At 66.9% G+C, this 57,159-nt stretch carries 50 protein-coding genes and 1 pseudogene; 29 read left to right on the plus strand and 22 right to left on the minus strand.

What is annotated here, in order from left to right:
- Window positions 1–540: 540 nt before the first annotated feature.
- Window positions 541–738, plus strand: a pseudogene (locus ACIRR9_RS49950) (IS256 family transposase); the annotation flags it as partial.
- A 31-nt stretch (window positions 739–769) separates the two neighbouring features.
- Here ACIRR9_RS49950 and ACIRR9_RS49955 read toward each other — a convergent pair.
- From ACIRR9_RS49955 to ACIRR9_RS49965, 3 genes are all read right to left on the minus strand, one after another.
- A complete protein-coding gene (locus ACIRR9_RS49955) occupies window positions 770–916 on the minus strand; it encodes a hypothetical protein (protein WP_403766837.1) in 147 nt (48 codons plus the stop codon).
- A gap of 527 nt (window positions 917–1,443) precedes the next feature.
- Window positions 1,444–2,361 (minus strand): alpha/beta hydrolase, encoded by a 918-nt coding sequence (locus tag ACIRR9_RS49960; protein ID WP_403766840.1) that lies wholly within the window; start codon window positions 2,359–2,361, stop codon window positions 1,444–1,446.
- Between the two features lie 482 nt (window positions 2,362–2,843).
- A complete protein-coding gene (locus ACIRR9_RS49965) occupies window positions 2,844–3,890 on the minus strand; it encodes a nuclear transport factor 2 family protein (protein ID WP_403766843.1) in 1,047 nt (348 codons plus the stop codon).
- Window positions 3,891–3,959: 69 nt separating this feature from the next.
- Between ACIRR9_RS49965 and ACIRR9_RS49970 the strand changes: the two genes are divergently transcribed.
- From ACIRR9_RS49970 to ACIRR9_RS49995, 6 genes are all read left to right on the plus strand, one after another.
- Window positions 3,960–4,955, plus strand: coding sequence for a GlxA family transcriptional regulator (locus ACIRR9_RS49970; protein WP_403766996.1), 996 nt, complete (start codon window positions 3,960–3,962; stop codon window positions 4,953–4,955).
- A gap of 752 nt (window positions 4,956–5,707) precedes the next feature.
- Window positions 5,708–6,283, plus strand: coding sequence for a TetR/AcrR family transcriptional regulator (locus ACIRR9_RS49975; protein ID WP_403766846.1), 576 nt, complete (start codon window positions 5,708–5,710; stop codon window positions 6,281–6,283).
- Between the two features lie 281 nt (window positions 6,284–6,564).
- Window positions 6,565–7,146 carry a TetR/AcrR family transcriptional regulator gene (locus ACIRR9_RS49980; RefSeq protein WP_403766849.1) on the plus strand — a complete coding sequence of 194 codons (582 nt, stop codon included), beginning with the start codon at window positions 6,565–6,567 and terminating at the stop codon, window positions 7,144–7,146.
- Window positions 7,147–7,336: 190 nt separating this feature from the next.
- Entirely contained in the window at window positions 7,337–8,350 is a 1,014-nt protein-coding gene (locus ACIRR9_RS49985) for an NADP-dependent oxidoreductase (protein WP_403766852.1), read from the plus strand.
- 540 nt (window positions 8,351–8,890) lie between these two features.
- The gene (locus ACIRR9_RS49990; protein WP_403766855.1) at window positions 8,891–9,589 is read left to right on the plus strand and encodes an SDR family oxidoreductase; all 699 of its coding nucleotides are present in this window, start codon (window positions 8,891–8,893) and stop codon (window positions 9,587–9,589) included.
- 103 nt (window positions 9,590–9,692) lie between these two features.
- On the plus strand, window positions 9,693–11,132 hold the full coding sequence (locus ACIRR9_RS49995; RefSeq protein ID WP_403766858.1) for a DHA2 family efflux MFS transporter permease subunit: 1,440 nt from the start codon (window positions 9,693–9,695) through the stop codon (window positions 11,130–11,132).
- 292 nt (window positions 11,133–11,424) lie between these two features.
- Here the strand turns inward: ACIRR9_RS49995 and ACIRR9_RS50000 are convergent, their stop codons facing one another.
- On the minus strand, window positions 11,425–11,934 hold the full coding sequence (locus ACIRR9_RS50000) for a winged helix-turn-helix transcriptional regulator (RefSeq protein WP_403766861.1): 510 nt from the start codon (window positions 11,932–11,934) through the stop codon (window positions 11,425–11,427).
- Window positions 11,935–12,056: 122 nt separating this feature from the next.
- Between ACIRR9_RS50000 and ACIRR9_RS50005 the strand changes: the two genes are divergently transcribed.
- The 4 genes from ACIRR9_RS50005 to ACIRR9_RS50020 all read left to right on the plus strand — a co-directional run bounded on the left by ACIRR9_RS50005 (window position 12,057) and on the right by ACIRR9_RS50020 (window position 17,219).
- Window positions 12,057–12,956, plus strand: a complete 900-nt coding sequence (locus tag ACIRR9_RS50005; protein WP_403766864.1) for an alpha/beta hydrolase — start codon at window positions 12,057–12,059, stop codon at window positions 12,954–12,956.
- A gap of 181 nt (window positions 12,957–13,137) precedes the next feature.
- Entirely contained in the window at window positions 13,138–15,027 is a 1,890-nt protein-coding gene (locus ACIRR9_RS50010) for a propionyl-CoA synthetase (RefSeq protein WP_403766867.1), read from the plus strand.
- Between the two features lie 584 nt (window positions 15,028–15,611).
- On the plus strand, window positions 15,612–15,746 hold the full coding sequence (locus ACIRR9_RS50015; RefSeq protein ID WP_403766870.1) for a hypothetical protein: 135 nt from the start codon (window positions 15,612–15,614) through the stop codon (window positions 15,744–15,746).
- Window positions 15,747–16,424: 678 nt separating this feature from the next.
- Window positions 16,425–17,219 carry an IS5 family transposase gene (locus ACIRR9_RS50020; RefSeq protein ID WP_403766999.1) on the plus strand — a complete coding sequence of 265 codons (795 nt, stop codon included), beginning with the start codon at window positions 16,425–16,427 and terminating at the stop codon, window positions 17,217–17,219.
- On the opposite strand, the gene ACIRR9_RS50025 is transcribed toward ACIRR9_RS50020, so the two are convergent.
- From ACIRR9_RS50025 to ilvD, 4 genes are all read right to left on the minus strand, one after another.
- Window positions 17,167–17,694 carry a hypothetical protein gene (locus tag ACIRR9_RS50025; RefSeq protein ID WP_403766873.1) on the minus strand — a complete coding sequence of 176 codons (528 nt, stop codon included), beginning with the start codon at window positions 17,692–17,694 and terminating at the stop codon, window positions 17,167–17,169. The genes ACIRR9_RS50020 and ACIRR9_RS50025 overlap by 53 nt on opposite strands.
- Before the next feature lie 135 nt (window positions 17,695–17,829).
- Window positions 17,830–21,357, minus strand: coding sequence for an indolepyruvate ferredoxin oxidoreductase family protein (locus ACIRR9_RS50030; protein ID WP_403766875.1), 3,528 nt, complete (start codon window positions 21,355–21,357; stop codon window positions 17,830–17,832).
- Window positions 21,354–22,316 (minus strand): 2-hydroxyacid dehydrogenase, encoded by a 963-nt coding sequence (locus ACIRR9_RS50035; protein WP_403766878.1) that lies wholly within the window; start codon window positions 22,314–22,316, stop codon window positions 21,354–21,356. Before ACIRR9_RS50035 ends, ACIRR9_RS50030 begins: the two co-directional genes overlap by 4 nt.
- Window positions 22,313–24,022: a dihydroxy-acid dehydratase gene (gene ilvD / locus ACIRR9_RS50040; RefSeq protein WP_403766881.1), complete on the minus strand. Its 1,710-nt coding sequence runs from the start codon at window positions 24,020–24,022 to the stop codon at window positions 22,313–22,315. Before ilvD ends, ACIRR9_RS50035 begins: the two co-directional genes overlap by 4 nt.
- 85 nt (window positions 24,023–24,107) lie before the next feature.
- On the opposite strand from ilvD, the gene ACIRR9_RS50045 reads away from it, so the two are divergent.
- Window positions 24,108–24,713 carry a TetR/AcrR family transcriptional regulator gene (locus tag ACIRR9_RS50045; protein ID WP_403766884.1) on the plus strand — a complete coding sequence of 202 codons (606 nt, stop codon included), beginning with the start codon at window positions 24,108–24,110 and terminating at the stop codon, window positions 24,711–24,713.
- A gap of 806 nt (window positions 24,714–25,519) precedes the next feature.
- Here ACIRR9_RS50045 and ACIRR9_RS50050 read toward each other — a convergent pair.
- Window positions 25,520–26,392 (minus strand): alpha/beta fold hydrolase, encoded by an 873-nt coding sequence (locus ACIRR9_RS50050; protein ID WP_403766886.1) that lies wholly within the window; start codon window positions 26,390–26,392, stop codon window positions 25,520–25,522.
- 66 nt (window positions 26,393–26,458) lie between these two features.
- Between ACIRR9_RS50050 and ACIRR9_RS50055 the strand changes: the two genes are divergently transcribed.
- Window positions 26,459–27,052: a CGNR zinc finger domain-containing protein gene (locus ACIRR9_RS50055; RefSeq protein ID WP_403766889.1), complete on the plus strand. Its 594-nt coding sequence runs from the start codon at window positions 26,459–26,461 to the stop codon at window positions 27,050–27,052.
- 276 nt (window positions 27,053–27,328) lie between these two features.
- On the opposite strand, the gene ACIRR9_RS50060 is transcribed toward ACIRR9_RS50055, so the two are convergent.
- Window positions 27,329–27,937 carry a TetR/AcrR family transcriptional regulator gene (locus ACIRR9_RS50060; protein WP_403766892.1) on the minus strand — a complete coding sequence of 203 codons (609 nt, stop codon included), beginning with the start codon at window positions 27,935–27,937 and terminating at the stop codon, window positions 27,329–27,331.
- 162 nt (window positions 27,938–28,099) lie between these two features.
- Between ACIRR9_RS50060 and ACIRR9_RS50065 the strand changes: the two genes are divergently transcribed.
- From ACIRR9_RS50065 to ACIRR9_RS50075, 3 genes are read left to right on the plus strand one after another with little or no spacing between them, the layout of a single operon-like run.
- Window positions 28,100–29,098 carry an NADP-dependent oxidoreductase gene (locus tag ACIRR9_RS50065; RefSeq protein ID WP_403766895.1) on the plus strand — a complete coding sequence of 333 codons (999 nt, stop codon included), beginning with the start codon at window positions 28,100–28,102 and terminating at the stop codon, window positions 29,096–29,098.
- A 49-nt stretch (window positions 29,099–29,147) separates the two neighbouring features.
- Window positions 29,148–30,014, plus strand: a complete 867-nt coding sequence (locus ACIRR9_RS50070; RefSeq protein WP_403766897.1) for an alpha/beta fold hydrolase — start codon at window positions 29,148–29,150, stop codon at window positions 30,012–30,014.
- Between the two features lie 54 nt (window positions 30,015–30,068).
- Window positions 30,069–30,875 (plus strand): strictosidine synthase, encoded by an 807-nt coding sequence (locus ACIRR9_RS50075; RefSeq protein WP_403766900.1) that lies wholly within the window; start codon window positions 30,069–30,071, stop codon window positions 30,873–30,875.
- 102 nt (window positions 30,876–30,977) lie between these two features.
- On the opposite strand, the gene ACIRR9_RS50080 is transcribed toward ACIRR9_RS50075, so the two are convergent.
- Complete coding sequence (locus ACIRR9_RS50080; RefSeq protein ID WP_403766903.1) at window positions 30,978–31,124, minus strand: hypothetical protein; 147 nt, start codon at window positions 31,122–31,124, stop codon at window positions 30,978–30,980.
- 439 nt (window positions 31,125–31,563) lie between these two features.
- On the opposite strand from ACIRR9_RS50080, the gene ACIRR9_RS50085 reads away from it, so the two are divergent.
- Entirely contained in the window at window positions 31,564–32,310 is a 747-nt protein-coding gene (locus ACIRR9_RS50085; RefSeq protein ID WP_403766906.1) for a haloacid dehalogenase type II, read from the plus strand.
- 382 nt (window positions 32,311–32,692) lie between these two features.
- On the opposite strand, the gene ACIRR9_RS50090 is transcribed toward ACIRR9_RS50085, so the two are convergent.
- Window positions 32,693–33,406, minus strand: a complete 714-nt coding sequence (locus ACIRR9_RS50090) for an SDR family oxidoreductase (protein WP_403766909.1) — start codon at window positions 33,404–33,406, stop codon at window positions 32,693–32,695.
- Between the two features lie 168 nt (window positions 33,407–33,574).
- Here ACIRR9_RS50090 and ACIRR9_RS50095 point away from each other — a divergent pair, with 168 nt between their 5' ends.
- Window positions 33,575–34,177, plus strand: a complete 603-nt coding sequence (locus tag ACIRR9_RS50095; protein ID WP_403766912.1) for a TetR/AcrR family transcriptional regulator — start codon at window positions 33,575–33,577, stop codon at window positions 34,175–34,177.
- Between the two features lie 68 nt (window positions 34,178–34,245).
- Here ACIRR9_RS50095 and ACIRR9_RS50100 read toward each other — a convergent pair whose 3' ends face one another.
- Window positions 34,246–34,461 (minus strand): hypothetical protein, encoded by a 216-nt coding sequence (locus ACIRR9_RS50100; RefSeq protein WP_403766915.1) that lies wholly within the window; start codon window positions 34,459–34,461, stop codon window positions 34,246–34,248.
- Between the two features lie 643 nt (window positions 34,462–35,104).
- Here ACIRR9_RS50100 and ACIRR9_RS50105 point away from each other — a divergent pair.
- Complete coding sequence (locus tag ACIRR9_RS50105) at window positions 35,105–36,145, plus strand: NAD(P)-dependent alcohol dehydrogenase (protein WP_403766918.1); 1,041 nt, start codon at window positions 35,105–35,107, stop codon at window positions 36,143–36,145.
- 67 nt (window positions 36,146–36,212) lie between these two features.
- Here the strand turns inward: ACIRR9_RS50105 and ACIRR9_RS50110 are convergent, their stop codons facing one another.
- A complete protein-coding gene (locus ACIRR9_RS50110) occupies window positions 36,213–36,347 on the minus strand; it encodes a hypothetical protein (RefSeq protein WP_403766921.1) in 135 nt (44 codons plus the stop codon).
- The gene (locus ACIRR9_RS50115; protein WP_403767002.1) at window positions 36,344–37,999 is read right to left on the minus strand and encodes an IS1182 family transposase; all 1,656 of its coding nucleotides are present in this window, start codon (window positions 37,997–37,999) and stop codon (window positions 36,344–36,346) included. Before ACIRR9_RS50115 ends, ACIRR9_RS50110 begins: the two co-directional genes overlap by 4 nt.
- Before the next feature lie 322 nt (window positions 38,000–38,321).
- Here ACIRR9_RS50115 and ACIRR9_RS50120 point away from each other — a divergent pair, with 322 nt between their 5' ends.
- Complete coding sequence (locus ACIRR9_RS50120; RefSeq protein ID WP_403766924.1) at window positions 38,322–38,612, plus strand: hypothetical protein; 291 nt, start codon at window positions 38,322–38,324, stop codon at window positions 38,610–38,612.
- Window positions 38,613–39,206: 594 nt separating this feature from the next.
- Here the strand turns inward: ACIRR9_RS50120 and ACIRR9_RS50125 are convergent.
- A complete protein-coding gene (locus tag ACIRR9_RS50125; RefSeq protein WP_403766928.1) occupies window positions 39,207–39,920 on the minus strand; it encodes an SDR family oxidoreductase in 714 nt (237 codons plus the stop codon).
- Window positions 39,921–40,084: 164 nt separating this feature from the next.
- On the opposite strand from ACIRR9_RS50125, the gene ACIRR9_RS50130 reads away from it, so the two are divergent.
- The gene (locus tag ACIRR9_RS50130) at window positions 40,085–40,735 is read left to right on the plus strand and encodes a TetR/AcrR family transcriptional regulator (protein WP_403766931.1); all 651 of its coding nucleotides are present in this window, start codon (window positions 40,085–40,087) and stop codon (window positions 40,733–40,735) included.
- Window positions 40,736–41,142: 407 nt separating this feature from the next.
- A complete protein-coding gene (locus ACIRR9_RS50135) occupies window positions 41,143–42,210 on the plus strand; it encodes an alkene reductase (RefSeq protein WP_403766934.1) in 1,068 nt (355 codons plus the stop codon).
- A gap of 264 nt (window positions 42,211–42,474) precedes the next feature.
- Here the strand turns inward: ACIRR9_RS50135 and ACIRR9_RS50140 are convergent, their stop codons facing one another.
- Window positions 42,475–42,975 (minus strand): PaaI family thioesterase, encoded by a 501-nt coding sequence (locus ACIRR9_RS50140; protein WP_403766937.1) that lies wholly within the window; start codon window positions 42,973–42,975, stop codon window positions 42,475–42,477.
- Between the two features lie 91 nt (window positions 42,976–43,066).
- Here ACIRR9_RS50140 and ACIRR9_RS50145 point away from each other — a divergent pair, with 91 nt between their 5' ends.
- The 3 genes from ACIRR9_RS50145 (at window position 43,067) to ACIRR9_RS50155 (ending at window position 45,859) form a co-directional block, all read left to right on the plus strand.
- On the plus strand, window positions 43,067–43,534 hold the full coding sequence (locus ACIRR9_RS50145) for a winged helix-turn-helix transcriptional regulator (protein WP_403766940.1): 468 nt from the start codon (window positions 43,067–43,069) through the stop codon (window positions 43,532–43,534).
- Window positions 43,535–44,264: 730 nt separating this feature from the next.
- Window positions 44,265–45,110, plus strand: a complete 846-nt coding sequence (locus ACIRR9_RS50150) for an SDR family NAD(P)-dependent oxidoreductase (protein WP_403766943.1) — start codon at window positions 44,265–44,267, stop codon at window positions 45,108–45,110.
- Between the two features lie 83 nt (window positions 45,111–45,193).
- Complete coding sequence (locus ACIRR9_RS50155; RefSeq protein ID WP_403766946.1) at window positions 45,194–45,859, plus strand: winged helix-turn-helix transcriptional regulator; 666 nt, start codon at window positions 45,194–45,196, stop codon at window positions 45,857–45,859.
- A 75-nt stretch (window positions 45,860–45,934) separates the two neighbouring features.
- Here the strand turns inward: ACIRR9_RS50155 and ACIRR9_RS50160 are convergent, their stop codons facing one another.
- Both ACIRR9_RS50160 and ACIRR9_RS50165 read right to left on the minus strand, forming a co-directional pair.
- On the minus strand, window positions 45,935–47,179 hold the full coding sequence (locus ACIRR9_RS50160; protein ID WP_403766949.1) for an NADH:flavin oxidoreductase/NADH oxidase family protein: 1,245 nt from the start codon (window positions 47,177–47,179) through the stop codon (window positions 45,935–45,937).
- 111 nt (window positions 47,180–47,290) lie between these two features.
- On the minus strand, window positions 47,291–48,772 hold the full coding sequence (locus ACIRR9_RS50165) for an amidase (protein WP_403766952.1): 1,482 nt from the start codon (window positions 48,770–48,772) through the stop codon (window positions 47,291–47,293).
- 119 nt (window positions 48,773–48,891) lie between these two features.
- On the opposite strand from ACIRR9_RS50165, the gene ACIRR9_RS50170 reads away from it, so the two are divergent.
- Window positions 48,892–49,464, plus strand: coding sequence for a TetR/AcrR family transcriptional regulator (locus tag ACIRR9_RS50170; protein ID WP_403766955.1), 573 nt, complete (start codon window positions 48,892–48,894; stop codon window positions 49,462–49,464).
- Window positions 49,465–49,875: 411 nt separating this feature from the next.
- On the opposite strand, the gene ACIRR9_RS50175 is transcribed toward ACIRR9_RS50170, so the two are convergent.
- Together ACIRR9_RS50175 and ACIRR9_RS50180 are read right to left on the minus strand one after the other, a co-directional pair.
- Entirely contained in the window at window positions 49,876–50,745 is an 870-nt protein-coding gene (locus tag ACIRR9_RS50175; protein WP_403766958.1) for an alpha/beta fold hydrolase, read from the minus strand.
- A gap of 891 nt (window positions 50,746–51,636) precedes the next feature.
- The gene (locus tag ACIRR9_RS50180; protein ID WP_403766961.1) at window positions 51,637–52,488 is read right to left on the minus strand and encodes an alpha/beta fold hydrolase; all 852 of its coding nucleotides are present in this window, start codon (window positions 52,486–52,488) and stop codon (window positions 51,637–51,639) included.
- A 536-nt stretch (window positions 52,489–53,024) separates the two neighbouring features.
- Between ACIRR9_RS50180 and ACIRR9_RS50185 the strand changes: the two genes are divergently transcribed.
- Complete coding sequence (locus ACIRR9_RS50185) at window positions 53,025–53,630, plus strand: TetR/AcrR family transcriptional regulator (RefSeq protein ID WP_403766964.1); 606 nt, start codon at window positions 53,025–53,027, stop codon at window positions 53,628–53,630.
- 294 nt (window positions 53,631–53,924) lie between these two features.
- Here the strand turns inward: ACIRR9_RS50185 and ACIRR9_RS50190 are convergent, their stop codons facing one another.
- Window positions 53,925–54,740, minus strand: a complete 816-nt coding sequence (locus tag ACIRR9_RS50190; RefSeq protein WP_403766966.1) for an amidohydrolase family protein — start codon at window positions 54,738–54,740, stop codon at window positions 53,925–53,927.
- Between the two features lie 62 nt (window positions 54,741–54,802).
- Here ACIRR9_RS50190 and ACIRR9_RS50195 point away from each other — a divergent pair, with 62 nt between their 5' ends.
- Both ACIRR9_RS50195 and ACIRR9_RS50200 read left to right on the plus strand, forming a co-directional pair.
- Window positions 54,803–55,576, plus strand: a complete 774-nt coding sequence (locus ACIRR9_RS50195) for a GntR family transcriptional regulator (protein WP_403766969.1) — start codon at window positions 54,803–54,805, stop codon at window positions 55,574–55,576.
- Window positions 55,577–55,620: 44 nt separating this feature from the next.
- Window positions 55,621–56,898: an MFS transporter gene (locus tag ACIRR9_RS50200; RefSeq protein WP_403766972.1), complete on the plus strand. Its 1,278-nt coding sequence runs from the start codon at window positions 55,621–55,623 to the stop codon at window positions 56,896–56,898.
- Window positions 56,899–57,159 lie beyond the last annotated feature (261 nt).

Genomic DNA, 57,159 nt, shown 5'->3' on the forward strand with positions numbered 1-57,159 from the left:
CCGTGAGCGCCGCGACACCGGTGACGGCGGCGACGAGGCCGACGGCCTTAGCCGCGAGTCGGCCCTTGATGATCTGCATGGGTCCCCTTCCATGGCGCAAGCCTTCCGAGTACGCGAACGCCTGCTCCGCCGTCTGCTGACCCGACGCGGTCATCGGGCGCGGGCTGACTGTGGAGCAGCGGTATCACGGTGCCTTAGGGGGATGCGTGGAGTCTAGTTTCCCAAACGAGCCTGGACGAGCCCGTACAGCCATAGCCCCGTCGTATCCGTCGCGCCCGGCCCAAACCGGCACCTACATACCGTCTAGAACCCGCACCTCTCACGTCTTGCAGTTCAGCCAGGCCACCGCTTGACCCCGTGGTCCGCCGAGATTGACGTAGAGCCGATCCTGCCCGTTCTTCCGCCACCGACTGACATGCAAGTCGTCCATGCCGCCCCCTGATCCGCATGCCTCACAGACCCAGATCAGCACACGCCGCACCGGACGCGGCAGAGCGCGAATCGGCCAGGCAACGGCGACTTGTTACAGGTTTCTCTACCTCATTGAAGCTTCGGACCAAGGTCACCCGCGGCGCCGGCAGCCCGGCCGCGGCCCTCGCGATGGTCTTCAAACTCGTTGAGTCCGCCCAGGCCCGCTGGCGAGCGGTCACCGCACCGCACCTCGTCGCCCTCGTCCGAGCCGGCGCCCGCTTCGAGAACGGCCTCCTCGTCGAACGAGACAAGACCCTCGCAGCGTGATTCACCTCAACTGATCCACAGGTCTTGACAATTACTCGAGGAAGGGTTCGTCGGCGGTCAGCCGGACACCGTCGGTCGGCTGCCTCTTGCCGTACAGGTGGTCGACGACCTGGTGGGCGACGTGCTTGCCGTCGAGTGCGGTGGTGTCGACCGGGTGCAGCAGGTTGCCGACGGCCAAAACGCCGGGGCGGCCGGTGGGCTGGGCCGGTGCCGGTGAGGGGGCCGAGGCTCCCTCACCGAGGGCGATGCCGGCGGCGCGGGCGAGTTCGTGGTCACGGATCCAGCCGCCGGTGAAGACGACGGTGTCGTATCGTCCTGGGCTTCCTGTTCCTGCTGGCGGTCACGACTTTGCAGTGAGCCGACGCACCGTCGACTGCGCTCGCTGCGAGCCACGAGACATCGAGTGAAGCTGCACCACTCATTTCACGTCGTTCTCCGCACCATTCGTGCCCCCAGCAGCCTGCGACGCCGGTGGGCCCCTGAGGGCTCATGTCCAACGATTCACATACACAGGCCCTCTGGCTCATACGAGAAGCAGAACACGACTGTCAGACGCACGAGAACACGCCTCCACCCCGAGCTCCCACGAGATCGACCCGGCCGGAAAGCTCATTCACCGGCTCGGTTCCCCGGAGTCGAGGTGAAAGCGCGAACATGCCGCCGCACCGTCACGGAGCGGACGTTGGACTGCCGACCAGGAACGGGTCAGATCTTGGTCTTCTCGCGGATCCACGCTCCGATCCGCGCGATCGCGGCGTCGACTTCCGGAACGCGGCCGGCACCGAAGACATACGAGTGCTGGCCTCCGGGGACCACGACAGTCGCTGTGTCAATTCCGGCGTCCCGGACACGAGCAGCGAATTCCTCGTCCTCGCCGGCCAAGACCTCGTACGTGCCCCAGGAGACGAGGGTCGGGGGCAGACCGGTCAGATCCGCCCGATTCAAATTGATCCTGCTGTCCGTGAACTCGATGCCGGTGCCGCCGATCCAGGACTCCCGGAAGAACTCCAGAAGCCCCTTACTGAGAATCTTGTCCGTATCAGCGTTGGTCTCCATGGTCTCATTGCTGATCTCAAGGTCACACCAAGGAGAGATGGATACGATGGCGCCGGGCAGAGCCTGCTTCTTGTCTCGGAGCCGAAGCGCCAGAGCAACAGCAAGGAATCCGCCGATTGAGTGACCGATCGTGACGATGTTTCCCGGCGGATACCCCTCGGAGGTCAGCCAGTTGAAGGCTGCCTCCACATCGTCCAGCTGAGCCGGGTACTTGTGTTCCGGCGCCCGCCGGAAGTCCAGGACCAGCACGGGAACCCCAGCGGCCTTGGCGATGTGACCTGCGAGCTTACGGTCGACGAATGCCGACGACACGACCGATCCACCAGCGTGACCGTGCAGGAGCACATATTCGGTGTTGGCACCGACCGGTTCGCACCAAATCCCCAGAACACCCCCGGCGTCCACCTCTCGATAGGTGACGCCCTCCGGCTCGCGGGCCTTGAGATGGACGCTCTCGACCCGAGTACGCGTCGCATCCAGCTCCGACTCCGGAACTACCAGTCCGGCCATCCAGTCCGCGAATTCGACTGCTTCTGGGCTCAGCTTAACTGCGGCGTGATCAGACACGCGGCACCTCCACATGACCTGTTCAGGGTGCACCCGGCCGAAACGCCCCTCGTCCATGGGAAACGGCGGGAACGAGATCTCGTCGGGTGCGCGGCCCATTCGACTTTCACATCTGACCCTAGGAAGCCTGAGTTCAGAAAGTCAACCCACCTTTCTATGAAAAACGGATTCACCGCCCCTTGATCTCATCCACCTTTCCCGCACAACTGGAACTGCCGACCGGGCACCCGGCGAAGACCACGCCGGACAGGCGAAGGAGTTTCCTGGCGAGCCAGGCGCAAGCAAGCCGCCCGGGGCAGCCAAGCGAGATCACCAGCGCCGCACAGCCCTCGCCATCGAGTCGAGCCAGAGCAGCTTCACAACCAGCGCAGGCCTCACACACAGCAGCAGGAAGCGGTCTCCGCTCCGTCCGCGAGGCACGTCCCCCGTCCGGGCGTCACGCCCGCCGCGCCAGCGTGGTGGGTGTGGCACCCGGACGCCGGTCAGAACATCGTGTTGCCGTTGGCGGAGGTCTCCGGCACGTCCTGCACCACGTCCCAGTGCTCGACGATCCTTCCGTTCCGCACCCGGAAGAGGTCCACAACCGCTTGGCCGCGCTCGCCGGGCACTTGGACGACGTGGCTGTGAACGGCCACCAGATCCCCTTCGGCGATCACCCGCTTGGGGGTGGCCGTCAACTGCGGGAACTGTGCGTAGTAAGCACCCAGCCCGGCCTTCGCGCCCGCCACACCGTCGGGGATGTACGGATTGTGCTGGTGATATTCGGGGCCCACGTAGGTGTCGATGGCGGACAGGTCCTTCTTCACCAGGTACTGCTCGACGAACGCGGTGACCAGTTTCTTGTTGTATTCGGTGAGTCGGGCAGGGCCCGGCGCCTCGGTCTGGGGCTGGCTGATCGTTGAGAACATGTCGTTGCCGTTGGCCGTGGTCGCCGGCACCGCCTGCATCACGTCCCAGTGCTCAGCGATCTTCCCACCCTGGAAGCGGAAGATGTCGAAGACGGCGAATCCGCGGGAGCCGGGCGTCAGGACCATTTTGGAATGCAGAAGCACAAGGTCACCCTCGGAGATGACCCGCTTGATGTCGTACGTGGCATCCGGGTACTGCTGTCGCCACGCGGCACCGAAGGCCTTGAAGGCTGCGGCGCCGTCCGGGGCCAGTGGGTTGTGCTGGATGTAGTCCGGCCGCACGAAACGGTCGACCACTGACATGTCCCCCCGCTCGAACACGCCCTTGAGGACGTCGACGGCAACCGCCTTCTGGTAGGCGAGCCGGGCACTTTCGCCGTACCCCTCGATGGGGGCGCCCGCCGCTCGTCCGTGGTCGCGCGGGAACGTGTCCGCAGCCTTCGACGGGACGGCGGCAATGGCGGGCACAGCGGTGGCACCAGTGAGGGCGATGGCCACGATCGCGGCGGCGAGGCTACGACGGCGCATGGTCGCAGTGGTGTTCATGGGATTCTTCTCTCCGAACTCAATGAAAACGTAGGCATCTTGACCGTCGACACGCATCGTGACGGTGCGGGCCATGCGTCCAGCGTGACTGTCGTCAGCGTTCGCTACCATGGCATGAACGACAACTTCCGACGGGATCCTGCCATGACATCCGTTCACCGAATCGTCGTCCTGGCCGTCGACGGCGTATATCCCTTCGAACTGGGCATCCCCAGCCGTGTCTTCGGTGCCGCGGACGGCCGCTACGAGATCCTCACCTGTACAGTCGACGGCCGCCCGGTCCGCACCAACTCCGACTTCTCGATCACCGTCGAGCACGGTCCAGAGGTGCTGAAAACCGCCGACACCGTCGTCATCCCCCCGTTTGTCTCCACCGCCGTCACCCGGGAGGTGCCGGAGGCGGTCGTGAAGTCCCTCGCGTCCGTAAGTCCTGGAACACGCTTCGTGTCGATCTGCACCGGCGCTTTCGTTCTCGCCGCCGCCGGACTCCTCGACGGCAGACCGGCCACCACCCACTGGGTTGTGGCCGGCCTCTTTCGAGAGTGGTTCCCGGACGTCGCACTGGACCCTGATGTCCTGTTCATCGACGACGGGGACGTACTGACCTCCGCCGGCGCTGCGTCCGGGCTCGATGTCTGCCTGCACATCATTCGCAAGGACCACGGAAGCGATGTCGCCAACCAAGTGGCGCGCATGTGCGTCATACCCCCATGGCGCGACGGAGGGCAGGCGCAGTACATCTTGCACCCGATGCCCGAGACCACGACCAGCGGAACCGCGACCGCACGTCAGTGGGCGCTGGAGAACCTCCACGAGCCGATGACCTTGGCGGATCTCGCAGAACACTCCCACATGAGCCTGCGCACCTTCGCCCGCCGTTTCACCGAGGAGGTGGGCACGAGTCCCGGACGATGGCTGATCCAACAGCGCGTTGACCGGGCACGACACCTCCTGGAGAGCACCGATATGCCGGTGGACGAGATCGCCGGCCAGGTCGGCTTCGCCAGCGGCACGTCGTTGCGCGAGCACCTGCATGCAGCCATCGGCGTCTCACCGCTCGCCTACCGACGCACCTTCCGGGGCGCCCTGTCACCCAACCCATCGAGTGCGACCGCCTACACCGCTACGCGAACGTCGTGAGCAATCAGCCCGACATCCGAACCTCGCCGTGAACCCGGAATCGGCGCACTGCCAATGACCGGCGACTTCCGACTTGTCCCCTGCTCGATTCAGTCGGTGCGGCCACGCTCTCGCAGCCTCATCCCAGGCAGACGGGGCACAGCCAGGGCCCTTCCCTTGCCACTCCGAGCTGTCTGAGCCGGCCTTCCCCACCCGTGGCCCGGATGCCGCCTCTCGGCACCATGCGACGGCCCCTAAGCGATCCATGCCCACGCGAACACCAGCTGCCGTTACCAGCACCACCACCTCACCCCTCAGCGACCGCACACGCGTCACACCTGCGTCCGGCATGTCGCACGCTGCCCAGCCGGAACTCGAGGCACCTCAAGCGCTTTCGGCGCCCCTGGCCCGACGTCAACTCCAGCGATCACGCGATGGGCACCCCCTTGTCTCCCCCACGAGGCAGGCCCACTTGCGGAAGCCGCACAGCCCACATAAGATTACGGCCATACTTCTAAAGACCGGACCGAAATCACCCGAGCACAGACCGTAACCCGAGCCCAGCGATACGGACTATCGTCCCGTCCGTGATCGCGGCACACGTTTGCATCCCATGCGGCGTTCCTCGACGTCGTTGAGTTTCTGGACGTTCCCGGTCTCCCCTCCACCTCACACACAGGTGTCGTCCTTTCCGGAGCCGTCCACGTCCCCGGCAGGGACGACCAGGGGCATCCGCTTCTCGCTGCATGACAATCCCGAGGCCCTTGCGAATCATGTCGAGCCATGACACACCGAAACCCGTTCGAGCGGACGCAGCACGGAATCGCAACCGCCTGCTTGAGGCAGCACGTGTCGCATTCGCGTCCGAGGCTCCGATATCCCTGAAGCAGATCGCACGGGATACAGGCGTGGGGATCGGCACGCTCTATCGGCACTTCCCCACCCGAGAAGCGTTGGTAGAAGCGATCTATCAGCAGGAGTTGACCCAGCTGTGCGCCGAGGCGGAAGCTCTCCTCAGCATCCAGGATCCGGCCCGCGCGCTGCGCAGCTGGATGGACCGCTTCGCCGAATACGCCAGTACGAGGCGGGAGACCACGGACGCGCTACGGACCGCTCTCACGTCCGACATCATGACGGCCTCACGGTTTCGGGGGCAGCTGTGCGATGCCGTGCAGTCCATCCTTGATGCCGGAATCGCCGCTGGGGCGATCCGCGATGACGTGTACGCCGAGGACATCGTCGTCGCCCTCGTCGGCATGTTCGCAATGACGTCACAGGCAGGGGAGCGCGACCAGTTGGTCCGCCTGCTCGACCTTCTGATGGACGCAGTCCGGCGCCCACCCGCCTGAGGGCCCGCAGTGCGCAGCGACCATGACCCGGATCCCGTCTAGCGCCTGACTGTGTCCCAGATCTCACTCCAGCGCCCACCACTCCCCAAGCTGAGGACTGACGTGGCCGCTAGGCCCTCCCTGGCCCGCGCGGTGCCCTTCACCAGGACCGGACCCAACCACGCCTCCTGGTCACACAGCACTCCGGAGGGACTTCCACTCCCCGACCTCGTGCTCGCGATCGCAGGAATGATGGCCTGAAGCCATTCCGGGAGACAGACCTGTCTGTTAAGTTATACATCATGAGCACCGCCACCACGCGGCGACCCGCCCGGGACCGCATTCTCGACACCGCATGCGAGCTGTTCTACGCCCATGGCATTCACGCTGTGGGCGTGGACCGGCTGATCGCGGAGTCAGGGGTCGCCAAGGCGACGCTGTACAAGCAGTTCCCCAGCAAGGACGACGTGGTCGCCGCCTACCTGAGGCGGATGGACGACAGCTGGCGACGCCAACTGCGCTCGGCCGCAATCGCGGCAGGCACCGATCCGCGCGAGCAGCTCTTCGGCCTCTTCGTCGCGCTGGAGAAGGCGGCTCAGGAAGGCACGTTGGGCTGTGCCTTCATCAACGCGGTGGCGGAGTACGAACCCGGAAGTACCGCGCATGCCATCGCCGCGGAACACAAGGGTTCTGTGCGCACCTGGGTTCGCGACCTGGCCACCTCGGCCGGCGCCACCGACCCCGACACTCTCGCATTCCAGCTCACGCTCCTCATCGACGGAACCCTGGCGGCGACACGGGTCGGAGATGCCGACATCGCCGCCGGGGCCGCCAAACAAGCAGCGCGCGATCTCCTCGACGCGGCCTGCTCAACCCCCGGCTGACCCTCGCCGGGGTCCGCGTCGCCGACGGTTTCCTGAACTGTCATGACGACCGTTCTGGACAGCCGTAGATCGTTCGTCCGATGCGGCTCGTTCCCGAAACCGGAACTGATTCACCTCTTTAATAGACAGACCTTTCTGTACGCTACGTATTCGAGCATCACCCCCCCGCCGCCGAAGGGATTTGATCCACATGTCCGAGCAGTTGCCCACCACCGCACGCGCCTGGCACCTCGACACTCGCCCGCAGGGCTGGCCGTCGCCATCCGGCTTCTCGCTGCGCCAGGTGGAACTCCCCGCACTCGGTCCGGGACAGCTCCTGGTCGAGAACGAGTACCTGTCGGTCGACCCCTACATGCGCGGCCGGATGAGCGACAAGAAGTCCTACATCGAGCCCTACGAGGTGGGCAAGCCGATGGACGGCCCCGCGGTCGGGCGGGTCCTGGTCTCCAACGCCGAGGGTTTCGTGCCCGGCGACTACGTCGTCCATGTCCTGGGCTGGCGGGACTACGCGGTGGTCGACGCGGCGAGCGCTCAGAAGGTGGACCCGGGTCTGGCACCACTCACCGCCTATCTCGGCGTGCTCGGCCTCACCGGTCTCACCGCCTACATCGGGCTGGAGCGCTTCGCGAAGATCAAGGAGGGCGACACGGTCTTCGTCTCCGGCGCGGCGGGAGCGGTCGGCAGCCTGGCCGGCCAGATAGCGAAGCTGAAGGGGGCCGGACGGGTGATCGGCAGCACAGGCTCCACCGACAAGGTCAAGCTGCTGGTCGAGGAGTACGGCTTCGACGCCGCGTTCAACTACAAGAACGGGCCGGTCGCCGAGCAGCTGGCACAGGCAGCGCCCGACGGCATCGACGTCTTCTTCGACAACGTCGGGGGCGAGCACCTGGAGGCGGCGATCGGCGCCCTCAAGCTGCACGCGCGGATCGTCCTGAGCGGGATGGTCTCCCAGTACAACGACGAGAAGGTCGTAGGACCCCGCAACCTATGGAACCTTTCCGTGACGCGTTCGAACGTGCTGACGTTCATGTTCAGCGAAGAGCTGGACCTCCAGCCGGACTTCATCCGCGAGGTCGGCGGCTGGCTCGCCCAGGGCAAGCTCCACTCCCGCGAGACCGTGAGGGAGGGCCTCGACAACACCCTGGACGCGTTCTTCGCGCTGATGCGGGGCGAGAACGTCGGAAAGATGATCGTCAAGCTCTGAGCCAGCCATCAGGTAGCTGAACGTGGGGGCCCGCCGTGCACACGGCGGGCCCCACTTGTGCTGCGACCGCCCTGCAATCGGCGCACGTGGCATCCGCCTGCCCAAGCACGTGACGCCGACACTCTCAGGGCCGAAGTCCACGGTGCACCAGGTGCACCAGCAGAAGGCGCCCCCCACGTGGGACATCACACATGTCCCGCAGCTCGGAGCGCTTGCGATCACCGACGGACCCTAAATAAAATTACGACTGTACTTCAATGATCGATCTCCAACGCCACCGACTCGGCCGACCATTCTCAATGGCCGGTGTGCCGCTGGGCGCCCGGACTGTCGTTCCACGCCCGACGGGCGCTGCCCAGCCAAATCGAGCGGCCCACGCCCGGAAAAGGCTGGTCAAGGCAGCCTCGGTCTGGTCCTCGTTCGTAACCAGCCTCTCCCCATACGGAGACACGGCTGGGGTCCTCGCGAATGGCCGACTGGGTCCACGGGCGGCGCGGCCGATCCGTTCAGCGCACCTCTGCTACTTCACCAGGATTTGCCATGGACATCTCCACCAGCACCGCCCTTGTCACGGGAGCGAACCGAGGCTTCGGCAAGGCTCTCGCCACCGAACTGCTCAAACGTGGCGCCACCGTCTACGCCGGTGCCCGCAACCCCGACCAGGTCGACCTGCCCGGAGCCAAGCCGATCGCACTCGACATCACTGACGCGGCTTCCGTCACGGCCGCCGCCCAGGCCGCCGGCGATGTGACGCTCCTGGTCAACAACGCAGGCTCGTCCACCAACGCCGACCTGCTCTCAGCCGGCCTGGAGGACATCCGCCTCGAGATGGAGACCCACTACTTCGGCACTCTGTCGGTCGCCCGCGCCTTCGCCCCCCGAATCGCCGCCAACGGCGGTGGAGCAATCCTGAACATCCTGTCCGGCCTGTCCTGGGTCAGCTTCCCAGAGCTCGGTGCCTACAGCGCTGCCAAGTCCGCGGAGTGGTCGCTCACCAACGCGCTGCGCCTGCAGCTCGCCGACCAGGGCATCCGAGTGACCGGACTGCACGTCGGCTACATGGACACCGACATGGTGAAGGAGGTCGACGCGGTCAAATCCGCCCCCGCCGACATCGCCCGGATCGCCGTCGACGGCATCGCCGCCGGCGCCTACGAAATCCTCGCCGACAACGCCGCCCGACAGGCGCAGGCCGCGCTGGCCGGAGGTGTCTCGGTGCTCTACCCACAGCTCCCCTGACCGAGGGACAGCCCCGTGGGGCGGCCGTGCCGCGTAAGCCCACGCCGCACGGTCGGCAACCACATCCACCGACACCCACCACATACGCCAGCCAAGGAACATCATGCACCAGCATCGTAAGCAACCGGATCGGCGCGGCAGTGCCGCGTGGGCAGTGGTCATCACCAGCGCTGCCGGATTCATCACCGCGCTCGACAACCTGATCGTCACGACCGCTCTCCCCTCCATTCGCAAGGACCTCGGCGGCGGCCTCGAAGACCTCGAATGGACCGTGAGCGCCTACACCCTCACCTTCGCGGTCCTGTTGATGTTCGGCGCCTCGCTCGGCGACCGCTTCGGTCGCAGACGTCTGTTCGTCGTCGGACTCGGGATCTTCACCACTGCTTCGGCCGCGGCCGCGTTGGCACCGGAGATGGGTGAACTGATCGCCGCCCGCGCGGCTCAGGGCGTTGGCGCGGCGATAGTCACGCCGCTCACACTCACCCTGCTCTCGGCCGCCGTCCCAGCCGAGCGCCGCGGCGTGGCCTTCGGCGTCTGGGGTGCGGCCAGCGGTATCGCGGTCGCCACCGGACCGCTCATCGGTGGCACGCTCACCGAGCATCTCTCCTGGCAGTGGATCTTCTGGGTCAACGTCCCGCTCGGCCTGGCACTGATACCGCTGGCCTTGTTCCGGCTGAACGAAAGTCACGGCCCGAACCCGAGTCTCGACCTCGTCGGCACGGTGCTGGCCAGCGGTGGTCTGTTCGGCATCGTCTACGCCCTGGTGCGCGGCAACACTGACGGCTGGAGCAGCACCCCTGTTCTGGGTGGTCTCTTCGCCGGTGCGGCGCTGCTCGTCGGCTTCGTCCTCTACGAGCTGCGTGCCAAGCACCCGATGCTGCCGATGCGGCTCTTCCGCCACCGCTCCTTCAGTATGATCAACGCCGCGAGCATGCTGATGTTCCTGGGCATGTTCGGGGCGATCTTCCTGCTCAGCCAGTACCTGCAGACGGTCGGCGGCTACTCGCCGATGGAGGCCGGCGTGCGGATGCTGCCCTGGACCGCGATGCCCATGATCGCAGGACCGCTGGCCGGGGCACTCTCCGACCGTATCGGCGGCGCGCCCGTCGTCGCAGTCGGCATGACCTTGAACGCCATCGGACTCGGACTGTGGGCGCTGGCTGTAGAACCGCAGGTTTCCTACAGCTCCCTGTTGCCGGCACTGATCGTCTGTGGCATCGGAATGGGCATGTTCTTCGCCCCCAGCGCAAACCTCGTCATGAGCACGGTACGTCCCGAGGAACAGGGCATCGCCTCTGGCGCCAACAACGCGATCCGCGAGGTGGGAGGTGCCATCGGCGTCGCGTCATTGGCCGCCGTATTCTCCGCCCAGGGCGGCTACGGGTCTGCCAAGTCCTACGTGGACGGACTTGTCCCGGCACTCTGGGTCGGGGCAGCAGCAGTAGCCCTGGCTGCGATACTCGGCTTCCTGATGCCCCGCCGATCCAAGATCGCCGACGTGGCCTCGGAGGATGCCATGCTCAGCACGCCGGTTGCGATCTGAACCCCTCGGCGAGGGGGCGGTGCAGCCAGTCGCGGCTGGACCGCCCCTTTTGCCGTCCTGTGGCGCATCGAGCGCTGCGAGGGAACATCACGGCACGGCCGGGGCCCGTCGAATGCCCTGCTGAGCACTGCCTGGATCCGCACGGGCGCTAGTTCCGCCCCAGCTGGCAGCGTCCGCAAAACGGCCCGCCTCACGTACCCGGAAAGTCACGCAGAAATGCCGGTCATCAAGACCGGCATGCAATGCAGCCGGGCGCGAGTACGCACGGACACAGCGGGCAACCGCTTCGGTCTCACTCGGCCGGCTTCGCCCAGAAGCCAGGGCCGGGGACTCGCTCCATGTCCTCTGCTTGTACAGAGTGCCCGTCTTCGCAGCGCATCTGGACATCGACATGCGCGCCGCAGTCGCGATGTCGTACCAGCACGGGTGGGCCTTCAGGGGCGGCGCAGTAGCGATCCCCCCACTGCATGAGCCCCATCACCGCCGGGACCAGATCCATGCCCTTGGGGGTGATCACGTATTTCGGCCGACTGCGTGAGCCGGGCTCCTTGTACATCTCGGTGTCCAAGATCCCTTCCTCCACCAGCATACGGAGCCGAGTGGCGAGGAGGTTGCGCGGACAGCCGAGAACGCGCTCGAACTCGCTGAAGCGAGATGAGCCGTACCAGACCTCACGAAGGATCAAGATCGTCCACTTCTCACCCACGATCTCGAGGGTCCGCGCGATCGAACAGTTTGAGATGTCTCGTTCGAGTTGAGGGTCCAAGCCGGTGTCCGTCAGAGATTCAGTCCACGCATCCATGGAGTGATTCTAACGGGATCTGGGTTTACTTAAATATACTCAGCCAGGTACTGTCATCACCGGCAACACCGACCCCGCCTCACGGGAACCCGCACAACACCCGCCCCGCGTGGAGCACCACCATGACAGCCAGCACGGAAGCACACGAGTTCGCGGAGTTCCTCGCGAGCGTGAGCGCGAAGTCCGCAACCCCCGGACTCGACCTGTCCGTCATCCGCGACATCGTCGACTCGAACCACAAGGCATCGACCGAACCCGAAGACGTCACCTACGCCGAAGTCGACGCCAACGGCGTACCCGCCCTCTGGGCCATCCCCGAGGGCGCCGACCCCGACAAAGTACTCCTCCACCTCCACTTCGGCGGATCCGTCACCGCTTCCATGCACTCCGACCGCAAGGCCCCCGGCCACATCGCCAAGGCCGCCGGGGCCCGCTCCCTCGTCGTCGACTTCCGCCTGGCACCGGAACACCCCTACCCGGCACAGCTCGACGACGTCGAAACCGCCTACCGCCGGCTCCTCACCCAGGGCCACGAACCCCACAACATCGGCAGCACCGGCCACTCCATCGGCGGCACCCTCGCAATCCTGCTGCCCCTGCGCCAGCTGGCCAACAGCGAACCCACCCCCGGCGCCATCGTCAGCCTCTCACCCTGGACCGACCTCACCCTCCACAACAAGTCCATGGACACCAACGAGGCCAACGACAAGATGCTCAGCCGCAACACCCTCGAACTCTTCCGCGACGCCTGGATACCAGACCCCACCCTCGACCCCGCCGACCCCCAGACCAGCATCGCCAACGCCGACCTCACCGGCCTGCCCCCCACCCTCGTCTACCACGGCGAACACGAAACCCTCGCCGACGACGGCACCCACCTCGCCGACGCCAAGGTCACCTCCGAAACCCACACCCTCCCCGAAGGCCAGCACCCCTTCATCCTCGCCGCCGGAAGCGTACCCGAAGCCAACGAAGCCATCACCAAAATCGGCAACTGGCTCCACACCCACCTCAACAACTAACCAGAGCCTGATGGCGAGACCTGCCGACCAGGTCCGCCGACACCATCGCAATGCCGGTGGCCGAGCCATCGGTCTCAGGCATTCTGATCACCCCTGTCAGTTGGTATGCGCTATTCGTCTCCGACAGCGATTTGCACCCTCCACCACACCCAGATCCCGCGATGCCACAAAGGAGTGCGCGATGGGAATGTACGAGGACGTCTTCCACTCAAGCACCGAAGACCCGGAGGCCTTCTGGTTGAAGGCGGCAGAAGGGATCGACTGGGAAGTCGCTCCGGCACGCGCTCTGGACTCCTCGGGCGCCCCCTTTTACCGCTGGTTCCCAGACGGCCGGCTCAACATCTGTTTCAACGCCCTTGACCGGCACATCGAAGGCGGCCGAGGCGAGCAGCCCGCGCTCATCTACGACTCGCCCGTGACCGGTACCCGGCGCACCTACACCTACAGACAGCTGAGGGGCGAGGTGGCGGCCTTCGCCGGAGCACTCACGCAGCTGGGCGTGGGCCATGGCGACCGCGTGGTCATCTACATGCCGATGGTTCCCGAGGCCGCTGTCGCGATGCTCGCCTGCGCGCGGATCGGGGCGGTCCACTCGGTCGTCTTCGGCGGGTTCGCCCCGCACGAACTCGCCCTCCGCATCGATGACGCCGCCCCCAAGGTGGTCGTCTCCGCCTCCTGTGGCATCGAGGGCAAGCGTGTCATCGCGTACAAGCCACTCCTGGACCGGGCGATCGAACTCGCCGCGCACAAGCCGGAAAAGCGTGTGATCCTGCAGCGCCCCCAGCAGACGGCGGAGATGGGGCCGGACGATCTCGATTGGGCCGACCTGGTCGCCACCGCGCCGCCGGCGGACTGCGTTCCCGTCCAGGCAACCGATCCCCTGTATATCCTCTACACATCCGGAACAACCGGCAAGCCCAAGGGAGTTGTCCGCGACTGCGGCGGCTACGCAGTGGCCCTCCACTGGTCGATGGGTGCCGTGTACGACGTGGGCCCGGGCGAGACCATGTTCACCGGATCCGATGTCGGCTGGGTCGTCGGCCACTCGTACATCGTCTACGCGCCGCTGCTGGTCGGGGCGACGACTGTCCTCTACGAGGGCAAGCCGGTCGGCACACCCGACGCAGGACAGTTCTGGCGTGTCGCCGCCGAGTACGGCGTCAAGACCATGTTCACCGCGCCCACCGCGTTCCGGGCCATTCGCAAAGAGGATCCGCAGGGAAGGCTCACCGCAGACTACGACCTCTCTCAACTGCGCTATCTCTTCCTCGCCGGTGAGCGTCTCGATCCCGAGACCTACCACTGGGCCAGTGAGCTCCTGGGCGTGCCTGTGGTCGATCACTGGTGGCAGACCGAAACCGGCTGGCCCATCGTCGCCAATCCGGTCGGTATCGAACTCTCCCCCCTCAAGCCCGGCTCCCCCACGCGTCCGCTGCCAGGATGGGACGTCCGAGTCATCGCCCCCTCAGGCCAGTCCGTGCCCACGGGCGTCGACGGTTCGATCGTCGTGAAGCTCCCGCTGCCGCCGGGAGCACTCCCCACCCTATGGAACGACGACGAACGCTACGTCGCCTCCTACCTCTCCGCCTACGACGGCTACTACCTCACCGGTGACAGTGGGCACATCGACGAGGACGGCTACGTCTTCGTCATGGGCCGCACCGACGACGTCATCAACGTCGCCGGACACCGCCTGTCCACCGGCAGCATGGAAGAGGCCCTGGCCGCCCATCCCGATGTCGCCGAGTGCGCCGTCATCGGCGTTGCCGACGCTCTGAAGGGACAAGTCCCGCGTGGCTTCGTCGTCCTGAAGTCGGGCACCGGCAGCGACCCGAACGCGGTCGAGGCCGAACTCGTCCAACTCGTACGCGAGCGCATCGGCGCCGTCGCCTCCCTCAAAGACGTCACCGTTGTGGCCGCCCTGCCCAAGACGCGTTCGGGAAAGATCCTGCGCAAGACCATGCGTGGCATCGCCGACGGGCGCGACGAACCCATCCCCTCGACCGTGGACGACGCAAGTGTCATCGAGGTCCTGCGCCCGGTTCTCCGCCGTGAGGGTGACACCCCATGAGCACCGGTTGCCGACCGCCACGGCCAGAAAGCGCTCAAGCGCCCTGCGCGACGCGCATCTCACCGAAGCAGGCAAGGACACGGACGCCTTGGCACCCGTTTCTCGAACCGGCGCGGGGCTCACATGGCCCACACTGCGGTCTGGCGGTCGGCGAAGCCGAATTGGCGCAAGGGTACGTTCCTCAGCGATGGGCTTACCAGCAGGATGCCGACACGCTGGTGAGCGCCAGCAAGTCCTACGACCTGGCGCGACATCGCCTGAACATCTTCACCCCGAGGACATCTCCCAAGGCTCCTCAAGCCCTGAAGCCAGGTGCAGACAAAGGGTTGCTGTGACTGCATATCGAGCGGACAAACGGATGCAGCTGGACTGGGCGACAAGCCCAGCACCCTGACGCCGTAACCAAATCCCTATGTCACAACCCAACACTTGGGCCGTATCCGATGAGCGGAGGAGGGCGGGCCCACCGCGTACCGCCTCGTGGGGACGAGACTTGGTACGCGAGACTGGCCCGGCGGCCGGTTCCGTTCCCCGGAACCGGCCGCCGGGCCCCATTGGTTCGCCCCCTGCTCGCGTCGCCGCAGATGAGCGGACACCTAGTCATCTTTGACGCCCTGCTCAGCCGGATCGTGCATGCCCGCTTTCGCGTCAAGGACAAGCACGCGCTCTCCGTCGCGGACAAGAGCAATCACCCCACGCTGCAGCGACAGCTCAAGTAGTTGCCCTGGAAGGACATCCCGCTGCCTCGCGTTCCGCGCCCTCCGACTCATTTGGCGCGACAACATCGCCGTCGGCCTGAGCAAGCATTCCCGCGACGCCACTCGACCGCTGAACACCCTCGGCATCAGGTGATCACATCGGACGCAACCGCGAGAATGCCACAGCCCTGGGCTCCGAACGCCCGCCGATGTCGCCAAGTTCTTCGCAAACAGCAGTCCCACGGAGATCCAATCAGCATGTTGATTCTCCTGCAGCCCCGGTAGCTAGCGCTTGACGTGTCCAAGCACGGCGAGGGCGCCGATGCCGAGGAGCGTGGGTTCGGACAGGCGTGAGGGCATCTCGACGCAGGCGCCGACGGTATTGAGGATCTACCCAGAGGAAGAGTCCACCGCGACGCCGAAGGCCTTAGAAGCCGTATCTCAACCGATCAAGGAACGTGCGGGTCGAACAGGTTTCCCGCCGGGGTGATCTTCCCCGTGTACGCGCATGAAGACAGGGCCTCTCGGTAGCTCGGGGATGCGAATCTGACCGAGCAGCGCCGGGAGGCCCTGGTGTCGTTGTTGTACGCGTCCGAGCCCGTTCAGTTCAACTCGGCTGCTCCATCGTGCGATTGCCTCGCGCACGTGTACGGCAACGCGGCCGACCATCCGGACCGGGAACGCCGGTATCCCTCCGACATGACGGACGCGGAATGGGCGGCTGTGCGGCCTTTGCTGCCGGTGCCGGCCTGGCTTCAGGGGCGGGGCGGGCAGCCCGAGGGTTACTGCCACCGCCAGCTGCTGGACGCGATCCGCTACCTGGTCACGGGCGGGATCTCCTGGCGGGCGATGCCCGCGGACTTCCCTGACTGGGGCCGGGTCTACGCCTTCTTCCGCCGCTGGCGCGAGCACGGGCTGATCACGGAGTTCCACGACCGGCTGCGCGGACGGGTGCGTGAGCGGGAGGGCCGTGAAGCGGAGCCGACCGCCGGGATCATCGATGCGCAGTCGGTGAAGGCCGCTGCCTCGGTGCCGTCCGTCTCGCGCGGCTGGGACGGCGGGAAGAAGGTGGGCGGCCGCAAGCGGCACATCGTGACCGACTGCCTCGGCCTGCTCCTGGTCGTCGCGGTGACCGCCGCGAACACCGGCGACCGGGAGGCGGCGACGGGCCTGCTGCAGCGGCTGCGCCGCCTGCACCGTGACATCTGCCTCGTCTGGGCCGACGGCGGCTACACCGGCGGCCTCGTCGACTGGTGCCGGGACAAACTCGCCCTGACCATGGAGATCGTCAAGCGCACCGACGACATGACAGGGTTCGTGGTGCTGCCCAGGCGCTGGGTGGCAGAGCGCACGTTTGCGTGGCTGATGCATTCGCGCCGACTGGCCCGGGACTACGAGACGTTGCCGGCCGGCAGCGAGGCGATGATCCGGTGGTCGATGGTCACGCGGATGAGCCGTCGCCTGGCACGGCCACAGGCCGCCGGCCGGCACTGAAAGCCCCCGACGCCTCCTGCACGAGCCACCCGCGCTCGGCCAGGCGTCTGGCCTTCGAGCGCACCCCCTCGACCTTCGCCGACGTCGTCCCAAGGCCCAGCCCCACCGCGACCTCCCTGGCCTTCAGCGGATTCTGGCCCGTCGGCTGCCGCTCGTCGAGCACGCCCAGGATCCGTTGGTAGTCCAGCGCCAGCACCGTCACCGGCAGTCCTTCGCGCCAAGGCGGCACGACCGAACCCGACACCGGCGAGGGTGCGGGTTCCTGCTCCGACTCGGCCCCGGCCGCGGCGGTGGTCTCGGCAGCCGAGGCAGCGAGGGCCTCGACCAGCTCCTCCCGCGCGATCACCCGACGGTCCAGCTCGATCTCCGCGGCCTCCAACACCCCAGCCAGCTGCGCGATTTCCTCCCGAAGCCCTTCCACCCGCACACGGGCCGCTGTCTCCCGCTCCTCCAGCATTCCCAGAACCGACGCCATCGCGCACCCCTCGCTCATGGAGCGGAAACAAGACGCCGGATCCCTCCCTCATTCGGAGCTGCACCATGCCTGACCAGCAGAAACCAAGCGATCACGTTCGGTTGAGATACGGCTTCTTATCCGTGCGGGCCCAGGTCATGCGCTGGACCAACCTGCCATCCGGCCGCGAAGCTCGACCAGCCGCTGGCGGTACGCCTCGACATTGCCGAGCTTGATGTGCTCGTAGCCGCGCACCAGGTCGGGCAGTTGGGCGATCTCCATGGCCAGCGTGTGGTTTGCCGGGCTCAGGGTGGTGATGAGTTCCTCGATCACCTCGGTGTACTCGGTGATCAGAGTGCGCTCGACACGACGGACCTCGGCATAACCGAAGAGGTCCAGCTTGGTGCCACGGACCCGCTTGCCCCAGCGCAGGACGACATAGAAGACGGTGAACCAACTGCCGAGGGAGAGCTTGTTCTTCATGCCCATGGCGCGGAGCACGGGCGGGTGCAGCTTCCAGCGGACCTTGGCGCCCTCGCCGAACTCGGCGGTGATCCTGGCGCGTTCGGTCTTGTCCAGCGAGAGTCGGGCGACCTCGTACTCGTCCTTGTACGCCATCAGCTTGTGCAGGAAGAAGGCGACGGCTTCGGCGAAGCCGGGCTGCCCCGGTACGGCCGTCCGCTCCGCCTGGTGTGCCTTGGCGACGAGGTCGGTGTACCGGGCGGCGTAGGCCTCGTTCTGGTAGTCGATCAGGTCCGGCACCCGGATCTTCAGCGACGCTGCCAGTGTGCTGCCGCTCTCGGCGCCGACCGTTGCGACCAGTTCGGCGGCCCGTCCGGTTAGCTCGGCGGCCAGGGGCGGCTCGGGCTGCGGATCCGTGAGCGCGGCGGCCAGCACGTCCGGGTCGGCGACCGCTTGGCGGCCTCGGCGGAAGGCCTGGACGTTGGCTTCCACCGCGACACCGTTCAACTCGATGGCGCGCTCGATCGCTGCTTCCGTCAGTGGCAGGGCACCCGCCTGATAGGCGGTGCCGACGAGGAGCATGTTGGCGAACTGGTCACCGCCGAACAGTGCCTCGGCGAGGCCCTTGGCGTCCACGTAGGCGTTGTGACCCGGACGGGTCTTGGCATCGATGGCGTCGGTGATCGGGTCGTGATCCGGGAACGCGGTCTCCGGCCGCCGGATCATCGACCCACTGGGCACGTCCGCGGTGGACACGATCGCCACGGTGCGGTCCCGGTGCGCGGTCGCGAGATTCTTCGGATTGCCGCCCACCAGCATGTCGCAGCCCAGGTACAGGTCACAGCCGCCGGTACCGACCTTCGGCGACAGCGGCTGGTCCCCCACCGTGAACTTGAGGTCGGACACCACTGGGCCGGCCTTCTGAGAGAGCCCGACCTGGTCAAGCCCCCGCGGGCTGAGTCCGTCGATGAACCCGGCGGCGGCCAGTACCTGCGCGACAGTGACGATGCCGGTGCCGCCGATTCCGGTGATGCGGAGGGTGAATCCTTCCGGGTCGAACAAGCGCGCGGGCTCGGGCAGGTCCGATGACTCCAGCGCGGGCGCGCGCCTGACCCTGCGCTTGGCCTGGGGGGCCGGGATGACCTCTATGAAGGACGGGCAGTCCCCCTTGAGGCAGCTGTAGTCCTTGTTGCAGGACGGCTGGTGGATCTGTGTCTTACGGCCGAACTCCGTCTCCACCGGAGTCACCGACAGACAGTTCGACTTCTGCCCGCAGTCACCGCAGCCCTCGCAGACCCGCTCGTTGATCATGACCCGCATGGCCGGATCCGGGGCCTGGCCGCGCTTGCGCTTGCGTCGGAGTTCGGCCGCGCAGGGCTGGTCGTGGATCAGAATCGTGGTGCCCTTGACCGTCCGCAGTTCCTCCTGGGCGGCCATGATGGCGTCCCGGTCGTGCACCGACGCGACCTTGGGCAGGCGCACCCTGCGGTAGTTCTCCGGGTGGTCGGTCGTGATGACGATCTTCTTGACGCCCTCGGCCTGCAGCGTCCGAGCCAGTTGCGGCACGGTGTAGCCGCCGACCGCGTCCTGCCCGCCGGTCATCGCCACGGCGGAGTTGTAAAGGATCTTGTATGTGATGTCGGTACCTGCCGCGACACTGGCCCGGATGGCCAGCAGCCCGGAGTGAGCGAGGGTCCCGTCGCCCAGGTTTTGGAAGGTGTGTCCAGCGGTGACATAGTCCTGCTGACCGATCCACTGGGCGCCTTCACCTCCCATCTGGGTCAGCCCGGTGACCGTACCGGTCTGGCTGGGCTCCATGAACACGGTCATGGCGTGGCAGCCGATGCCGCCGCCCATGAGTGACCCTTCGGGCGCCTTCGTGGACGTGTTGTGGGGGCAGCCCGAGCAGAAGTACGGCGTGCGGTTCACCGGCGTCAGCGTCAACGGGATACGCACGGGGGCGGTCAGCAGGTCGAGCCGGGCCCGTACCGACGGCCGCTCGCCCAGGGCCAGCAGCCGGGGCGCGAGCACCTTGGTGATCGCATCGGCGTCCACCGCTCCGAAGCTGGGCAGCAGCGGGATGCCGTTGGCATCCCGGGTGCCGACCACAGTCGGCCGCCGGGCCGAGTTGAACAGCTCCTCCTTGACCAGCTGCTCCAGGAACGGGCCTTTGTCCTCGACCACGACGATCTCGTCGAGTCCGTCCGCGAACTCGCGCACGATCTGCGGCTCCAACGGCCACACCAGGCCGACCTTGAGCACCCGCACCCCTGCGGCGGCCAGGTCGTTTTCGGTGGCCAGTCCCATGTCAGCCAAGGCCTGCCGCAGTTCCAGATAGGGCTCGCCGGTGGCCACGATGCCGATCCTGTCCTGCGGTCCGCGTGCCACGATCCGGTTCAGACCGTTCAGGCGGGCGTACTCCTGCACCAGCGGCAGCCGCACCTGGTGCAGGTTCTGCTCCATCGCCTCGGCCAAGGCCGCGCCCAGCTTGGTCGCCACCTGGTGCGCGTACGGCTTGCCATCGCGCAGCGGCGGTCGAGGGTCGAACCTGTCGACACCGAGATTCACCACGCTGGAGCCGTCTGCCACGTTGGTGGCGATCTTGATCGCCGTCCACAGCCCCGTGGCACGGGACATCGCGATCCCGTGCAGGCCGTGGTCCAGCACGTCCTGGCTGTCCGCCGGAACCAGCGTCGGGATCAGTGCGGCCCGCAGGACGGTCTCCGAGCCGCACGGTACGGTCGAGGACTTCGCGGTCGCGTCATCACCGCAGAAGGCCACCACGCCGCCGCCGACGTGTGTTCCCATGAGATTTCCGTGCCGGATGGCATCCAACGCCTGGTCGACGCCCGGGGCCTTGCCGTACCAGAACCCGGCGACGCCGTGCAGGTCGGAGCCGAGCTGCGTCACCGCCTGCGTGCCCAGTACGGCCGTCGCGGCCATCATCTCGTTCATCCCGGGCCGGAAGTCGACTCCATGGGACTCCAGCAGCTTCGCGATCGGCTTCATCGCAAAGTCCACCGTCCCCAGCGGGGAACCCTGGTAACCGGTCATGAAAGCGCGCGTTCTCAGGCCCCGGCGGTCATCGGCCCGCCGTACGTCGAGCGGAACGCGGCACACCGCCTGGACCCCGGTGAGCAGTGCGGGTCCGTGGGTGGCGGTGTAGCGCTCCTCAAGCCGGAACTCGGGCCGCGGGACCGGACGTTCACTGGCGACGGTCATCGTTGGTTTCCTCCGGCGGTTTCGGGAACGGGCGTGAGGAGAGTCCCGTCGCTCAAGTAGCTGTCGAGATTGCGCAGCCCGAGCGTCAGCATCGCCATCTGGGTCTCGCCGGTGGCACTTCCGACGTGCGGGAGCAGCACGACGTTCTCCGTCTCCCGCAGTACCTGGGGTACATATGGCTCATTGGCGTGGACGTCCAGCCCGGCGCCGGCCAGCCGGCCATGGGACAGCGAGTCGATCAAGGCCTGTTCGTCGACGACACTGCCGCGGGCGACGTTGATCAGGTAGCCCTTCGGACCGAGCGCCTCGATGACCGTGCGGTCGACCATGTTCTCGGTGCCGGCGCCGCCGGACACGGCGACCACCAGCACCTCGACCGCCCGCGCGAGATCGGCCGGCGACTCGGCGTAGGCATAGGGCACGCCCGGGACCGGGCGGCGGGAGTGATAGGTGATCGGGCAGCCGAAGGCGGTCAGCCGGGTGGCGATCGCCGAGCCGATCCGGCCGAGGCCGAGAATGCCGACGCGGCGGCCGCTAACCTTGGTCGCCGGCGGAAACTGCTGGTGCCCGGGCCACAGGCCGTCCCGGACGAAGCGGTCCGCGGCCGGGAAGCGACGCAGGGTGTCGATGAGCAGGCCGACGGCGGTGTCGGCGACACAGTCGGTGGACACATCGGGAGTGTTGCTCACGACGATGCCGTGCTCGGCCGCGTAACCGACGTCGATCGCGTCGTAGCCGACGCCGAGGTTGACCACAGCACCCAGCTTGGGCAGTCGCGCCATCAGCCCGGCGTCAACACCCGACAGGCTCGTCGTCACGGCGACGGTCACTTCATCGGCGTACTCCGCCAGGAAGCCGTCACGGTCCGCCTCTGCCGGCAGTACGAGCGCGTCGTAGCGGCTCTGGAGCATCTGAAGGGCTGCGGGCGGCAGTCCGGCAGCCAGGACCCGTCCGGTCACTGCGCCTCCAACGTTTCCTCGGGCCACACCAGTGCCCCGCTGTGCGTGACCGCGCCCTGATGCGCGGGCCGGACGAGCCTGGCGTACTTCTCGGCGGCCCCGGCCAGCGGAACCGTACGCTGGAGCGCCTTCCACGCACCGCGTCTTCGTGCCAGTTCGGCCTCGTCGACCAGCAGGTCGAGGGTGCCGGCGTCGGCGTCGATACGGATCCGGTCGCCGTCCCGCACCAGGGCGATCGGGCCGCCGTCGGCCGCCTCCGGGCAGACGTGCCCGACGCACAGCCCACGGGTGGCGCCGGAGAACCGGCCGTCGGTGATCAGGGCAACCTTGCCTCCCATGCCCTGTCCGACGATGGCCGACGTGGTGGACAGCATTTCCCGCATGCCCGGCCCACCCCGCGGGCCCTCGTTGCGGATGACGATCACATCGCCTTCGGCGTATTCCCGCTTGCGAACCGCGCGGAACGCGTCCTGCTCGGTTTCGAACACCCGCGCCGTACCCTCGAACTGGCGGTTCGCGGTCGCCGACACCTTGATGACCGCGCCGTCGGGGGCCAGGCTGCCCCGCAGGACCACCAGTCCGCCACTGGCACTGATCGGATCCGACGCGGGCCGGACCACCTCTCCGTCGGGGTCCGGAGCGTCCGCGAGTGCCTCGGAGAGCGTGCGGCCGTCGAAGCTCAGCGCGTCCCCGTGCAGGAAGCCGCCGTCCAGCAACGCCTTGAGCACCACCGGAGTCCCGCCCACCTGGTGCAGATGGTGCGGCACATAGGGGCCGCCCGGGGCCAGCGCCGCGATGTGTGGGGTGCGGCGGAACACCTCGGCCAGGTCGTCGAGAGTGAACTCGATGCCCGCCTCATGCGCGATCGCCGGCAGGTGCAAGGCAGCGTTGCTGGAGCCGCCGGTCGCCGCCACCACCGCCGCGGCGTTCTCCAGGCTGCGCCGGGTGACCAGCTCCCTTGGCAGGGGCCCGCCACGCTCCAGATTGGCCATCAGTTGCTCCGCCGCGGCGCGGGCCACGGCCTGCCGCTCGGCGTAGGGCGCCGGGATGGTAGTGCTGCCCAGCGGCGCCAGCCCCAGCGTCTCCGCGTAGCTGCCGCCGGTACCGGAGGAGAACTGTCCCGGGCACGAGCCCAGCGTGGTCGTCATGGCCTGGGAGAAACGCTCCAGTTCCGCCTCGGTCATCTGCCCGGCCTGTACCTTGCCGACCGCCTCCAGGACGGAGAGCGGGTTGGTCTCCTTGCCCTGCCAGAACGGCAGCAGCATGGTGCCGCCGTGCAGGAACAGGCTCGGCACGTTCAGGCGGACGATCGCCATCAGCAGCCCTGGAATGGTCTTGTCGCAAGCGCCCACGCCGACCAGCGCGTCATAGTTCTGGGCTCGCACCACGATCTCCACCGAGTCCGCGATCGCCTCCCGCGACATCAGCGAGAACCGCATGCCCTCGTGATGCTGCGTCAGCAGGTCCGACACCGAGATCGTGGAGAACTCCCGAGCGGTGCCGCCGCCTGCCTCCACACCGATCTTCGCCGCCGCCACCTGAGGCTGCAGCGACATCGAACACGGCGAGACCTCGCCGTAGGTATGAGCCACACCGACGAACGGACGCTCGATTGCCGCGTCGTCCAGGCCGGTCGCGCGCAACTGCCAACGGTGAATCGTCCGGTCCAGGCCGGTGGTCACGATGCGGGACCGACGGTCAGCCACAGCGACCTCCAGTTTCGATAGGAAAATCTATCGGATAGGAAAAAGTATTGGATGTTACGGTGGGCCCGTCAAGGGAGGAGTCCAAATGCCGAAGGGGCCCACCAGGCGGCGGCCTCAGACGAGGGCGCGACTGCTCGAGGCGGCGATGGACGCGTTCGCCGAGGCCGGGTTCGGCGCGACCTCGATCGACGAGATCTGCCGCCGCGCCGGCTACACGACCGGCGCCTACTACTCGAACTTCTCCAGCAAGGACGAGCTGTTCTTCGCCCTCTTCGACGAACATGCCGCCCGCGCCCTAGAGCGGCTCGTCAGCAAGGTGGCCGACCTGACCGCAGGGGACCCGACGCCGGAGCAGATCGCGGGCGTCCTGGCCGACCTCAGCCCGGAGGAGCGTCGCTGGTACGTGGTCAGCACCGAGTTCACGCTCTATGCCCTGCGCAACCCCGAGGCCGCCCAGGTACTTGCCGACCACGATGCCAAGGCCCGCGCCGAGCTCGTCCGGATTCTGACGGCGTACTTCACGTGCCGGGGCCGTGAGCCTGCCGTCGACCTCGACCAGTTGGCCCGCCTGATCATCGCCATCCGCGAGGGCGCACTCCTGCAAAGTCTGGTCGAGCCTGATGCCTTGCCCACCGGAACACTCGAAGCGGCCTTTCTGCCCGCTCTGCTTCGCTCCGTCTTCCACCCCTAGAAACACCGTCGTCGGACTGGGACCCAAGCCCTGTCGGTCGCCTTCAGACATATCAAGCGGCCCGACATTGCCAGGGCCGCCGAGCGAAGCCGATCCCGCCCACGGCCGGGGGCACCGAAAACCCAGCTCTGGGCCTTCCTGAGCGCCCCTGGTCACCGAGCTGCGCCCGCACCGATGCGGCGAGCGGGTCGAGTCAATGCAGCAGGAAAAAGCGGATGCGGTCCGCAACGGCCATCCCCGGGGCCGGCCAGCAGAGGACCGGGCCCTGCCGGCCATCGACCGCTGGCGCACGAACTCACGCTGCGGCACCCTCCGCCGCAGTCCGGCACCTCGAACTCTGCGGCCAACCGCATCGCCGCCCTCTCGGACCGTCGATGGCACTCAAATCCCCCACGTTTCCGCTACGGACACATCATCGCGAATGGCGGCTGCGGGGAAACCGGCTTGGTCATCCTGCACCGCCGCGCGCGGCGAGGCCGTCCTCCAGCCCGGAAGGAGAACCCTCAAGGTCCGTGCCTTTGCGGAGCGCACCTTCGCTCGCATGCAGAGCCGGCAGGCGCTGCGCAACTGCTGTCTGAAACACAACGGCGTTCACCACACCGTGGCCAGTGGACCGTGAAGCGCGACATGTACGTGTTCCTCGACCCGGACTGCCCAACTGTGCCTTGGACCTGACCACGTGGGAGGCTCTGAACGTTCGACGCAATCGCGCAGGCATTCCGGCGACGGCGGGCACCAAGGCATGTCTTGGGCTGGGCCGCCCCCTCTGGATCCGCACGCCGACAGGTCGCGTCCCGGTGATGGGGTCAGCGGTCGGTCTCACCGGACAGGAAGTCACGCAGATGGCCGAGCAGCGCCACGGGCTGCTCCTCCGCGATGAAGTGACCGCATTCGGGGATCTCCGCGCCAATGACATCGTCCGCGTACGCGCGCCAGATCTCCATGACGGGGAGCCTCGCCGGCCCCCCGGCAGAACCCCACAGCGCCAGCACCGGCATCGTCAGACGCCGACCCGCCACAGCATCGACGTCATCAAGAGCAATGTCCTCCTCCATGGCACGGTAGTCATCGAGGCTGGCACGCAACGCCCCCGGGCGAGAGAACGCACGGACATAGCCATCAACCGCGTCGGGCGTCAGCCCGTGACGGTTGTACGTCCAGCGCTCGAAGAAATACTCGAGGTACCCGCGAACATCCCGGCCCACAAGACGCTCGGGAAGATCGGGCTGCATCTGAAACAGCCAGTGCCAGTACCCGGAGGCAAGGGAAGCATCCATGCGGCGGAACATCTCCCGGGTCGGCACGATGTCGAGCACGGCCAGTCGCTCCACCTGGTCCGGGCGGTCCAGCCCCCAGCGGTGCGCGACACGGGCGCCGCGGTCATGACCTACGACCGCGGCCCTCTCGAAACCGAGCGCCTCGACGAGTCCGGCGATGTCAGCGGCCATGCGGCGCTTGTCGTAACCGGTCGTGGGCTTGTCGCTCAGACCGTATCCACGGAGATCGGGAGCCACGACGGTGTGGTCCGCGGCCAGATCCTCCAGCACTGGACGCCAACAGTCGGAGGTCTGCGGCCAGCCATGCAATAGGACGACCAGGGGGCCTGACCCGGCTCGGGCGTAATGCAGACGGACCCCGTCCACCTGGGTCACACCTGTCGTCGCTGTCGACTCTCGCATGGATAGGCCTCCTTGACTTCGAATCTAACCGTCTTAGGCGGTTAAGCTAGCGTGCAAAATGAATGTGTGACAACGGACGACAAGTGGGTCTGGGACGGTGGGCGAGTATGCCTCGACTTCATCAACACCCTGCGGTATCGGTGGAGCGCGGCCCCGAGCGAGACGCTCCGGACCCCGGAGGACCTCGCGTGCTGGCTTCAGGACGCCGGTCTGCTCGCCCCCGACTCCCCTGGTCCCGTCACGGCGGCCGTTCTGGCCTCCGGGCGACGACTGCGTGAAACTCTCGACCGCGCCGTACTGGCGGTCGTAAACGGCCGATTGCCCACACCCGGCGACGTGACGCTCCTCAACCGATCGGCTGCAGCAGCGCCCCGGCCCGCCCCGCAACTCGTCGTCACCGGCGAGCGCCTGGATCAGGCCGGCACCCCCGGTCTCGCCGACGCCCCCGCAACCGCACTCGCGCTTGTCGCCCAGGACGCCGTCGACCTGCTGCTGTCCGCCGAGATCCGGCGCGTGCGGGTCTGCGCGGCGGACCGTTGCAGCCTGCGCTTCGTGGACCGCTCCCCCGCGCACAATCGCCGCTGGTGCTCCATGTCCCGCTGCGGAAACCGCACCAAGGTCCGTCGCCACCACGCTCGCGCAAGACAAGATGAGCTGTGACAGGAAGCCAACAGAGCAGGTGCCGTCGCACCATAGAACAGCCCGAAAAAAGTGACCGTCCAAGGCCTGCCCCATGGCGGCTCATAGCCCTGTAGCCAGGACGCGGACAGCCGAGTCCGCCTGGGGAGTCTCGTTGTCTGAGCGGCACATGCAGGTGCTGCTCGTCAACAGCCGTGCCGCCTCCAGACGACGGCGGACCTCGGCGACCTCACGCCGCCTGCCCACAAACGTGCCGCCACCAGCTGGCAGGTCACTCGCAGCTCGTCGACCGAGTGGTCATGCGGCGCGTTGGCGAGGTGCCAGGGTGGCGTGGATCTGGTCGCGGATGTCGGCAAGCACGGCTTCGTCGCTGCGGTGCAGGTACACGGTGGCGGTGGTGCTGAGGTGGATGATCGCGGTGATCACACGTGCCAACGTTGCCGCGTCGGCAGCATCTATGTACTCCTCGCGGGTGAGCAGGCCGGTGATGCCTTCCTCGAGGCGGGCGGCGAGAGCGATGCCCGCACGCCGGTAGGGCTCGGCCGGGTCGCCGAAAACGAGCTCGTGCAGGTATGTGCGGCCGTTCTCGATCTGCTCCCTCACGCACGCCACTACGGGACGAATGAGCGCGACAACTGGATCGAGAACACCCTGCCCGTCGACGGCGTCGGCCGCGGCGAGGCCATTGTCGACGGCGGCGGCGAACTTCTCGTTCTGCACCATGATCAGCAACTCCGCCTTCGTGGAGGCATACCGGTACAGGGTGCCGATCGCGACATCGGCCCGATCGGCGACCTGCTGGGTCGTGACGCCGCCGATGCCGTGCCTGGCGAACAGCTCGCCGGCCGCGGTCATGATGCGCTCGCGCTTGTCCTGCCTGGCCCGCTCTCGGCGCCCGATCGGCATGTGACCGCGGCTCATGGAGACCTCCCTTGACAGAAAAACTGAGTCGACTCACAATTGAGTGTACTCGGGTTAGCCGGATCGGGCGAGACTCCAGCGTCCCGCCGAACTGGCGGATCCAGTGGCAAACCTGAACAACTAGGAATGGGCAAGGAGCGGCGCCCCATGAGAGCGTTCGTCGTCACCAAGTACAAGAAGCCGCTCCAGGAGGCGGACGCCCCCGAGCCCACCGTGGGGGAGCACGACGTACTCGTGCGCGTGGAGGCCGCCGGGCTCAACCCGCTGGACGAGAGGATCCGCGCCGGCGAGTTCAAGCTGCTGCTGCCCTACAAGCTGCCGCTCATCCTTGGTAACGATGTCGCCGGCACCGTCATCCGAGTCGGAACGGGTGTGCGCGGCTTCAAGCCCGGAGACGAGGTCTACGCCCGGCCCGACGGAAGCCGTATCGGCACGTTCGCCGAGCGCGTCGCCGTCGCGGAGGGCGACTTGGCGCTCAAGCCCGCGTCGATCAGCATGGCAGAGGCGGGCTCGCTGCCGCTGGTGGCCCTCACGGCTTGGCAGGCGCTGGTGGAGCGCGGGAAGGTGCGGCCCGGGCAGAAGGTTCTCATCCACGCCGGCGCCGGCGGAACCGGTTCGATCGCGATCCAGCTCGCCAGGCACCTCGGCGCCAGTGTCGCCACGACCGCCAGCGGTTCGAACGCGGACTTCGTGCGCGAGCTGGGTGCGGACACAGTGATCGACTACCGCAGCCAGGACTTCGAGCAGCTCCTGTCCGGCTACGACCTGGTGCTCGACAGCCTCGGTGGGGAGAACCTCGAGAAATCGCTGCGGGTGCTCAAGCCAGGCGCCAAGGCCATCGGGATCGCGGGTCCCCCGGACCCCGCATTCGCCCGCGAAGCCGGCCTGAACCCGGCGCTGCGCCTGGCGATCGCGGCTCTCAGCAGAAAGATCCGCACTCACGCGAAGAAGCTCGGCGTGACATACGAGTTCCTGTCCATGCGCGCCAACGGCGACCAGCTTCGACAGATCACCGCCCTCGTCGACCAAGGCGCGTTGCGCCCGGTCGTGGGAAAGGTCTTCGACTTCGACCAGACCCCGCAGGCGCTGAAGTCCCTGTCCAAGGGCGGCATCCGCGGAAAGGCCGTCATCACCGCCAGCAGTTGACCCGCCGCGACCGCGGCGGGCGGCACAACCCACGCGAGGAGAAACCATCATGAGCGACAACGACACCCAGAACGAACCCGTCATCACCTCGTACGCGCAGGCCCCGGCCCGCACCCTCAGCGCCGGAGGCGTCACCTACGCCTACCGCGAGCTGGGTCCGAAGGGCGGCATTCCCGTCGTCTTCTTCGTCCACCTCGCCGCGACCCTGGACAACTGGGACCCGCGCATCATCGACCCCGTCGCGCAGGGCCGTCACGTCATCGCCTTCGACCAACCCGGTGTCGGGGCGTCCACGGGCCAGGTGCCGGACAGCGTCGAGGCGATGGCCGACGACGCCTACACCTTCATCACGGCGCTCGGGTTCGACAAGATCGACATCTTCTCCTTCTCCCTCGGCGGCATGATCGCCCAGGCGCTCGTGGTGAAGCACCCCGAGCTCGTCCGCAAGCTCGTCCTCACCGGCACCGGACCGAAGGGCGGCAAGGACATAGACAAGGTCACCGGCACCACCTACGCGGACATGCTGCGCGCCCTCCTGACCCGGTCCGACCCCAAGGAGTTCCTGTTCTTCAACCGCGACGCCGCCGGTAAGCCCGCCGCCCGCGCGTTCGTCGATCGCCTCTCGGAGCGCACCGAAGACCGTGACGCGAACATCAAGGTCAAGGCGTTCCAGACGCAGCTGAAGGCGATCAAGAAGTGGGGGCGTGGCACCCCCGACGACCTGTCGAAGATCACTCAGCCCACCCTGATCGCCAACGGCGACAACGACCGTATGGTGCCCTCGGTCCTCTCCAACGACCTGCACGAGCGCATCAAGGGCAGTGAGCTGGTCATCTACCCCGACTCCGGGCACGGCGCCATCTTCCAGTACCACGAGGAGTTCGCCCCCGTCGCGGTCGAATTCCTCGCCCCCTGACCACCCCGAACACGTGAACCGCACGTTCCTGACCAGGAGTAGAAGGGCAACACCATGAGCACGTCACAGTCCACCGCGCCACAGCTGGTGAAGAAGCATCTCACCTCTTCGATCCTCCTGTGGGTACGCACCGACCAGCCCCGCCAGACCGGGCTGGACTACTGGAAGGGCCCGCACTCGGGCATCATCTCCGCCACCCCCGGCCTGGACGAGTACCGGCAGATCCACCTCGCCGAGCACAACCCGGGCCGGTGGCCGGTGACCGAGGCGGTGGAGACCGCGATCCCCGCCGAGCGGAAGGTCGACGGGGTCGCGGAAGTGACCTTCCAGTCGGCGCTCGCGCCCCTGCACGGACGCAAGCAGACGCAACTGGCCTACGCGGACGAGATCAACGTGTTCCGCCGCACCCTGCTCTACGCCGGCCCGCCGAACTCGTCCCGCTGGTACGACGTCGCAGGCCCGGGGGAGACGGTCGGTGCCCGCGCCCTGGTCTACCTCCGCCGCCGGGACGGGGTCAGCGGCGGTGAGTTCCGGAAGTTCGTCAAGACGCAGCTCGTTCCCGCACTCGCCGGCACCGGAGCGCTGAAGGAACTGCGTCTGCAGACGTTCCTGCCCTGGATCGAAAAGCTCTGGGACACCCCGAACGTCGCCCACGACAACCCCGACGACCAGCACTTCCATGCCTCCCTCGTCCTCGGGTTCACCGACGCCACGGCACGGGACGCCTTCTTCACCAGCGACGCGGTCGGGGAAGTGTCCAGCCAACTGGCCCCGTTCGCCTCGGCGATCCACGCGTACGACGTCACCGCCGCCCTCACCTACGTCAAGGACGGCGTCATCCTGCCGCACTACGAGGAGTGAGCGGCGAAGGCAGCGAGAGGAACGCCAGAGCTGCCCGGTAATCCGTCTGCCCGGGCTTCCCGAACCACCGACGCCCCCAGACCCCTCCACCACGGGCACACCTCACCCCTGGTCGCGCAGATCACTTCCGCCGGCCCGCCCGTCAACCCCGTCGTCGGCGAAGCCGTCCTTCGCCTCACCGAGATCGTCGAGGAACCGGCCACCGACCCGCACATCCAGGTCGTGGTGCTCGACAGCGCCACCCCCCACTTCTTCTACAACCACTTCGACCGGGCCGCCGCCGACTTCCCCGCCCCCAAAGACCAGGACGAGGCGCCGGCATGGACGAATCCGGTCCCGAAACTCTCCACAACGCCCACCAGCACGATCGCGGCCGTCCGCGGACACACCCACGGCCCGCCCGGACAAGCCGGGCACCCTTCTCCCCCCTCACACGAACCTGGTCGCCGCCTACGACAAGTTCGCCCACCCCCCCTTTCTGGGTTCCTCACCCGCACCGTCAGCACGCAGGCAGACATCGAACAGGCCGGCACCGGCTTCGAGTACCGCCTCGGGCAGTTCATCGGCATCACCGACCACCAACGCTGACACCCCAGCACACGCACACGGGAGATGCCACGGCCGTGTCCGTGCATCGCTGGAGCTCGCTACCTTTTCTTCGTTTCCGTGGCCGATCAGGAGAAGACCAATGGCGCGAAACCCTGCTACCGCCGACGACGGCCGATTGACCGGCACGGCTGTGGACGCGGTGGTGTTCGACGTATTCGGCACAGTGGTCGACTGGCGCACCGACGTCGCCGGCGAATTCGAGCGCGTCGGCACCCGCGTCGGGGCACAGGCCGACTGGATGGAACTCACCACCGAGTGGCGCAGCCTGTACCCCCCCACACTGCTGCGGGTGGTGTCGGGGGAAATTCCTTGGCAGTCGCTGGACGGACTACACCGGATGATGCTCGACGAATTGCTCGCCAAGCACGGCCTGACCGAGTTCAGCGACACCGACCGGGCCGAACTCGTCCAGGCCTGGCACCGCCTGCGCCCATGGCCCGACAGCCCCGACGGCCTGTCCCAACTGCGCGAAACCCATATCACCGCCACCTTGTCCAATGGCAGCATCGGGCTCCTCATTCAACTTGCCCGCACGGGCGGATTGCCGTTCGACACCATCCTGTCCGCCGAGCTGATCCACAGCTACAAGCCCGACCCGAAGGTGTACCTGATGGCCGCCGAACAACTCGGCGTCTCACCGCAGCGACTGTTGATGACGGCCTGCCACGTCGAGGATCTGCGGGCCGCCGCCGACGCGGGGCTGCGCACCGCGTACATTCCACGCCCGCTGGAGTGGGGCCCCGACCGTCCGGCGCCAGCAGCGCCGGACTGGGTCGACCTCACCGCGACCGACATCTCCGACCTGGCCCGGCAACTCGCCCGCTAGAAACGTCCTGAAGATCTTGGAAATGCGCCGCCCGAGTTGCACCGGTTGATAGCGATTGGAATTTGCCAGCGATCCGGGGTGAGTCGGGCGGCCGGAGCAAGATCTTCAGCAGCCTCCTGGGGCCTGTTCCGAGTTTCCCGCCTGCGCCGCGACGCCTGGCACGCGCGCACTCGCTGCACTGTCGGGGTCGCCCGCGTACGCCCAGTACGCGGGCCACCCTGCGCCTTGCGACCTGGGGCCCCATCGGATGGGGTGCGGATCCTCGCACTCAGCGGCTCGACGACCACGGCTGCTCGCACTTCCTCGACGCCGGCCAGCGGTGCGAACACCACGGGTCTCGGAACTCCGATGTGGAGAGATCACGCCGGGTCGAGGAACAGAGTCAGGCGCTCGTGCTGCGCAGCTCCGGGTAGAGCGCCTCGATCGGGCCACTCAGAGCCGACTTGACCTGAGCGGTCGACTCGTCGGCCAGGACCTCGTATTCGCCGGCCTCGACGGCGTCGTACACCGCTGTCACCAGCTCTGCCGGCAGCAGCTTGGGACCGTCGACGTACGCGGCCATGGGGGTGTCGACGTAACTCATGTGCACACCCGTCACGTGGATACCCTTGGCTCCGAGCTCGAGGCGCAGCGAGTTGGTGGCCGACCACAGCGCGGCCTTCGAGGCGCTGTAGATGCCTCCGCCGGCGTACCAGCTGGCAATGGAGTGCACGTCGACGAGGACCGCCTCCGGTTTGGCGGCAAGGGTCGGTGCGAAGGCGCGGGCGAGGAGGACGGGTCCGAAGAAGTTCGTCTCCATGTTCGCCCGGATGTCCGCCTCGGTGACGTCCAGCAGGCTCGCGCTCGGCGGGGTCGCGCCCGCGTTGTTGATGAGCACGGTGACATCTGGTGCGGCGGTAACGGCCGCGTCGATCGACGAGGAGTCGGTGACATCGAGCGTCAGGGGGATGATGCGCTCATCGTTCCAGCTGCGGGGGAAGCGGGCGGTGGCGTAGACCTTGGCGGCGCCGCGGGCCAGGGCGTCATGGACGAAGTGGGTGCCGATACCGCCATTGGCACCGGTGACGAGGACAACTGCGCCATCAAGGGAGGGCATTGGTGTTCCTTCCTTCCAAGGGGTGTGAAGCGCGTGACTGTGCATAGAGGGAGCCAATGGCTCCTTGCCTCGCCGTGGGAGAATGAGCGGAGCCACATTCGAGCCCACACGTTAGTGACTGACATCATAACTGAGTACAGTCAGGTTCTATTCCCGGAGGACACCGTCATGTCTGCCGCCACCCAGCCGGTCGGACGGCGCGAGCGGAACAAGCAGGACAAGCTCGACCGCATCATCGCCGCCGCCAGCGAGCTGTTCGCTGAACGCGGCATCGACGAGGTCACAACCCAACAGATCGCCGACAAGGCTGACATCGGCACCGGGACGCTTTTTCTTTACGCCAAGACCAAAGGCGAGCTTCTCCTGCTTGTGCAGAACACCAAGTACGCCGAAGCGCTCAAACAGGGTCAGGCGGACGCCGAGAGCATCCCAGGCGTACTGGACGCGGTGCTGGCAATCGTTCGGCCGATCGTGGAATGCAACCGCACCCAGATCGACAACGGACGCACCTACCTACGAGAGATGGTCTTCGGCAACCCCGAAGAGCCCCGGCACGGCGAAGCTCTCGCCATTGTCGCGCAGGCCGAGGAGGCCATCGCCGGCGTACTACGCCGAGACGAGCGGGTGACAGAGGGCGATGCCACGGCGCTGGCACACATCGTGTCGGCCGTGATGTTTCTCAGCTTGGCGGCGAGCCCAAACGTCACCTTGAGCGTCCAGGAGATCGTGCACGACATCCGAGGGCAGGTTGACGTCCTACTGCCTCGCTGAAGTGCGGCCCAGCTCGCATGACTTCGTGCCCTGGGCGCTTGGATTCCTCGGGTCCGGAACCTGAGGGGCTACCGCAGGAGCGGGGCCTCACGGCCTTCGAGTTGACGCCCGGCCCTCCGGCGCAGGATGGCAGCGGCGAAGACGACCGCACGGCGGCCGCCGAGTACGTCGACCTCGCCTCCCTGGGCCGCCTTACCGACATCCCACCGGAGGCCCCTGATCGACGCCGTGCGCGCGTCGGAGTCGCCGCCGAGGCTGGACACCAGCGGGGCGACGTTGACCACGGATCAGGCTGGGTCCCAGTCACCAAGTGACAACTAATAGTCGCATCAAGACAAGTTTCCGGACCTCGCGCGGTGCCAGCATTTTCGTCGGCGTCACCGCGCCAGCGTGACGATCTCCGTCTTCGAGGAACCAGACAGAGCGATGCAAAACCATGTTCATGCAGGACAGACCGTCGTCCCGAGCGGTCAAGGCGACGCCTGCGCGAGGAACACCTCATGCCGATGAAGGCAGTCGTCATGATCGACAGCGGCCTCGATGCGGTCGAGGTGCCGCTCTCGCAGCCCTGACCTCGACCTCGTCGTAGCAGGAGACGTTATCTGCGCCGGTATCCGCCAGCTCTTTCGTGAGGCGCAGGATGGCGGCATCAAGGTCTGGCTTGGTGCCATCGACACCATCGCGCGACAGAGGTCTCGCCGCATCGTCGCTGGCCATAGGAACAAGAACCTCGGCGACGGCGCCCGTACGTCACCGAGGCCGACGAGTACCTGTCCTCGGCCGCCGAGGTTCTCGCCGAAGTTCACCGCTCTGGATTTCCTCCAACACCCTGCTGGAGCGATTTCCCCCTCGTGACACGAATGGCGCGCTGCGGGTCGGCGCCACGGCCCAGTACGCCTGACCACACACATTGAGGAGTCCCCCGGCATGACCACCGTTGCTGCCTACGCCGCCCCCGCCGCCAATGCTCGCCTGGAGCGCACCACCATCGAGCGCCGCGAGGTCGGTGAGTTCGACGTCCTGATCGACATCAAGTTCGCCGGTATCTGTCACACCGATATCCACCAGGCCCGCGAAGGCTGGGGCGAGGCGATATTCCCGATGGTGCCGGGCCACGAGATCGCGGGCATCGTCTCCGAGGTGGGCCCCGGTGTCACCAAATTCGCCGTCGGCGACCGGGTGGGCGTCGGCTGCCTGGTCGACTCCTGCCGCGAGTGTGAGAACTGCAAGGCGGGTCTGGAGCAGCATTGTGCCCAGGGCATGGTCGGCACGTACAACGCCGTCGGCAAGGACGGCGAGCCCACCTACGGCGGCTACTCCGAGAAGATTGTCGTGGACGAGAACTACACCCTGCGCATTCCCGACGGCCTCTCCCTCGACGCGGCAGCGCCGCTACTCTGCGCCGGCGTCACCGTGTACTCCCCGCTGAAGCGCTGGCACGCCGGCCCTGGCAAGAAAGTCGCGATCCTGGGCATGGGCGGCCTCGGCCACATGGGCGTCAAGATCGCACACAGCCTCGGCGCCGAGGTGACCGTCCTGTCGCAGTCCCTGCGCAAGCAGGAAGACGGCCTGAAGCTGGGCGCCAACCACTACTACGCCACCAGCGACCCTAAGACCTTCGAGGAGCTGTGCGGCACCTTCGACCTGATCCTGTCGACCGTGTCCGCCCCCCTGGATCTGGACGCCTACCTGTCGCTACTGAAGACGGACGGCGCCTTCGTGAACGTGGGCGTGCCCGAGGAGCCCGTCAGGCTCAACCTCTTCTCGGTGGTCGGCGGTCGCAAAGCCCTTGCGGGCTCCTTCATCGGCGGCATCCAGGAGACCCAGGAAATGCTGGACTTCTGCGCCGAGCACGACTTCGGCGCCGAGATCGAGCTGATCAGCGCGTCCGAGATCAACGACGCGTACGAGAGAGTACTGGCGAGCGATGTCCGCTACCGCTTCGTGATCGACGCCGCCACCATCTGATGTGCTGCGCCACAAACGGGTGGGAAAATTCAACTGAAGCTTCTCCGCGATCTTGGACACTCGATGCTTACGCCACGAGGACGCGTTGTTGTCCCAGTCGCTGCCGGATCTCCAGCGGGGTGAGGTAGCCCCAGAGCGGATGGCGGCGTGGGCGCTGTCGGTTGTAGAAGGTCTCAACGACCCTGTTGTCCAATTGGTTCATGCAGTGAGTTCGAGGGCCGCGAGCCGGGAAGTTCTGGTCTGGGCGAGCGAGGTGCCGTTCCACCAGGCGTTGAGCCGGATCAAGTTGACGGCAGTGGCGGTCAGGACATGGCTGAGGTGTGTCTTGGCCAGGCCGCGATAGCGGGTTCGGCGCATGCCGCCGACGGCGACGGCTTGGTGGATGGTTCCCTCGATACCGGCCCTGGCGGCGTAGCGTTCCTTCCACACCCTGGTGGTCTGCTCGGCGCGGACGCGTTCGAGCAGGGCGTCTTGTCCTTGTGGTCGGACGGTGAGCTGTCGGCCGTACTGGGTGGAGCGGGTGCACTGGTCACGGACGGGGCAGGGAGAGCAGGTCGTGGTCGCGAAGCGGATTCTGATCGCGTCGCGGCCGTTGTTGTCTAGGCCGGTTGTCCAGTAGCGGCTGGTCTGGCCCGATGGACAAGTGGCGTTCTGTTCCTGCCAGTTGATGGTGAAGGCGGACTCGCCGAATCCGGCGGACCTGACCTGTTGCGGGGTGCTGTTCGGCCGGACCGGTGCGACCACACAGATTTCGCGTTCGACGGGAGCGGTCAGCAGGAGTTCGGCGGAGGAGTATCCCGAGTCCAGGAGGTGTTCGGCGGGCTTGAGGCTCTTGGTGGTGAGGGCGTCGTGCACGACGTCGACGACGGTGGCATCGTTCGCGGTGGCATCAGTGGTCACCACGTGGGTGATCAGATGCGGCTGCCCGCAGCCGGTGCAGTCCTCGCTCAAGTGGACCTTGTAGCCGGTCCAGGCCGAGCCGCGCTTGTGTGAATAGCGGGCCTCGGGATCGTACGGCGAGGCGATCAGCGCTCTGCCAGGCGGGAGATCATCCTTGCCGCGCCAGCCCACCTCTTGCACTCCGTCGGTGACGGTGCGTGTGAACTGCTGGATCCAGACCGTCCGTAGCACGGTCATTGCGGGGATCTCACGCAGCCATATCGGTGCCGTGGATGTGCGAACGGCTTCGAGTAGACGGTAGCCGTCGGCAGCAATCTGCTGGGCCAGCCGGTCGCGTTCGGACCGTTCGGAGGGCAGCCGGTAGGCATCGGTTCTGGCGCCGTAACGCTTCTGCCATGCCGGGTCCATCCAGCTCACGAGCCACTGCGCACTGGCCGCGGACAGTGCTTCCAGGCAGGCCCGGAGTGTCTCGCCGATGAACTCCAGTCGGTTCAGGCGGCGGACGGCCGCCAAGACGTGAGTGGAGTCGGTGCGCTGCCGCCCTCCGGCGCTGACCAGGCCCTGGCCGGCCAGGCGCTCCAGCAGCAGGTCCAGCACCCGCTCCTCCATGCCGTGGTCCAGCAGTCGTTGCCGGAACCCGGTGAGCACCGTGAAGTCGAAGCCGGGATCGGTGAGTTCCAGTCCCAACAGGTACTTCACGTCGATCCTGGCCCGCACGGCATGCGCTGCCTGCCGGTCCGTCAGGTTCTCAACGAATTGCAGCACGCTTACCAGGGCGAGCTGCCCGGGCGAGATACCAGGACGGCCGCGGTCCCCGAACGCCTCGCGGAACTCCTCATTCGAGAACACTGAACCGAGTTGGTCGCGGATCCGCATCGCAAGACACCCCTTCGGGAACGCCGCATGCGCGACCGCACTCGTCCCATCAGGAACACCGCCAGAAACCGATCCCATAGACACAGCCGTTACCCCCTGCCGCAGGGCGACCTCTTCACGCCCCCCTGACCAGCAGGATCCGTCTCTCCGCCGGCCTCCGACCGAGTGATCGACGTAAACTCCCTCGAATTGAGCAACAGGGTCTCTCAACGAAAGCGAAGATGGCCGCGCGGGCGCTGATCCGGTCGGGCCCGCGAAGGGTTCCGATCAGCAGAGCGAAGAACGACTCGGCGGCGGCATTGTCGAAGCAGGAGCAGGTGCGGGCCATGCTCTGCCGCAATCCCAACAGGCCTATCTCAAAACGCAGTTCGTCCGAGGCGTATTCACTGCCGCGGTCCGAATGCACAATGCATCCACCGAACGACTCCCGCTCGCCATCGACCGCGACCACGCCCTGGAAGCCATCCTCACCAGCGACTACTACGACGCCGACACCGCCGACCGCTGGGGCTGGATGACCCGCGCCGTGCCCGATAACGACTCGACGCCTCCGCCGACTGGATCGTCGCCCGGCTCGCGTCCCTCGACCGCACCTCACTGGCCGACTCTGCTGCTCGTTTCAGCGGGCGGTCACGCGCCGCGCCTCCAGGGCCTCGGCCGCGCCCGGCCTGCCTGCATCTGCACGCTCTGATGGTCGTATCCACACGGTGTCATCACGCCGGGTATTTGCGCAGCAGAGTCCCGGCTTCGGCCAAAGCCCAGATCAACCGGGCATCCCTGCCCCTGGACGCGGACCTGGCCGCCGCCCATTGCAAGTTCGCCCGCTCCCCTACTCTCCCGGGTTCCCCACCCGCGCTGTCGACACGAAGGCCGTCGTCGAACAGGCCGGCATGAACTTCGAGTACCGCCTCGGGAATGACATCGGCATCGCTGACACCCCACCACGACACGAACACATAGGCAGCAGACGCCGCAGCCGCGTCCGCTAGTCGCTCGGGCCGGCTACCTGTTCGTCGTTTCCGCGGCCGACCAGGAGAAAGCGGTGGCCGCGCGGGCGGATCGCCGTTCGATACCATCCTGTCCGCCGAGCTGATCCACAGCCACGAGCCCGACCCAAAGGTGTGCCTGATGACCGCCGCACAACTCGAAGTCTCGCCGCGGTGGCTGCTGATGACCGCTTGCCACGTCGAGGTGCCGACGTACGGGCTGCGCACCGCATACGTTCCACGCCCGCTGAAAAGGGAGCCCCGACGTGGAAAGACCACGTCAGGGTCGAAGATCAAGCTCAGGCGCTCGTGGTGCGCAGTTCCGGGTAGAGCGCCTCGACCGGGCCGCTCACAGCCGATTTGACCTGCGCGGTCAGCTCGTCGGCCAGGACCTCGTATTCGCCGGCCTCGACGGCGTCGTAGACCGTCGTCACGAGCTCTGCCGGCAGCATCTTGGGTCCGTCAGCGTGAGCGGCCATGGGAGTGTCGACGTAGCCCATGTGCACGCCCGTCACGTGGACGCCCTTGGGTGCGAGCTCGATGCGCAGCGAGTTGGTGGCCGACCACAGTGCGGCCTTGGCTGCGCTGTAGATGCCGCCGTAGGCGTACCAGCTGGCAATGGAGTGCACGTCGACGAGGGCTGACTCCGGCTTGGCAACGAGGATCGGCGCGAAGGCGCGGGCGAGGAGGACGGGTCCGAAGAAGTTCGTCTCCATGTTCACCCGGATGTCCGCCTCCGTGACGTCCAGCAGGCTTGCGCTCGGCGGGTTCACGCCCGCGTTGTTGATGAGCACGGTGACATCTGGTGCGGCGGCGACGGCCTCGTCGATCGACGCGGGGGCGGTGACATCGAGGGTGAGGGGGACGATGCGCTCATCGTCCCACGTGCGGGGAGAACGGGCGGTTGCGTAGACCTTGACGGCGCCGCGAGCCAGGGCGTCATGGACGAAGTGGGTTCCGATGCCGCCGTTCGCTCCGGTGACCAGGACAACTGCTCCGTTCAGGGAAGGCATGTTCGCGATCTTTCTGTTGTGGGGAAGCTGCACCGGTCGGCGCCGCGGGTGAGGTCGTTCACCCTGGGTGGGTTGATCGGTCAGGCGCATCGCCGCGAAGCAGGGAGCCGCGGGCCGCTGTGGGAGAATGGCAGGGAGAGTATTCAGTCCCCCCAATAATGACTGTGGTCAGAACTGAGCATAGTCATCACTTATTCCCGGAGGACACCGCCATACCTGCCGCTTCCCAGCCGGCCGGACGGCGTGAGCGGAACAAGCAGGACAAGCTCGACCGCATCACCGCCGCCGCCAGCGAACTGTTTGCCATGCACGGTGTCGACGAGGTCACGACCCAGCAGATCGCCGACAAAGCCGACATCGGCACTGGAACGCTTTTCCTCTACGCCAAGACCAAGGGCGAGCTCCTACTGCTCGCGCAGAACGCCCGATACGCCGAAGCACTCGAGCGGGGCCGGGCGGATGCCGAGACCATTCCCGGCACGCTGGACGCGGTACTGGCGATCGTCCGGCCGATCGTGGAATGCAACCGCACCCAGGTCGACAACGGTCGCACCTACCTGCGGGAGATGGTCTTCGGCGACGCCGAGGAGCCTCGTCACGGCGAAGCGCTCGCCATGGCCGCACAGGCCGAGGAGGCCATCGCCGCCGTGCTGCGCCGAGACGAACGGGTGGGTGATGGCGATGCCTCGACGCTGGCACGCATCGTGTCGGCCGTGATGTTCCTCAGCATGGCGGCGAGCGTGAACATCACCTTGAGCGTCGAGGAGATCCTGCAGGACATCCGGGGTCAGGTCGGCATCCTGCTGGCGCGCTGACTCCAGATCAGGCATCCAACGCAATTCATTGCGGTTTGTCGCTAAATCCGGCTACAGACGGCGGCCGTAGCAACGTACAGATGTGCGGCCAGCCGAGTCCAGGCCGATGGCCACCAGCCCGGGTCCCGACGGCCGCCTACCTGGGCACCACCCACTTCGAGAACGGCGACGCCGCTGCGCCGCACGCGCCCCCCGGAGTCCCGCTTGCATTCATCAGTGACACAACATAGTATTACGTTTGTAATTCTATTTGGATGTCGACGCTGGCCTGTCCGGAACCGCTCACGATGGGCACAACACCGGGCTCCGGGCCAGGAAGGCAGAGGGCCTTCGCCTCAGTCGCCCTCACCTTCGCGGTGACCGTCGCATCCACGGCTGTCCGCCACCCGTAACCCGAGGAATCATCCATGCTCAATGCCCTGTGGAACCCGACCACCGTCGGAAAGATCTCACTGCCGCACCGGCTGGCGATGGCCCCCCTGACCCGGAGCCGGGCCACCCCGGAAGGGGTGCCGACCGAGCTGAACGCCGAGTACTACGCCCAGCGCGCATCCCACGCCCTCATCATCACGGAGGGCACTCAGCCGTCCGCCGACGGACAGGGCTATCCGGTGACCCCGGGCATCTACACCGTCGAGCACATCGCCGGCTGGCGAAAGGTCACCGACGCCGTACACAAGGCTGATGGGCGCATCTTCATCCAGTTGATGCACACCGGGAGGATCTCCCACCCCGAGAACACGCCCCACCACCGACAGCCGGTTGCCCCCTCCGCGATCAAGGCCGGCGGTCTCACCTTCACCGCCTCCGGGCCCCAGGAGATGCCGGTCCCGCGTGAGCTGTCCACCGAGGAAGTCGCCACGACGGTCGACGACTTCCGGCGCGCCGCCGCGGCCGCCATCTCGGCCGGCGCCGACGGTGTCGAGATCCACGGCGCCAACGGCTACCTCGTCAACCAGTTCCTCTTCCCGAGTGCCAATCAGCGCACGGACCAGTACGGCGGCTCCCTCGACAACCGCATCCGGTTCGCGGTAGAGGTCGCCACGGCCGTGGCGGACGAGATCGGTGCCGGCCGGACCGGCTTCCGGATCTCTCCCGGTAACCCGTTCCAGCTCAACGACCTCGTGGAGGACGACCCTCACGACCTCTACCCGCACCTGCTGCGAGCCCTCGCGCCACTCGACCTCGCCTACCTGCACATCGGACACGGCGGCGACGAAGAACTCCTGCACACCCTCCGCAAGTTGTGGCCCACCACGCTGCTTCTGAACCGGGCCGGCACGGACATACCCACCCGCGTCAAGGACATCGAGGACGGCCTGGCCGACGTCATCACCGTGGGTTCGATGGCGCTCGCCAACCCCGACCTGGTCGAGCGAGTGCGCACCGACGCCCCCCTGAACACTCCGGACCCGGCCACCTTCTACGGTGGCGGCGCAGCCGGTTACACCGACTACCCGACCTACAGCGCCTGAGCAAAGCGTCGAGGTGTCCGAGGGAAGATCTGTTCCCTCGGACACCTCGACGTGGTTGTGGCAGAGGAAGAGCCTGACGATCGAGAGCTCGCGAGTGGCTCACTGAAATCTCTACGGCCGACCAACAGACCTCACGGCCTCAATAGTCAGGACGCCACAGGTTCAAGGCAGGCTGGGAAGGGTCACAGTGAATGACCCTCGGCATGATCCCGCGCAACATCCTCCGAAGTGAGACAAGGAAGATGGGGAAGTCTCGTCGACTCGTCACTCTTTCGGGACAGGCACCGGGAAGAGCAGGCAGCTACTGGTGGCGTGGGCAAGCAGGCGGTCCCCCGCGTCGAACATCTGGGCCTGAGCCAAGGCAGTTCGACGGCCACTGCTGACAACCGTGCCGATGGCGCGCACCGTACCCGTGTCCACTGTGACCCGCCGCAGGAATTTCACCGTCAGATCGAGTGAGGTGTAGGCCACACCCTGCGGGAGGGTGGACTGGACCGCGCAGCCCGCCGCCGAATCAAGCAGGGTGGCGAAGATGCCACCATGCACGCTGCCGATCGGGTTGTAGTGCTCCTCGCCTGGCGTCAGCGAGAAGACCGCCCTGCCGGGCTCCACTTCGTCCAGAGTGAAGTCGATTGCGTAATTGATGGGCGGCCCCGGCAGCCGCCCCGCACGCAGCTCACGGAGGAAGTCGATGCCGGCCATGCGTCCGGCGACCTCCGCCAGCGCCGCGGGATCTTCCCAGTGATACGTGCGTGTTCGTCCCACAGCCGAGCACCTTCCATCTGGCTTTTATTGATGAAGCTAGCTTCCAGCCCACCTGGCTGTCAATGGTGAAGCCAGGCTCTACGATGGCAGGATGGAGTGGCTTGAGACGAGCACGGACAACTGCCCCATCCAGCGCACGCTCGACACCATCGGCGAGAAATGGACGCTGCTGATCCTGCGTGACGCCGTCAATGGAGTCCGCCGCTTCGACGACTTCCACCGCCACATCGGCGTGTCAGAGGCGGTCCTCAGCGACCGCCTCCGGAAGCTGACGTCGGCCGGCATCCTGAAGACCGTTGCCTACCAGGAGCCAGGCAGTCGGCCGCGCAACGAGTACCGCCTGACCCGAAAGGGCTGGGATCTGTGGCCCGTCCTGATGGCGCTGAGCCAGTGGGGTGAGGCGTATGCCCTCGGCCCGGAAGGCCCTGTACTGGATGTCCGCCACGCAGACTGCGGTGCCCCGCTCCGCGTCGTCGTCGAGTGCTCGGCGGAACACACGGCCCTCACTCACAAGGAGGTCACCGCCCGACCGGGACAAGGCACCCGCCTCCGGTCGTAAGCCATCGACCTCGCAGCCGCGTATGCCGGGCGCCGACAGAGCAGCAGCTCTCCATCATCAGGAACGCACATCCTCTCCGGCGAAGAGCACTACACCATCACTGACCGGTGCGAACCAATTGAGACGTCCCAGCCGACAACGGCGCGTACTCATGGCCGAAGGAAGCCGAGCAGCCGGGAGTTGCATGCTCGGCGATCCCACCGAACACGCCCAGCCCGGCCCCGCGGGCCGTCCTCTCTCGGCGAGATCGCCGACTGGATCCCGCTCCGCTTCGGGAGCAGCCGCCAGCGACCGCCGCGGACTCGGCCACCGTCCGCAACAGGATCCCGGCCAGCGTGGCGGTCAACCGACGACCGGCGGAACCTTGCCGAAGAGAGACGGGAATTGATCCGTCGACACCGGCCGGGCGACGGGCCAGCGGGATGCCGTGCATGCCGACAAAACCGCAACGCTCGCCGTCGCTCGGCATGAGGTTCATGGGACAGCACCCAGTGCGTGACGACGGCCAAGTCGAGACATGAATCGATGGCGCGCGATCACTATACATTTCATATAGCCCTTGCTAGCGTCCGCTTCAAGCCAAAGGAGCCGCTGGCTAGTCAGCAGGTGCTTTTCGCGGGAGCGATGCGCCGACAGGTGAGAGCGACGTCCCCCCTCGGCTCCGAATGCGCACTCGCCACAATTCCCGCCGACGCGGACGACACCCCATGACTGAAGACGAGGCACCCACATGATCGAATACGAGCTCGCCGGCAAGGTCGTACTCATCACCGGTGGCACCGGCGGACTGGGTAGCGCGACTACTCGGGCCCTCGTTTCCCGCGGCGCGCGGGTCGGCATCGTGGATCTGCATCCGAACACGCCGGAGATCGCCGCACGCATTGCGCCGTCCGGCGTCGCAGGCTTCACCGCAGACGTCTGCGACCGCGAGGCGCTCGACGATGCCGTAGCCCACTTCTGTGAGCGGTTCGGGCGGGTCGATGTCGCCATTGCGAACGCCGGCATCATGGGGCGCGGCTCCACTCTTCACAGCATGCCGGCCCCCGCGATCGAAAAGGTACTGGCTGTGAATGTCAACGGTGTCATCAACACCGTGAAGGCCACGATGGACCAGATCGTCGCCAACCAGGGCCAGCTCGTACTGATCAGTTCGGTGTTCGCCTTCGTCAATGGCATGGGGGCGATTCCCTATGCGATGAGCAAAGCCGCGGTGGAACAACTCGGACGCGGACTCCGAGTGGAACTCGCTCAGCACGGCGCCTCCGCCACCACCGCCTACTTCGCGATGATCCAGACGGACATGATCAGAAACGGGGTCGACGAGGACCCTGCGATCAGTGCGCTCGTGTCCAGCACAACACCGCGGCCGCTCCGCAAGCGCCTTGAGCCGGACGAGGCCGCCGAGGCCATCGCGCATGCCATCGAGCATCGTTCACCCCGCGTGATCCGGCCGACCCGCTGGACAGCGCTGTCCATGCTGCGCGGGGTGATCAACCCGGCGATCGACACGCGTCTGACACGGGACCTCGGAGTACGCGCGCTTCTCGGCAAACTCGAAGGGCGTTCAGTCCGGTAGCCGCGGCTTCACGAGGGCCGGGCCGGATGGAGCGTCCCGGTCCTCGTGTCGGCCGATCGGAGCATGTCATTAGAGTGGGACACATGGGAGCGGTACGCATGTACGGGCAGGCCTGTCCACTGGCCATGGCGATGGACGTTCTTGGCGAGCGCTGGACCGTACTCATTCTCCGCGAACTGTTGCTGGGCCCGAAGCGGTTCAGCGAGATTCTCGACCGCATGCCGTCGATCGGACCGAATCGCCTGACCGACCGTCTTCGCAGCCTGCGCTCAATCGACGTCGTGTCCAAGGCCGAGCCGACGCCGGAGTACTCCCTGACCGAGTTCGGTGAGGGGTTGAGGATCCCGGTCATCGGGCTCGGTCTGTGGGGTCTTGGTCTCATGAGTGACGGTGTCGATCCGTCCACCGCTCGAACGGACATGGTGGCGCTGTGCATGACAGTGGCGATCGCCCCGGGTCGGCTGGCCGGCCTCGCCCTGGAATGCGACGTCGACGCCGGCGAACGGTTCTCCATGACCGTCGATGACGGGACGCTCCGGGTCCGGTCCGCGCCGTCACACACGACGTCGTCCACCACTGTGTCCTGCGATGCGGGAACGTTCATCGCTCTGTCGCTCGGGAATGAGAAGCCGTCCGCCGCTTCCGAGTCCGGGCGCCTCACAGTGGACGGTGACGTCGAGGCGGTGGATCACCTCTTCGTGGCCTTCGCCGAGACAGCCCGACGGCTCACTTCTGACCGATGGGCCTGATCAGGCATCAGCGGGCACTGCTGCGGCCCGCCGAGGGGCAACGTCGTCGGAGCCCAGACGGGCCCCGAGCCCGCGTCAGACCCCGCGCTTGCGACGGAAGGATGCGCTGCCGTTTCGCCGGACCATCGAGATGGTGGTCGCCAGCCGCCCACGACGCAGGTCGGGTTCGAGTCCGGCGCCCAGTCGATGCAGTTGATCGGCGTGCCAGCTGAGGTCGAGCACTCCGTCGAGTGCCTTGAGGTCGGCGATCTTGCCGAGTACGCGGCGCATCCCGTAGCGCAGCTGGTGTGCGACGACCGCTTCGGCACGTCCCGTGAGGATCATGTCGGCGGCGTCGGGCGTCGTGGCGGTGGGTCGCCCCAGACCGACAACATCGCACTCGCCCTGGGCGACGGCGTCCGCCATCGCTTCACGGGAGCGGAAGCCGCCCGTGACCGCCAGCGGAATGTCGCCCACCAGGGCGCGCACCGTCCGGGCGTAGTCCAGGAAGTAGGCTTCCCGGGCGCGCGTCGACGCGGCTGAGGCACCCGTCATGGCCGGCGACTCGTAGTTCCCACCGCTGACCTCGATCAGGTCGAGCCGTTCCTCTGCCAGCGCCGCGACGACCGCGCGGGACTCCGTCTCCGTGAAGCCACCGCGCTGGAAGTCGGCCGAGTTGAGCTTGACCGCGACGGAGAAGCCCGGTGACACCCGTGACCGTATGCGTCGTACGACCTCGATGACGAAGCGCATCCGCCGCTGCGGGTCTCCGCCCCATTCGTCGTTGCGCTGGTTCGACAGAGGGGAGAGGAACTGGTTCACCAGGTATCCGTGCGCCCCGTGCACCTGCACCCCGGCGAAGCCGGCCTCCTCGCACACCGCGGCCGCCGTCGCGAACCGCTCGATGATGTCCTCGATCTGCTCGACCGTCAGCTCGCGAGGCTTGGTGGCACCAGGCAGTGTGAGCGGGATCGCGCTGGGCGCGACCGGTGTGTGGCCGAGCGCGAGCAGGTTGGCCTGGCGGCCCGGGTGGTTGAGCTGCACCCAGGTCGGAATACCGGCGTCCTTGGTCGTAGCGGCCCACCGCATGAGCCAGGCGAGGTCACGTTCGTCCTCGATGACGACGTTGCCCGGCTCGCCGAGCTGAGTGCGGTCGACCATGACGTTTCCGGTGATGATCAGTCCGTACCCACCCCTGCTCCAGGTCCTGTAGAGCTGTTCGAGACGACGGTCCGGGGCGTTGCTCTTGTCGGCGAGTCCTTCGCTCAACGCGGACTTCATGATCCGGTTGGGCAGTGCCTGGCCGTTGGGCAGGGTCAGGTGGTCTTGAAGGGACGTCATGGACTGGTTTCCTTCGGTCGAGGTGGGTGGCAGGCCAGAGACGTGTGCGGGTGCTCATGATTCGACGGGCATCGGCCGGCTCGATCGGCGACCCGAGTCGGCCGATGCCCGTCAGGCGAAGGCCGGAGGCGGCACGAACCCCTCCACCTCCCGGCCGAGGAGAGCGGCGAACTCTATGGTCGTGAGGTCGCCTCCGCCGGGTCCCATGGCCTGCACCCCGATGGGCAGTCCGCTCCGGCCCTTGCGCACGGGAATGGTCGTCGCCGGCCCTCCGGACACATTGGCGATCGCGTTCCACTTGACCTGGTCCCAGTAACTGCGCCGGACGCCGTCGACGGTGTAGGGCCGCCCGAACCGGTCGATCAGCTTGTTGTGGTGGGCGGGCGCGGCCGTCGGGGTGACCGGCATGAGGACGATGTCGAAGTCCTCGAAGAACTCGAACCATCGCTGGCGGATCTCGTCCCGCGCCGTGTGGGCGTGAAGCCACTGATAGTGGGACTGGAAGGTGCCTCGGAGGGCGGGACCGGCGTCGCCGCGCGGGTGCTGTACAAGTCTGGCCAGCAGGGCGGCATTGGAGGCAGGGGTCAGACCAGTCCGGTCGAAAGTGAACGCACCGTAAACCAAGGGCAGGAAAGCCTTCTGGTTCGTCGCGATGTCGACGGGAAGGCTCGCAGGTTGGACCGTGACCTTGGCTCCCGCTGTCCGGAGCACCGCGAGTGTGTCTGCCACGGCCTGCGAAACGTCGTCGTCGACCGGACACGACGGATCCTCGCTCCATACGGCGACCCGGAAGTCGGCGAGTTTCGTCGCACGCGGCGGTGCGAGCGTGTAACTGAAGCCGGAATCGTAGTCGGCTGTACCGACAACCGCCTGCAGCACGGGGACGAGGTCCCGTGCATCGCGGACCTGCGCGCCGCCGCAGGCCATGTCCATATCGGTCCACCGTCCCGCCCCCGGACCGTAGGGAACGTGTCCGATGAGGGGGATCGACCGCCAGGTCGACTTGTGCCCGTACAGACCGGTGAAGTGGGACGGGATCCTGGTCGATCCGCCGATCTCCGAACCGAAGTCGAACGCCGTCAGGCCTGCGGCGGTGGCGACGGCCCCGCCGCCGGCGGACCCGCCTGACGTGCGGGTGGTGTCCCACGGGTTCGATGAGGGGCCGAACACCGGGTTGTCGGCCTGGACGTCCTGGTTGCCCGGCGGCATGTTGCTCTTCCCCATGATCACGGCACCCGCCGAACGCAGCCGCCTGACCGCCTCCGCGTCCTGGTCAGGGACGTAGTTCTGCAAATCCGTACGCCCACAGACAGTACGCATTCCCGCCGTCTCGAAGCTGTCCTTGACGGTGATGGGTACTCCATGCAGCGGGCCCAGGTCGCGCCCCGCCGCCCGGGCGGCGTCCGCCTCCGTCGCCTCACGGCGGGCACGCTCTGGGTCGAGCGTCACCACCGCCTTCAGTGCGGAGTTGTGGGCCGTGATCCGTTCGAGGTAGAGGTCGACGAGTTCCCGGCTTGAGACCTCACCCGCGGCCAGCGCGCGAGACTGCTCCACGGCAGACCTGAAGAAAACGTCACTCACTGCAAGCCTCATCTCCGACCGTGGCACAGCGGGCCCAGGATTACCTGTCGATCGTAATATTATGCGCGTCAGACAATAGATTAGGATGGAGTGTGTGGCAATGGCCTCACAAAATTGATGGGAGTGACCCTGTGGCGCGCTACACCAAGGAGCACAAACCGGTGACGCGGCAACGGATCATCGAACGGGCCGGGCAGCGGTTCAAACAGGACGGTATTGACGGCTCCGGCGTCTCCACGCTCATGTCCGATGCCGGGCTCACCAACGGCGCCTTCTACGCACACTTCAAGTCCAAGGACGACCTCGTCGCCAATGTCGTCACGGACCAACTGCGAACACAGTTGGCCGCATATGACACACTCCGGCCTGGCCGTCCAGGGCTTGAGGAGCTCGTTCGCACATATCTGTCACCCGAGCACCGGGACAACGCCGGCACCGGATGCCCGTCCGCCGCCCTGCTCGATGAGATCGGCCGCTGCGGGGACGCGACCAAGCAGGCCTACACCGACGGCGCGAGGGCCATCATGGAAGAGATCGCCGCCCGCCTGGCACCCGAGAACCCAGGGGCCGCCCGCCGGAAGGCCATCGGCCTCTTCACCATGATGGTGGGGACGCTGCAACTGTCACGAGCCCTCTCCGACCGGGAGTTCGCCGACGAGGTACTGGAACAGGGGATAGAAAACGCTCTGGCCATGATGCGCTGAAGGAGCCGGTCGATTCGCGGCCGGGAGGCACGTCTGACCGAGGGCGACGGCGCCGAGGCGAGAGAGCGGTCCGCAGCAGGGCATCGCCGTCAGTGAAACCGTGATCCTCGCGCACGATGTCCGCCTGGACACCGGCTCACTTGACAGGTACCACCGGGAGCAGCCAGACCGACCTACCGACTCGGCCGGCGGGCCCCGACCGCGCAGCCCCAAGACACATCCCCGAATCGAACATATCGTCGCCCGCCGGCGAAGCCGGGAGATCTTCCGAGTCTCCTGTCACATAGATGACGGCAAGCCCGTCCACCGGGTCGGCGGGTCGCCTTCTCAAACAGACGGCCCTTACCGCTCACCCGTAGCGTCACGGCTCAGAGGGCGCGCCCAAGTTCGAGCCGCGACCGAACTCCGGGGCTACTGCCGCGCGAGGAATTCGAGGGCCGTCTTCACGAACTCCCTGTGGAACTGGAAGATACCGCCGTGGCCGGCGTCGGGGTAGATCACCAACTCACCGTTCGGCACGCGGCGGGCCAGGTCGTGCGAGTTCTTCGTCGGGACCATCCTGTCGCTCTCCCCGTTCGCGACGAGTACGGGCTGGTGGATGACGGAGAGGTCCTGGGGCCGCTCCTCCCCCCAGCGGTGAATGGCCTTGAGTTGCGACCGGTACGCACCGAGGGCGATCGCCTTGTCCCGCCCCTGGGTGCGCTCCTTGAGACGGGCCAGGAACTCCTTACCGGCCCGGCGCCCGTTGGCGGTACGGGTGAAGAAGAGGAACTGCTTCGGGTCCTGGAGAGTGAAGAGCGCCCGGACAGTGTCGATATTGGACAGCCGGGTCACGTCCTTGATGCCCTCACCGCCCGCAGGACCCGTGCCCGAGAGGATCAGCTTGCGGACGAGTTGCGGCTCGTCCTGCACGATCACCTGCGCGACCATGCCGCCCATCGAGAAGCCGTGCAGGTCCACCTGCTCGAACCCGAGCGCCCGGATGAAGGTGACGGCGTCCTTCGCCATCTCCTGGATGGTGCGCGGCGTCGAACCGGTGGACGCGCCGACACCCCTGTTGTCGAACGTGATGACGCGGTGCTTTGCCGCGATGCCGTCGACGACCCTGGGGTCCCAGTTGTCGAGGACCCCGGCGAGATGGTTCAGGAAGATCACCGGAACTCCGGATCTGGGACCGAGCTCTCGGTAGGCGAAGGTCACTCCCCCGGCGGTGACGGTGCGGTTCGGCGCGTTCTTGTACGACGTCACCACGTCGTCTCGTGCTTCTTGGGTGCCGCTCACGGCCAGCTCCTTCGACTTGAGGGCTGAATAGCCAGCCCTTCCCTGACTGCTTCGGCTGCAGTCGGCTTGGTCGACGGTCGAGGCCAGGGCCGGATCCAGGCTCGAAGGGTCCTTACGGCATCGCGTCGATGTTTAAATTATGACCGTAATCCAATGTGGGCGCAAGCAGATTGGCCACAACGGATGACGTCACCTTGGGGCGGGGCGTTCGTAGCCGTCGGCGAGCGCGCGATCGGACCGAAAGAGCGGTGCATGGAGTATGCGTTCAGCATCGCCGGACCGTGCGGGAGCAGACCCAAATGGGGCGTGCGGGGCCCTCGGCCGCCAGGTCACCCGCAGTCCGCGGAACCCAGGGCCCGAACGGCAGTCCGCGGAGCACATGCCGATGCGCCGGATGACAAGCAAAACAGGCCAACCGGGCCAACTCGGCGTGTGCGCCTCCACCCAGGGGAGCACGACGCTCGATAACCCGCCCGCACTACGGCGCGGCCGACCCAAGGCCAATGGCGCGCCGCAGGGTAACGGCAGGCCGGGCTGTGCATGCTGTCCCCCTGGGGCGACGGCCGGGTGCGCTGCCATCCCGCCGCGTCGTCGTTGTTCGTGCTTCTTCCGAAGCGGAACCCGGCGAGCCCTCGATCCGCCACGAGGTTTCCTGGTCGCAGACCGGCGCGCGACGGATCCGGGCCGAGGAGGACATCCGGTCCGAGATCGGAGTGACGCCACGAGATCGCGTCACCCGGGTAATCCGAGCTCCGACCGGACTCATCGCGGTGATGCTCGGCAATCGGGGCAGGCGCCGACTCACACGGTCGTGAGACGGCGCCTGCCCCGATGGGCCACCGGCCGCCAACTCGCATCATCAGAGCTGGTCGGCCGGTGGGGTCTGCGTGGTCAGGAGGCCAGGAAGTTGGCCACCTGCTTGCTGAACGCCTCGGCGTACTGGAAGAGGAACCCGTGGCCGGAATGGGTGTAGAGGACGAGGGTCGCGTTGTCGAGGTGCTGGACCGCGACATAAGAAAGGTGGGCCGGCATCATCACGTCGTCCACACCGTTGGCGTAGAGGACGGGGTGCTTGATGGCTTCCAGCTCCGCCTGCACCTCCTCGAACGGCCGCCCCAGGAGCTCAGCCGCAGCGGTGAGCATGCCCTGCGCCGCCGTCTCGGAGACGGCAGGACCACCGGACGCAAGGCGGGTCGAGACGTGCGAGAGGTGCTCGCGCCCGGCGGCGCGCCCCTGATCCGTCTCGGGGTAGAACAGGAACAGCATGTCCTCCGCGTCGGCGTCGGGCTTGTTCATGATGCCCAGGACCTTCTCGTTGAAGGGCGGGGCATCAGGCGCCCAACCGGCCGGCCCGCTACCCGCCACGACAACCTTGCGGACCAGGTCCGGGCGCCGCAGGGCGACCCGCTGGACCACGATGCCACCCAGGGACCAGCCGAGCAGGTCGACCTGCGTGAGGCCGAGGGCCTCGATGAACTCGATGGCGCCCTGAGCGAACCCTTCGAGAGAATCGCGCGGTTCGCCGTCGGTGTAGCCGACGCCGACGTTGTCGAAGAGGATCACGTCATGGTCGGCGGCGAGGTAGTCCAGGAACTCCGGGTCCCACCAGTCGATGGTCCCGCGGAAGCGGTTCGCGAGGACCAGCGGTACGCCGCCCTGCGGGCCCAGCCGCCGGTAGGTGAACCGCGCGGACGGACCGTCGACGGTACGGTCCTCCGCCTTGTCTGCCAGATACGTGCTCATGATGTCCCTCTCTTGTTGCGGGTGCGTGAGGTCTCACAGCCCAGGCCAGGCAGACCCGCGGGATGCTCGCCGAAAGCGCGCAGCGACCGCGGACGGGTTCATTGCGCTGACGCTGACGCGTCGGCACCACAGTCGACCTGCGCCAATGGGCGGATCGAGTCCAGGGAAGGTCAGCTCGCGCCAGATGACTCCGGCGTCTCCCCGCCCGCTCCGATCACTTCGAACTCCGCCCGACCGAGCAAGCAGGGCTACGCCCTTCAGGGCCAGGCGATTAAATTACGTTCGTAAGACTATTCCTCAAGGGTCACTGGCGCAAGCACCTCGCCCCGAGGGCTCGGCACGCAGCATGCGAGCAGGCCCTGGACGGCGGCAGGGCGAGAGCGGCGCACACCGGAGGGCGCGGAGAGGATCAGCGCCGCACAGCCACGGTCCGGGGGACCACAACATCAAGGACTTATTGAATTACGTTCACAATGCAATACAGTTGGGGACGGCCGGTGAAGGGCTGACGACCCTTCCGGCGAGCGAAGGAGCGAGTGGTGCGATACGGGAAAGAGCACAAGCAGGCGACCAGGCAGCGGATCATCGAGATGGCCGGCCGCCGATTCAAGCGGGACGGCATCGACGGCTCGGGCATCTCGGCGCTCATGAAGGATGCCGGGCTCACCAACGGCGCCTTCTACACCCACTTCACATCGAAAGACGACCTCGTAGCCACCGCGGTCACCGACCAGTTGCAGGCACAGAACGCGAGCATCGTCGCTCACGCGGCACCCGGGCGCGCCGGGCTCGAACAGATCGTGCGGTGGTACCTGTCCGCCCAGCACCGCGCCGGCCCCGAGGAAAGTTGCCCGTCCGCCGCGCTGCTTGACGAAATCGCACGTTGCTCAGACCTGACGAAGCAGGCCTATACCGACGGCGTACTGCTCGTCATAGACGGCATCGCCGCCCGCCTGGCACCCGATAATCCACTCTCGGTCCGCACCAAGACGCTCAGCGCCTATGCCATGATGGCCGGCACTCTACAGCTCTCCCGATCACTTTCCGACCAGCGACTGGCCGACGAGCTCCTCGAACAAGGCATCCACAACACTCTCGCGGTGCTGGGCGTCGAGTATGAGCACACTGGGGAGTCGAACTGACGCACCCGGATACGTCGGCCTGCAGGAGCAGGGCAGGGCTCGGATCCCTCTCAAGGCCAGCCGACGCTCCGAGCGCCCAACAGTAAGGCCGGCCGCCGACCCCAAGCCGCGATCGCACAGCTGCACGACAACGACGCAGAGAGCGTTCGACACCACGGCGCGATCTTGCCGAGGAAGAGACTGCCACGGGCCGGATCGCGCCGCATCGTGAGATGTCTCGGTCCCAGAGAGAAGCCGCGCGCCCGCCGCCGCGCACGCGCCTGGCGGCGGGCGTTCCTGACATGTGTCCGAGGCTCAGACGCCTGCGAACAGCCTGCGTGGGTTGGCACACAACACCTCGGAGAGCTCCGAGGCGCCTAGTTGCCGTGTGAGCCAGGACAGCGTGTCGCGGTAGGTCTGGTCCTCCTCATGCTGGGTCCAGGGCCAATCGCTGCCCCATACGGTCCTCTCCGGCCCGACCGTCTCGAGCACGTGGTGCAGCATCGCGGACGCCGCGCCGGGGGCCGAACGGTAGGGCGCCGACGCCTTCACCCACACGTGGTCGGCCGTGAGCAACGTAGTCAGTGCGGCGGCCCCAGGCCAGGAAAGTCCCGTGTCGAGGGCCAGGCCCAAGTGGTCGATGACCACCGTTCCGGGCCAACGCAGCAGCCAAGGCAACAACTCAGCCCACTGCTCGGCACGAGCCTGGACTTCAAGGTGCAGATTCCGAGCCGCCAGCGCGCGGCCGAGGCTCTGCCATCGAACCTCACCGAGAAGCGGGACCGGACGCCCGACGAGGTTGAGACGGATACCGCGGACGCCCGCCTGAGTCAGCCGGTCGAGCTCGTCCTGAGAGGTCTCCGGGTCGATCACGGCTATGCCCCACAGACGATGGGGGGCCTTGCCCAAGGCGTCGAGCAGGTACGAGTTGTCAGTGCCGAGGAAGCTCGGCTGGACCAGTACGCCGGCCGCCAGGCCGCAGGCGTCCAATGATTCCAGATACCCGTCCAGGGTGGCGTCGTAGTCCGGGCTGTAACGGCGCGTGGGGGTCAGACGCAACCCACGGGTGAAGACGTGGGCATGCGTGTCGACGGCTCCGTCGGGGACAAGGGCAGGCTCGGTCGATGTCACATCAGAAGAATAGTCCTATGAAGGACTAGACGTATGTAGGGATGCCGGGCATGGTGTGGGACATGCAGTCACTGTCGCCCGCATCCGACGACTCCGTGAGTCCCGGCCAGGCCGCTCTCGCCCGGACCGACCCTCGGCTTCCCTTGCACGCCCGCCTTCGTGAGGTGATCGCGGACCGGGTCCGGGCTGGGGAATGGGCCCCTGACGAGCCCCTGCCCGCCGAGTCCACCCTGGTCGCTGACTACGGCGTGTCCCTGGGCACCATGCGACGGACCTTCCGAGACCTGGTCGACGAGGGTCTGTTGGAACGGCGACAGGGGTCAGGCACATTCGTCCGCCGGGCGTCCCTCGGGGCATCCCTCTTCCGCTTCTTCCGCTTCGGAGATGCCGGAAACGGATTCCCGCAGAGCCGCATCCTTTCCAGGGCGCGCCAAGTAAGCACGCAGACCGTCGCCGCCGCACTGGGCCTCGAAGTCGGCAGCGAGGTACTGCACCTGCACCGACTGCGGCTGTACGAGGAGAAACCGGTCCTGGTCGAGGACATCTGGGTACCGCTGCCCCTGTTCGAAGCGCTGGAACGCGTTGACCAGGACGACCTCGGCGACCTTCTGTATCCCACCTACGAGCGCGCTTGCGGGCAGGTCGTCGCGGCCGCGACGGAGGAACTCACCGTCGACGTGGCCACTGCGGGGGACGCCCTCCTCCTTCAGTGTGCCCGCCACGACCCCGTCGTCGTCATCGACCGCGTTGCCCGCTCCCACGACGCGACTCCTCTGGAGTACCGCCGCTCACGTGGACTGGCCCGCACCTTCCGCTACCGCATCGACCTGCACTGACGCTCACTCACCACCGGCACTTCCGCACAAGAAAAGAGCCGCTCATGTTTGCCTGGTACCGGGACACGAACAAACCACAACGCCGAGCCTTCTGGGCCGCATTCGGCGGCTGGACGCTGGAAGCGGCCGATGCCCAGATGTTCGGGCTCGTCCTGCCCACCCTGCTGGCCGCCTGGCATCTGAGCACCGGAGCCGCCGGCACACTCGCCTCCGTCACCCTCATCTGTACGGCGATCGGCGGCTGGCTCGCCGGCTGGGCCTCCGACCGTTACGGCCGAGTCCGGGTCCTGCAGTGGACCATCCTCGTCTACTCCACCGCCACCGTACTGATCGGCTTCACCACCGACTACTCCCAACTCATGACGCTGCGCTGCATCCAGGGCTTCGGCTTCGGCGGCGAATGGGCGGCAGGAGCCGTACTGGTCAGCGAGTACATGGGTACCCGTCACCGCGGCCGGGCCCTGGGCACGGTACAGAGCGGATGGGCCGTGGGGTGGGGCCTCGCACTGGCCGCGTACACCGTCCTGTTCACGGCCATACCGGAGCAGTGGGCCTGGCGCTCGATGTTCTGGCTGGCCGCGCTGCCCGCAGTCCTCGTCATCGCCATCCGCCGCAAGGTGACCGACCCGCCCCTCTACCAGCAGAGGGCCGCCAAGTCCGAGACCCGGATCTCGCTCCTGCGAATCTTCCAGCCCGACCTGCTGCGAGTCACACTCCTCGGTGCACTGCTCGGTCTCGGCAGCCACGGCGGCTACTACGCCCTCACCACGTTCCTGCCCACCTATCTGCGCACCGAGCACCACCTGTCCGTACTCAAGACCAGCAGCTACCTCGCAGTCTTCATCGCTGCCGCCTTCTTCGGATACGTCAGCTCGGGCTTTCTTTCCGACCGCATCGGACGCCGTCGCAACATCGTCCTCTTCGCCGCGATGTGCCTGGCCTCAGTCGTCGTCTACCTCTTCTTGCCGATCACGGACACCCAGATGTTCTTCCTCGGCATTCCGCTCGGCTTCTTCTCCGCGGGCATCCCGGCAGGCCTCGGCTCCCTCTTCGCCGAGCTCTACCCGACGGCCATCCGTGGCACCGGGCAGGGCTTCTGCTACAACTTCGGCCGCATCGTCGCGGCTGCCTTCCCCGCCCTTGTCGGCTACCTCAGCGACCAGATCGGCATGGGCGCCAGCATCGGCCTGTTCGCCGGCAGCGCCTACGGCATCGCCGTACTGGCCGCCCTCCTGCTCCCCGAGACCTCCCGCCAAGAACTCGACGACTCGGCTGCCACCCACCCGGACCACGATCAGGTGACACAGCCCACCACAGCCTGAGAGCCTGTCGGGTGGCCCGTCGATCACGCTGCGACGTGGTCGTCCACGGGCTTGGTTCGGGTGGTCTTGCGGTGGGATTCAGGGCTCCATCGCGATGACTGTCCAGCGAACCGGACCAGCATCAGGTGCATCATCGCAACCTTAATCATGGCCTCGAAGGCCTCGGTCAGCCGTTCGTAGGCGCGGGCCAGGCAACGGTTACGGACCAAGTAGCCGCTTGGGTCGGCCGCGCGGTGAGGCACTCGCCGTGGGGCAAGTCCT

It is taken from the genome of Streptomyces sp. NPDC101234, from assembly GCF_044767525.1.
In the GTDB taxonomy this organism is placed as follows: domain Bacteria; phylum Actinomycetota; class Actinomycetes; order Streptomycetales; family Streptomycetaceae; genus Streptomyces; species Streptomyces sasae.

Bases quoted from the DNA above. Each gene is read 5' to 3' on its own strand.
- ACIRR9_RS50105 (WP_403766918.1), top strand. From the start codon at position 35,105: ATGACCACCGTTGCTGCCTACGCCGCCCCCGCCGCCAATGCTCGCCTG.
- ACIRR9_RS50160 (WP_403766949.1), bottom strand. From the start codon at position 47,179: ATGACGTCCCTTCAAGACCACCTGACCCTGCCCAACGGCCAGGCACTG.
- ACIRR9_RS50115 (WP_403767002.1), bottom strand. From the start codon at position 37,999: ATGGGATCGGTTTCTGGCGGTGTTCCTGATGGGACGAGTGCGGTCGCG.
- ACIRR9_RS50075 (WP_403766900.1), top strand. From the start codon at position 30,069: ATGAGCACGTCACAGTCCACCGCGCCACAGCTGGTGAAGAAGCATCTC.
- ACIRR9_RS50180 (WP_403766961.1), bottom strand. From the start codon at position 52,488: ATGAGCACGTATCTGGCAGACAAGGCGGAGGACCGTACCGTCGACGGT.
- ACIRR9_RS50145 (WP_403766940.1), top strand. From the start codon at position 43,067: ATGGAGTGGCTTGAGACGAGCACGGACAACTGCCCCATCCAGCGCACG.
- ACIRR9_RS50095 (WP_403766912.1), top strand. From the start codon at position 33,575: ATGTCTGCCGCCACCCAGCCGGTCGGACGGCGCGAGCGGAACAAGCAG.
- ACIRR9_RS50135 (WP_403766934.1), top strand. From the start codon at position 41,143: ATGCTCAATGCCCTGTGGAACCCGACCACCGTCGGAAAGATCTCACTG.
- ACIRR9_RS50030 (WP_403766875.1), bottom strand. From the start codon at position 21,357: ATGACCGTCGCCAGTGAACGTCCGGTCCCGCGGCCCGAGTTCCGGCTT.
- ACIRR9_RS49985 (WP_403766852.1), top strand. From the start codon at position 7,337: ATGTCCGAGCAGTTGCCCACCACCGCACGCGCCTGGCACCTCGACACT.
- ACIRR9_RS49970 (WP_403766996.1), top strand. From the start codon at position 3,960: ATGACATCCGTTCACCGAATCGTCGTCCTGGCCGTCGACGGCGTATAT.
- ACIRR9_RS50165 (WP_403766952.1), bottom strand. From the start codon at position 48,772: ATGAGGCTTGCAGTGAGTGACGTTTTCTTCAGGTCTGCCGTGGAGCAG.
- ACIRR9_RS50070 (WP_403766897.1), top strand. From the start codon at position 29,148: ATGAGCGACAACGACACCCAGAACGAACCCGTCATCACCTCGTACGCG.
- ACIRR9_RS50110 (WP_403766921.1), bottom strand. From the start codon at position 36,347: ATGAACCAATTGGACAACAGGGTCGTTGAGACCTTCTACAACCGACAG.
- ACIRR9_RS50155 (WP_403766946.1), top strand. From the start codon at position 45,194: ATGGGAGCGGTACGCATGTACGGGCAGGCCTGTCCACTGGCCATGGCG.
- ACIRR9_RS50090 (WP_403766909.1), bottom strand. From the start codon at position 33,406: ATGCCCTCCCTTGATGGCGCAGTTGTCCTCGTCACCGGTGCCAATGGC.
- ACIRR9_RS50010 (WP_403766867.1), top strand. From the start codon at position 13,138: ATGGGAATGTACGAGGACGTCTTCCACTCAAGCACCGAAGACCCGGAG.
- ACIRR9_RS50005 (WP_403766864.1), top strand. From the start codon at position 12,057: ATGACAGCCAGCACGGAAGCACACGAGTTCGCGGAGTTCCTCGCGAGC.
- ACIRR9_RS49995 (WP_403766858.1), top strand. From the start codon at position 9,693: ATGCACCAGCATCGTAAGCAACCGGATCGGCGCGGCAGTGCCGCGTGG.
- ACIRR9_RS50045 (WP_403766884.1), top strand. From the start codon at position 24,108: ATGCCGAAGGGGCCCACCAGGCGGCGGCCTCAGACGAGGGCGCGACTG.
- ACIRR9_RS50060 (WP_403766892.1), bottom strand. From the start codon at position 27,937: ATGCCGATCGGGCGCCGAGAGCGGGCCAGGCAGGACAAGCGCGAGCGC.
- ACIRR9_RS49990 (WP_403766855.1), top strand. From the start codon at position 8,891: ATGGACATCTCCACCAGCACCGCCCTTGTCACGGGAGCGAACCGAGGC.
- ACIRR9_RS49975 (WP_403766846.1), top strand. From the start codon at position 5,708: ATGTCGAGCCATGACACACCGAAACCCGTTCGAGCGGACGCAGCACGG.
- ACIRR9_RS50025 (WP_403766873.1), bottom strand. From the start codon at position 17,694: ATGGCGTCGGTTCTGGGAATGCTGGAGGAGCGGGAGACAGCGGCCCGT.
- ACIRR9_RS50020 (WP_403766999.1), top strand. From the start codon at position 16,425: ATGACGGACGCGGAATGGGCGGCTGTGCGGCCTTTGCTGCCGGTGCCG.
- ACIRR9_RS49980 (WP_403766849.1), top strand. From the start codon at position 6,565: ATGAGCACCGCCACCACGCGGCGACCCGCCCGGGACCGCATTCTCGAC.
- ACIRR9_RS50120 (WP_403766924.1), top strand. From the start codon at position 38,322: ATGCACAATGCATCCACCGAACGACTCCCGCTCGCCATCGACCGCGAC.
- ACIRR9_RS50125 (WP_403766928.1), bottom strand. From the start codon at position 39,920: ATGCCTTCCCTGAACGGAGCAGTTGTCCTGGTCACCGGAGCGAACGGC.
- ACIRR9_RS49965 (WP_403766843.1), bottom strand. From the start codon at position 3,890: ATGGCCCGCACCGTCACGATGCGTGTCGACGGTCAAGATGCCTACGTT.
- ACIRR9_RS50150 (WP_403766943.1), top strand. From the start codon at position 44,265: ATGATCGAATACGAGCTCGCCGGCAAGGTCGTACTCATCACCGGTGGC.
- ACIRR9_RS50015 (WP_403766870.1), top strand. From the start codon at position 15,612: ATGAGCGGACACCTAGTCATCTTTGACGCCCTGCTCAGCCGGATCGTG.
- ACIRR9_RS50065 (WP_403766895.1), top strand. From the start codon at position 28,100: ATGAGAGCGTTCGTCGTCACCAAGTACAAGAAGCCGCTCCAGGAGGCG.
- ACIRR9_RS50050 (WP_403766886.1), bottom strand. From the start codon at position 26,392: ATGCGAGAGTCGACAGCGACGACAGGTGTGACCCAGGTGGACGGGGTC.
- ACIRR9_RS50085 (WP_403766906.1), top strand. From the start codon at position 31,564: ATGGCGCGAAACCCTGCTACCGCCGACGACGGCCGATTGACCGGCACG.
- ACIRR9_RS50195 (WP_403766969.1), top strand. From the start codon at position 54,803: ATGCAGTCACTGTCGCCCGCATCCGACGACTCCGTGAGTCCCGGCCAG.
- ACIRR9_RS50200 (WP_403766972.1), top strand. From the start codon at position 55,621: ATGTTTGCCTGGTACCGGGACACGAACAAACCACAACGCCGAGCCTTC.
- ACIRR9_RS50000 (WP_403766861.1), bottom strand. From the start codon at position 11,934: ATGGATGCGTGGACTGAATCTCTGACGGACACCGGCTTGGACCCTCAA.